Source organism: Massilimicrobiota sp. An105 (genome assembly GCF_002161155.1).
Lineage (GTDB): Bacteria > Bacillota_I > Bacilli_A > Erysipelotrichales > Coprobacillaceae > Allocoprobacillus > Allocoprobacillus merdigallinarum.
The window spans coordinates 1-57,671 of record NZ_NFLY01000010.1; the positions used below are offsets into that span (position 1 = coordinate 1).

Below are 57,671 nucleotides of genomic sequence, written 5' to 3' on the forward strand. Positions count from 1 at the left end.
CATGAACTCCATGTGTGAGCTAAGATATAGTGACTTTACAAATGAATTTTCATTTAAGACCATATAATCAATATATTTTAAATATAGTTACCAACATTTATCTAGGGTTAGATTTTTATAAAAAAATACTGATTTTCAATTATCAATAAAACAAAAACAATGGAAAACAAATATATCGTGTTATAATAGATATAAAATAAATTGTAAACGGATTTAATAATTCCATTTATTATGATTGATTTTGTAAAAATTTTATGAAGAAAAATCCAAAAAATCAATGTATTATTTAGATATAGAATATCTATGTCAATATAAATAAAGATAAATGGGAATTTGCTCATAAATATGCAGGGATGCAGGGGAGTCATATTTAAACATAATAAAAAGTCTTATAAATCAGTAATAAGACTTTTTAAAAGTATATACAACTTCGTATAATATATATTATGTGAATTTTATAAGAATATTGAAACAAAAGAATATGTACTTATAGCCAAAACTATGATAATCAATATAAGAATATATATCATGAGATGAGAAGACATTTTTTTATACTGTTGAAATGCAGCTAAAGAAGAACAAGTATACAATATCATTGCGATGATATAATTTGTTATAATGACAAAATGATTATCTAAAGACAAAGCAAAAATATATAACAAAGCACCAATAAGAGTACCTCCTAAAGTTATCATAATGCCATGTCTAGTGTCCTGTGAATTCATAATAAATTTCTCCTAGATGATTTGATTTAATATAGATGATCCTATACCAGGGTTTTCAACATCAAAATTATCTGCAATGGTTGCTCCAATGACTGCATAGCTTTTTAACAGTCCTAAATGTTTAGGCATTTGTAAAGACTTGCTATAAATGATAAGTGGAACATTTTCGCGTGTATGATCTGTTCCTTTGTATGTTGGATCATTTCCATGATCAGCAGTAATCATTAACAAATCATCACTATTTAAACAATATAATAATTCTTCTAACTGATGATCAAATTCAACAATGGCTTGTCCATATCCTTCAGGATTTCTTCGATGTCCATAAACAGCATCAAAATCTACTAAATTTAAGAAAGCTAATCCACGAAAATCTTCTTTCGCAATTTCTATTGTTTTTTCCATACCATCATGATTAGAAACAGTTTTAACTTTACGTGTAATACCTTGATCAACAAATATATCTGGTATTTTACCAATTCCAATGACTTCAATTTGATTTTCTTTAAGACTATCTAAAACAGTTTTACCAAATGGTTTTAACGCTAAATCATGACGATTAGCTGTTCTTACGAATTCACCTTTCTTTTTACCAACAAATGGTCTGGCAATGATGCGTCCGACTTTCCATCTGTCATCCATTGCAATTTCTCTAGCAATTTCACACGCTTTATATAATTCTTCAAGAGGTATAATTTCTTCATTAGCAGCAATTTGAAATACTGAATCTGCTGATGTATAAACAATCCAATCACCAGTTTTTATCTGATGTTCACCCCAGTCATCAAGTATTTTTGTGCCACTTTCAGCATAATTTCCAACACATTTACGACCTGTTTTTTCTTCAAATAGATCAATGAATTCTTTTGGAAATCCTGTTTCAGTGAATGTTTTAAAAGGTTTGGTAATATGTAATCCCATCATTTCCCAATGTCCAGTCATTGTATCTTTACCATTGGAAACTTCTTCAAGTCTCGCAGTATAAGCTAATTGATTTTTTAAAGCATGAATACCTTGAAATTGACCAATATTTCCTAAGCCCATTCCTTCTAAACAAGGAACATCTAGTCCCCCTACTTTTTCGCAGATATGACCTAAAGTATTTGCGCCAACATCATCAAATTGTGCAGCATCATGTGCATCTCCTATACCTAATGAATCTAACACTATTAAAAATACACGTTTATATTTTTCCATTTTTCTTGTTCCTTTCTTGCATTCTAGGATGTAATTGACGATAATCCTCAATTGCTTTATTTTGTGATACATGTGTATAGATAGTTGTTGTTGAAATATCACTATGCCCTAGCATTTCCTGAATTGAACGTAAATCAGCATCATGTTCTAATAAATGTGTCGCAAAAGTATGACGTAAAGTATGAGGACTTATGTGTTTCATTAAACCACTATTTTTCACTAAATGTTCAAGAATATGATAAAAATCATCTCTCGTCATTACTTTTCCATTTTGAGTTAAAAAAAGATAAGGTGTTGTTCCTTTTTTGCAAAGTTCATCACGGTACTTTTCAATATATTCTTTGAGTAGAAGTCCACAACTTTTATTCATTGGAATAATTCTTTCTTTATTTCCTTTTCCAACACATCTAACAAATCCTTTTTGAATATTCACACTTTGCAAAGTTAATGAACACATTTCACTCACACGCAAACCACATCCATATAAAACTTCTACCATACAACGATTTCGTGATGAATTGGCATCTTTTACAACAATAGAATTTAATAATTGAAACATTTCTTCTTCACTTAAAACCTGTGGCAGATATTTTTTACGCTTTGGCATTTCAAAAGAACTCATTATATTTTGAGAAACAATTTTTTCTTTAATGAGAAATTGATAAAACTGTCTTAAAGATATCATATGACGATCAATAGTTGCATCACTTAATTTTTGACGCATTGTTTTTAAGTATGAATATACATGATCCTTGTTTACATCCTCGATATATTGAATTTCATATATCTTAAAAACATAATCCAAAAAATGTTTAATATCTCTTTGGTATGCATGAACAGTATGCTGACTATAATTTTTTTCAACAATCATATACTCTCGATATTCCAACATAGCATCTTTACATTTCAAAATACATCACCATTGCTATTATAACAATTTTTATCAAAAAAAACTACTAAAGTCACTTCTAAAATAAAGGAACAATATATAATCGAAAAGCTAATGAACATGTGAGTACAATCAATGAGGCAATAATAAAATTAAGTCGATAATTTAAAATACTTTTGATATTAAAATTCTGTTCGATATAAAAATTAACTAATGTCACATAACTAGATATATATAGGCCAATATAAACAATAATTGAAACTATGATGATTTCAAAAAGAATTTCACATAACATTAAAATAACCATAATTACATTCATTTGAACAACAGATAAAACATATTGTAGAGAAAATGATATTTGTAATCCTTTTAAAAAAGTTATAAATAACAAACCTAATTGTCCTACATAACTCGTACTTAAATATGTACAAATAAAAATCAATAATCCACTTTGAATAATATATAATTGGTAATGATTTGTATAACTTTCAATATTTAAATAAAATAAATAATGGAAAAACTTTTGTATAGGTTCCTGTGTATGCGTATACTGATAAAATCCAAATAAAAAGCCCATTAATCCAGTAACCCCAATTGCAATAAGTATATATTTTTTATTTTGAATAAAACGCTGTAAAAAAACACTCATGTTATCACCTCTGTAAAGCATATGAGCGTTCTTTTAAATTATTCATTATTTTTGAGATACTTTTTTTGAATTTCATCATCTTCAATAAGTGAGGATGCTTTCATAACTTTCATATCAGGAAAATGTTCATTAAATTGATGAATAAACTGATCAGTTTGAGAATGATGAGATAGATGATTCCCTTGTTTACCAAATAAAGATAACTGTATATTTAAATCTTGAACATGAACAACATTATTTAAACTGACACCAACAAGACGTAAATTTTCACCATTATAAATACTTTCAAACAATAATAAAGCTGTCGCATAAATGATATCAAAATCATTTGTATATTGATCAATAATAGTTTGTTTTGTTTTTGATTTTTCTCGTGTATATTTAAGTGTAATAGAAATAGAATTAGATACAAGATCTCTTTTTTTGGCACGATTTGAAACTTCCTGTGATAAAGAATGAAAAACAGATTTAATGAATTCTTCATCATGACTATCATTTTCAAAAGTCGTTGAATTTCCAACTGATTTTAACTCATTCTTCTCATAATTGATTTTAGAGAAATCTTTGCCATTAGCTCTTTGATAAACAATAAATGTATTCTTTTGAAAAATAGTTCTTATTTTTTCATAGTTTTCATATTTTGCCAAATCACCAATAGTATAAATTCCCATTTGCTGTAATTTTGGAACAGTCTTTTTCCCAATTCCATGCATATCCCCTACAGGTAAATGCCAGAGTTTTTCTTTAAAATTACGATTTGTAATCATGGTTATCCCCATTGGTTTTTTCATATCACTAGCCATTTTAGCAAGAAATTTATTAGGCGCAACACCAATAGAACATTGTAATTTTAAAGTTTTAAAAACATGATTTTGAATGTCTTTAGCGGCCTGATATGGATGGATATGCTGATGTTGAATATATTCTGTCATATCAACATAGCACTCATCAATACTTGCAACTTCAAGTTTTTTTGAAAAAGATGAGATAAGCTCAAAAAATTGTTGAGATAGAGTTTTATATAGTTGAAAATGAGGTGGAACAGTAATCAATTGAGGACATAGTTCTTTTGCTTGAAATAAAGGCATTGCTGAATGAATTCCATATTTTCTTGCTTCGTAAGAGGCAGTTGTAATAATGCTGCGACGTGACTCACGACAGACAACAATAGGTTTTCCTTCTAAATCAGGATTTTGAGAGATTTCAGCACTTGCAAAAAATGCATTCAAATCAATATGAAAAATAATTTGCAAAGAAATCACCTCAACTTTCATAACTATTTTAACATATAGTTTTTATAATTATAAAGACTTTCTTTTTTTACATGATCAGTTTTATGTGCTAATCTTAATTTATCAGCAATCATTGCAATAAATTCTGAATTTGTTGGTTTCGCTTTAACAGCCGAAACAGTGTAACCAAATATATCATCAATAGCATCTGTATTTCCCCTATTCCATGCGACTTCAATAGCATGTCTAATAGCTCTTTCTACACGAGATGAAGTTGTATTATACATTCTTGCTATATCTGGATATAAAACTTTTGTAACCTGACCAAGAATTTCAATATTATAATATGTTGTTAAAATAGCTGTTCTTAAGTACATATAACCTTTAATATGAGCAGGTATTCCAACTTCATGTAAAATTTCTGTGATTTCATTTTCAATCTTCACTTTTTTATATTTTTCAGATTCATCCTGATCCATTAAATCTGTTTTTTGGAATTCAGAAGCAGTAATATAAAGTGTTGATTGAATAAAGTGTTGAATATCAAAAGGATATTTAAAGCAATAAGTGACACCAAGTTCTTCTAACATATTGCAAATTGTCTGATTTGTAAATTGGGTAATACAGATAACTTTTTGAAAAGATTGTTTATTCATTTCTTTTAGTTTTTTCAAAACGCCAATGCCATCAATTTCAGATAACATCAGATCAATAATTAATAAATCACAAGTTCTTTGATTAAAGAAATTTAAACAATCAATACCATTTTGTGCCGTTCCAACAACAGTCATTTTATTTGTTTTTTCTAAATTATATTTTATATTTTCCAATAACTCTGGTTGTTCGATAGCAATAAATGTTTTCATAATTTCCAATTTTCCCTTTCGATTTCTTCTCATCAGCAAATTTATTATATATGTGTCAAATTCATATTCCTAGTCTTTATACAAAAAATAAATGTGAAAAAATGAATTTATATCTATTCGTCAAAATTTTCACTGCTTTTTTCGACATAAAGTTTGTTAAAAAGTCTAATCGTGTTGAAATAAGAAAAAGAGAATCTAGCAGGATTCTCTTTCTATTTGTCGTTTTTAAGCATCCAATCAATATATAATCCATAACCTTGATGAACATTGTTTATGTCAACATGTGTTACACATCCAATGAGTTTATTGTTTTGAATGATAGGTGAACCACTCATTCCTTGAACAATACCATTTGTTAATGACAGAACTTCTTCATCTGTTATTTCGAAAGTTATACCCTTTACATCAGGTTCGTTTTGTTTCTTTAAATCAGTGATGCGAATTGAACAACGACTGACTTCGTGACCATTGAGAACAGTTAAAAAATAAGCTTCTCCCAATTCAATCTCAGCCATAGAAGCTGTTGAAATTGTTTGAAGTTGATCAGAAAGATTTGTATATTGACCATAAATACCATAATTATTATTTTCATACAATCTTCCTATTTCAATAGAACCGATTTCAGCAATTTTTTCTCCTGGATTTCCATTTTGAGAAGGGTTTATTTTTTTAACATACGAATTATAAACTGTTCCATTTTTAATCGTTGTATCACTTGATAATGAAGTATCATACATCATATGTCCTAATGCTCCAAAGTGATGTGTTTCAGGGTTATAATACGTCATCGTCCCTATGCCAGTTAAACCATCCTGAACATAAAGTCCAGTCGTAAATTGATCATCTTTTTTTTGAAATTTCAATTCTTTTTTTATGGTCTTATTCTGACGTTTTAAGGTTAACATAATTTTTTGATTCTTTTCTACACTGTTTTTAACAGATTCCATTAACTCTGAAATAGATTCTACATTCTGCTGATTCACTTGCGTAATTAAATCACCAGACTGATAGCCATCACTTGCTGGATTATAAGGACGATTGTCAATAGAAATATCATAAGTTCCAGTAATCATAACACCTTCATAATCAAGCTCGATCCCTATTGATTGACCACCTAGAATAACATCTGCTGCAAAGACTTGAAAGGATGGGAATACTAATGAAACGACAGTGATGAGTGATATACTCAACTTTTTAAAAAGCAAAGCATATACACCTCCTTGTAATCAAATTGATTACATTTTATTTTGGCATATATGCTTTATTTTATGCATCTAATAATTTTTTAGCATTTGCTATAGCTTCTTGAGTCATAGTTTCACCAGATAACATTTTTGCAATTTCTATAATTTTTTGGTTAGAATCTAGAAGATGAATAGAAGTGATAGTTTCATCATCAGTTGATTTTTTTTCAATACAATAATGATAATCTGCCAAAGCTGCAACTTGAGGTAAATGAGTAATACAAATAACCTGTTTTTTTAAAGCTGTTTTTTTCATTTTTTCACCAATTTTCGTCGCAACTTTTCCACTGACACCAGTGTCAATTTCATCAAAAATAATAGTATCAATACTGTTATATTCTAAAATTGTTGTTTTAATTGCTAACATTATACGTGAAATTTCTCCCCCACTTGCTGTTTCGTTTAAAAGGCTTAAATCTTGTCCCTGATTGATAGAAACCATAAATTGTACATCAGTACATCCTAGTGGTTGAAGCATTTGAGATTCTTTTATTTGAACTTTAAAAATAGCTTTATCTAAATATAAGTCTTGGAGTTCTTGATGAATATCAGCTTCAAATTTTTTAGCATATTTTTTACGTATATGATGCATTTGCATTGCGATATCTTTTGTTTTCTTTTCTTGTTGCTGAAGCTTATTTTGAAGCTGTAAAATATATTCTTCTCTATTTTCAATAGTTTGAATTTTTTGTATTAATTCATCATGATATTCCTGAATATTTTGCATTGTAAAACCATATTTTCTTTTTAATCTATTGACTTTAAATAAAATATCTTGAAGTTCATTAAAACGATATTCATCAAAATGAAAAGAACGATATGTATCCAGTATATTTTCTGTAATATCTAATAAGTTATAATAAAGATTTTGTATACTTTCTACAGGTTCCTCAAACTCTTGATAAGAAGATAATGATTGGATTTCATAAGTAGCCTCTTTTAATTTTGGTAAAACACCTTGACCATTATTCATAAGTTGTTCAAAATTTCGAATACTTTCATTCATTTTCTCATAATTTTGTAATATTTTTAATTCTTCTTCAAAACGATCTATTTCATCATCTGTATAACTGACTTCTTCAATTTCTTTTAATTGACTTTTTAAAAAATCAAGCTGTTCATCTGACATATCTTCTTGAATAGTTTGATTCAAATGTTGTTGTATATCTTTATATTGTTGAAATTGAGTTTGATAATCTAAGAAAAGATCTTGTAGCTCATCTTTTGCATATTCGTCCAATAAAAGGATATGGTTTTTTTGAGCAAAAAGTTTTTGTGTTTCAAATTGAGAATGAATATCAATCAAATAAGGCATTAATAACTTCAAAGCATTATGAGTAGATGATTGATAATTGATTTTAACTTGACTCTTACCATTACTTTGAATATTTTTTGTAATAATAAATTCGTCATCAGCTTCTATATGTAATTGCTGACATATAACTTCTAGTTGAGGTGTCACAGTCACATCAAAAACACCTTCAATGACAGCTTCTGAACATCCTTTTTTGACAAATGAAGCAGAAGAGCGGTTACCACATAATTGTCCAATAGCATCAATCACAATAGATTTTCCAGCTCCTGTTTCTCCAGTAATAACGCTCATTCCTTCTTGAAAATCAATTTTCATTTTATCAATAATAACAAATGATGAAACATATAAACTTTTTAACATGTATTTCACCTACCCTTTAAAATGGCTGTGTGCTTCTTCGACAACTTTATAAATATCTATATCTTTATCTACATTCTGACAATGAATAAAGCATCCTAAAAACTCAATATTCCCTTCTCCTCCAGTAATTGGCGAGTAAGTCAGTCCCTGTAAAGAAAATCCTTGTTCACGAGCATATGTAATAACTTCTTGAATGACTCTTTGATGAATTTCAGGTTGTGAAACTATTCCATGTTTACCAACATCTTCTCTGCCAGCTTCAAATTGTGGTTTAATTAAAGCCACACAATATGAATCCTTTTTTAAAATCTGAGATAAAGCAGGAAATATATGTTTTAACGAAATAAACGAAACATCAATACTCGCAAAATCCGGTTGACCATATTGAAATAAATCCATTGTAGCATATCGAAAGTTTGTTTGTTCTAAAACGTGAACACGAGAATCATTTCTTAATTTCCAGACTAACTGATTTGTTCCAACATCTAATGCATAAACCTCTCTAGCACCATGTTGTAAAGCACAATCTGTAAATCCTCCTGTAGAAGAACCAATATCAAGCATTAATAGATGATTTAAATCTAAATTAAAAATTTGAATAGCTTTTTCAAGCTTTAGTCCGCCACGTGATACGTAAGGCAATTTTTCTCCTTTGATATGCAAATGTGAATCAACTGGTATTTTAGTACCTGGTTTATCAATATAGTCATAATCATCACGAACGATTCCCGCCATTATAGCTCGCTTTGCCTTTTCGCGAGAATCAAATAATCCCTGTTCTACACAAAGAATATCAACTCTTTCCTTCTTCATCAAGTATCTCCTTTACTTTTTGTTTTAAATCATCTAAATGTATATGTTCTATTTTGAATAATGTGTCTAAATCTCCCTGAGGTGTGTAATGGTCATCAATTCCTATATAATCAATAGTCATAGGCATTTTCTTTCTTGAATAATAATGAGCAATAGATGCACCTAACGACCCAATCATCAAATCAGTTTCATAAACAAGTATATGTTGATGTGTTTGAGACAGTTCATCAAGAATATTTTCATCCATAGGTTTAATAAAACGTGCATTAATTAAATTAACTGGTAATTGTTCTGTCATAAGCCAATAAGCAACACGATCAACTTTTACATCATAAGTCATAATAGTTAAAGCATTCTGTGAATCAAAGATAATCTTTTCCCATGCTCCTATACTTATCTCCTTATCTAAAGAAACATCTTTATCTTCAATATTCCCCTTTGGAAATCTGAGAATATATGGATGTTGAAAGTGACGAAAAACAGTATTTATCATCATTTTCAGTTCAATAGCATCTTTAGGTGTCATAATAACAAGATTTGGAATAGATGAAAGAATACTCATATCAAAAACGCCATGATGTGTTTCACCATCTGCACCAACAAGTCCACTACGATCCACGCCTATGAGACATGGTAATTGCATTCTTGCAATATCATGGTTGATCTGATCATATGCACGCTGTAAAAAAGAAGAATAAATAGTAATAAATGGTTTCTTTTGAGCATTTGAAAGTCCAGCAGCAAAAGTCATAGCATGTTCTTCAGCAATGCCTACATCAAAAGCACGATCAGGAAAAGTATCAAAAATATGACGCAGACAGCTTCCTGATATCATTGCTGGTGTAATTGTTACAATGTCCTGGTCTTCATACATCCATTTTTCAATATGTCTTGCAACAACTTCACTCCAGCTAATCATAGAACTTTCTTTTGAACGAATACCTTCACGATAATCAAATGGAGCAACACCATGATAAACTCCATAATAATCATTTTCAGCAAGAGGGTATCCTTTTCCTTTTACAGTATGGACATGAACAACAACACTATGATCCATTTCAGATGCCAAACTCAAAGCATTAAAAAGATCATGAAAATCATGACCGTTAATAGGTCCTATATAATCTAAACCAAATTCACCAAAAATATTATCATTAATAACATTGTTTTTTATTTGATCCTTTACTTTTTTTGTTATTTTATAAACTTTTTTTCCTAAATTTGATTTACTCAAAAAAGAAATATAATTATTACGAGCGTTTTTATATTGCGTAGACATACGAATATCAGAAAAGAAATTACTTAAGCCACCAACATTTCTAGAAATAGACATATTATTATCATTAAGAATAATAATCACTTTAGAATCAACAGATCCAATATAATTAAGCGCCTCAAATGATTCCCCACTCATAAGTGCAGCATCACCTACAACACATATCATTTCACCTTGTTCGTGATTTAAATCTCTAGCAATAGCCATTCCAATAGCTGCTGATAATGCTGTTGATGAATGACCAGCTTCCCATACATCATGAATACTTTCTTTTTTCTTTTGAAAACCACTCAAACCATTATATTGTCTAAGTGTTGAAAATTGTGCAGCTCGTCCTGTCAATATTTTATGAACATAAGATTGATGTCCAACATCAAAAATGATTTTATCTAATGGTGAATCAAAAATATAGTGTAAAGCAATTGTTAATTCAACAACCCCCAAATTACTAGAAAAATGTCCACCTGTTTCAGATACATGATGAATAATAAACGACCTGATTTGAGCAGCCAGTTCTTCTAGTTCTTCAATATTTAATTGTTTTAAAAACTGAGGATTCTTGATTTGCTCAAGTTTCATTTAACTCACCCTTTTCAAAATTTTTATAAACAATTCTAAAATCAATCCATGATTAATTTGCATTGCATAAATTTTTTCATAACATTTTTGGAATAATTCTTCGATTTTTTTCTGTGAAGCTTCGACTCCTATCAAGCTTACATAAGTAGATTTATGATTTTCCAAATCACTTCCAACCTTTTTTCCTAACTCTTCAGTCGTCCCTGTAACATCTAAAATATCATCCTGAATTTGAAATGCTAAACCCAAGTCAAAACCAAGTTGTTTCCACGCATCAAGATCACTTTTTTTGGCGATACAGGCAGCCATTTGCATGCTAACTGAAATTAACTCTCCTGTTTTATGTTTATGGATATCTTCTAATTGAGATAAATCAGCTTTTCGATTTTCAAAATAAAGATCTTGCTGTTGGCCATAAATCATCCCATTAATTCCACTTGCCTGATACAAAAGATTAGTTAGTTGAACTTTTAAAGAATCATCAAGTGAGGTTGTTTGTAATATGATATTAACTCCTAAATTTAATAAAGCGTCACCAGCCAAAATAGCTGTAGCTTCATCAAATTCTTTATGACACGTTTTTCTTCCTCTTCTTAAATCATCATTATCCATACCAGGTAAATCATCATGAATAAGTGAATAAGTATGAATCATTTCAATTGCACATGCAACATCTAAATATTGATGGTAATCAAATTGATAAGCTCTTAACACTGTTAAAAATAAAATTGGACGCAAACGTTTACCAGGTGCCAATAATGAATATAACATTGCATCCTTGACTCTTCCATCTTTCAATGGTTCACATAATTCTGCTAAACGTTGATTAATTTCTTCTTTCATTGTATCCATTGTATTATTCCCCATTCTTAAATTCTTTGAGCTTTCCATCTTCATATATTTGTGCAACTTTTTCTTGAATATTTTTTAGTTTTTCATCACAATATTTGGAAAGAGTAATACCTTCTTGAAATAAAGCTATGCTATCTTCTAATGCAATTTCATTATTTTCAAGTAAACTTACAATTTCTTCTAAACGCTTTATAGCTTCTTCATATGTCATTGCTTCCATTTTCTCACCTACTTTATTTGTGCTTTTCTCATACCATCATAAAATTGTATATCAATAAGATCATCTGTTTTTACATCATTTTGAGATTTTATAAGTTGATTATCCTTCTTTATTAAAGTATAACCTCTCTGCATAACTTTTAAAGGGCTTAAAGCATCAAGTTGGATAATCAATTGTTGAATTTTATAGTTTTGTTTTTGTATATTTTGATCCATTTTTTGCTTTAACTGTTTTTGATGATGTAAAAGCTGTTGTTCAATTTTCATATTTAATAACTTAAACTGATAAGAGAACTGATCTTGTAAATGGGTTAAACGTAATATCTCTTGTGAATAAAGAGTTTCTGGTGTTGTTAAAAAATAAGAATTTTTTAATCTATTTAATGTTTGTTGACAATTTTGAAGATAGTGGTTCATATCATGCACCAATTGTTGGGTTAATCCATTCAAATGTTTTTTTAATTCTTCCTGATCAGGCGTAGCGCTTACAGCTGCTGCTGTTGGGGTTGGACAACGCAAATCACTGACAAAATCGCATATTGTAAAATCTAATTCATGTCCAACGGCACTAATAATAGGCGTCTGGCATTGAAAAATAACACGGGCTAAAGCTTCTTCGTTAAAATTCCACAAATTCTCAATTGTACCACCACCACGTGTTATCACAATTAAATCAAAACCAATGCGATCTACATTTTGTAAAGTTTCGATAATTTTTAAATATGCATTTTTCCCTTGGACTGGAATTGGGAAAAAAATCAATCTTACAAAAGGGAAACGTGAATGTGCAATTTCAATAAAATCATGAACAGCATCTCCACTTTTAGCTGCTAAAATAGCGATAGATTTAGGAAAACGAGGTATAGGCTTTTTATACTTTTCATCAAATAAGCCTTCTTTTGCTAATTTCTTTTTCAAATCTTCAAATGCTAGATATAACTTTCCTAGGCCATCCTGTTCAATTGATTGTACATATAACTGATATTCACCAGTGACTTCATAAACCGAAACACGGGCTCGTATATACACTTTCATTCCATTTTCCAATTGAAATTGAAGTTTTTTTGCTGCCGAAGAAAACATAACTGCTGAAATTCTTGAATGATCATCTTTTAAAGTGAAATAAAGATGACCACTAGGATGTGGTCTATAATTTGAAATTTCACCAGTAATATAGACATTATGCAAAGAAGCATCCTGATCAAATCTTGCTTTTATATATTTATTTAATGTATGTACACTAATATATTTTTTTGCATCCATTAAGCAATATGTCCTAAAATACCATTAATGAATTTATAAGATTCATCATCACAGAACTTCTTAGCATTAACAACAGCTTCATTAATCACAATTGTTTTAGGAAGATCGGATTCCAACAATTCACAAGCCGCAATTAATAAGATGGCTCTTTCCATAACGCTTAAACGTTCAAAAGTCCAACCTTTCTTTAAATGTTTTTCTAATAATTTTTGATAAGATTCTTTATTCTGTAATGTTGTTTCTACTAACCACAACGCAAATTTTAACGAATCTTCGCTTGTTGATAACTTTTCATTTTCTGATATATAAGTACGCATTTCATCAAGAGAAGTTCCTACTAATAAATTTTGGTAAATACAAATCGTAGCTTGTTCTCTCGCTATTTTTCTATGTGTTTTTTCCATATAATTAAGTTGCCTCCACAATTTTCAAATATATTACATTTTACCACAATTATATATAAAAATAAACAAAAGAAAAGTAAGAAATCATTTTCTTACTTTAATCAAACTCAATATTATCAACTTCAATATTGATGTGTTGTACGTCAACATCAGTCATTTGTTTAACAGCAACTGCTATTTTCTCCTGAATTTCTTTTGTTATTGATGAAATATTAACACCATATTTAATACGAACATGGATACATATATAAACTTCATTATCTTTTATTGAGCAGTTTACTACTTTTTTTGTACCGGGAATCTGCATTCCCTTAGATGTATCTAAAGAAACATTTTTCATTTCATTGACAGTTCTCTTTGTAATTTCATCAAACACTTGAACATTCATCAAAATCTTTCCATTAACACGTCCTTGTGTATAAGTATAGTATTCATTATGTGCCATAACATTACCTCTCTTCTTACTACTATTGTATATAAAAAGTTACAAAAATACAAGTTTTATTCATCAATAAATTTAACTTCCACCTGATATGAATCACCTACTAAATTAAGAACTTCTTTAATGACATTTGAAGCATCACTTTGTGTTGCATCCTTTTTCAAAATTGTTATTTTGACAGTCTGATTATCAATTTCTACATAACTTTCCTGATAACCAAGTTCCCCTAATTGTGTGACAATTGATTTTTCTTTTTCAGTCACATTTTTTGTTTCACTTATAGTTTCTAGTGCTTCATTAATAGATTCAGAAGTGCTTGATTCTTTTGCAATAATTTCATTGTTTTTAGTAATAATATCTTCTCTTTTTTTATCAAGCTGATTCTGTAATTGTTCAATAGTAGAAATATCATTTTGAACAACTTCATTTTGTGAGGTTGGTGGTAACATGATGTAATAAATTGATAACACAAGAATAAGACTAAATAAAGTTAAAAATGTAAAAGCCTGTTTATTCATATTCATTCTCCTTTTTTCTATATACTATATGATAAAACAGACTTAATTATGAAAAAAAGAGCTTACGCTCTTCCTTGATATTTACCATCAACTGTATTAACAATAACAACTTCACCTTCATTAATAAATAAAGGAACTTTAATTTGATATCCAGTTTCGATAGTTGCATTTTTTGTTGCTCCAGTTGCTGTATCACCTTTTACAGCTGGTTCAGTTTCAGTAATTTTAAAAGCAACATTAATTGGTAATTGAATTCCTAAAACTTCACTTTCATAACTTGTTATTTCTACTTCGTCTGAAGGTTTTAAGAAATTCTTTTCCCATTCAAGACGACTAGCAGGAATTTCAATTTGTTCATAAGTTTCATTATCCATGAAAACAAAGCTATCTCCTGAATCATATAAATATTGCATTTTTCTTTTTTCAATCATTGCTAAATCAACTTTTGCAGTAGGATTATAAGAAACTTCAGTAATAGCACTTGTTCTCATATTTTTTCTTTTTACCATATATTTTCCTGATAATCTACCTTGTTTATTTTGATCATTAGAAATACATAAAAAAAGATCATTATTTTCTGTATATGCATTTCCTGGTTTTAATTCTTTAATGTTGACTGCCATAAAAAATATCTCTCCTTTGCTATATGTCTTCTAGATTATAGCAAATTTCAATGATATTGTAAAATAAAAAAGTGCATTGTACTATTGCTTTAGAAAAAAAGAATAAAGATAAAATCTATTGCAAGTAAAATATAGGTCATAACTTTTAGATTGCGTTTCTTTTTTTCATCTATCATTGCCTTATTACAATAACATGTTAATAAAAAACAAATAATCAAAATACCAAAAACAATATAATAAATCATAAAATAGAACCTCCTATACATATTCAAATTTTAAAATGGCTCCTGTATCCACTTCTACCCACACTAAAAAAGAATACTGCATCTGTTTTGTTTGAACAAATGTTGTGACTTCATAATAATTCCCTAAATCATCTACGGTTGATATCACTTCATTACCATTAAAACTGTAATCATCACTTAGTAAAATATCATTTTGAACAGTATCGCTATAATATTTTACCAAGAAAATTTCTAAATTTTTTTGTTTCAATAACAAAGAAATAGAATGGAGCTGGCTGGCAGATTGAAGAATATAAAAACTCGTTATAGATAATGCTAATGTTAAAAGCATAAAAACAATTAATACGATTTGAAGAATAGATCCCCTTCTATTCATTAGTAACGATTTCATCTTGTCCTTCCTCTTTTTCAGAAGTAAACGCATATGTCAATAGAAAAGAGTAACGTTGACGATCTCTTGTTAAATGGATATATATCAAATCATTTTCAATAGAAAAAGAAACATCATCAACATGAAATAATAATATTTCAAATCCTGGCGTTTTTACTAATCTATTGTTATCAAGAATAAGCGAGTTCTCTTCTCCATCAAAATCTAAATAGCGAAATACCTCTCCAACTTCTATGTACGATGTTCCAATGGTATATTGACTGCATTGTTTGGCTGCAATATAAATATCTTCATTATTTGCAGTATGATGAGTATAAGCGTATTGTATAAGATTAAATAAACTGGTTAGAGTGAAAATAATTATCAGTGTTATTGAAAGAGATAATAATACTTCAATTAAAGTAAAACCATCTCGATGATACTGACGTAATCTTGTGAATATGTAAAATCACCTTCTTCTTTTAACAATAATTGATAATCTTGATGTATCTTTATTTCCTTTTTGTATAATATTGAAAATAAACTTATAAAGAGAATGAAAATTGAAATAAAAATTTCAAAAGCAAACAAGCTTTCAATTAAAGTAGTTCCTTTTCTATTGAACATAAAAACTACCACTTCCAATCTGATAAACAAGTGTATAAACTTGACTCCCACAATAATAGGTGAGTGTCTTTGCTCCTTGAATGTTTCCATTTTCATTAAATGTCAGCTGATGTGATTCAAATGAATCATTTGAGTCAAGAGGAAAAGTTTGTGAGGATTCTTCCCATTCGTATTGAATAAAATCTGATGCAAAAGTCACTGTCACTTGCGTTTTTAGATTCATAGCTGTCAATTTTGCCTGATATAAAAAACGTGTTATTTCTTCAATCTTTGTGTGATCATTTTTGACTGGTAAATGTATGCGCCACGACAAACAAAATAACATACACATAATCATGAGAACAAATAATGTTTCAATCATAGTGAATCCTGATTTATCGTACATAGGCTTGCCCATTTTTGATAGATATTTTCTTTCCATTTGGACAGACACCCTGCTTTTCTGTTAAATATGGATCAGAGCCACTTGTTAAATCAGAAATCTTGGTTGGTAATTTACCATTTTCAATTTCATATAACAAAATTTGTGAATTGACAACCTCAATTTGAGCTTCACACCCTTTATTTTTAACAACAGTATTTTTAGATGTTACATTAGGAATAACAAGAAGTAAAATAACTAAAATAACACTAATACAGAAGATCATTTCAATTAAAGTAAACCCTTTTTTATTAAACATATTTACTTTCCTTTCTATTATATATTTGATATGGAATTCATCATAGGAATAATAATGGCTATATAAATTGTAATGACAAATATAGCCACAAAGCCATAAATCATAGGAATCAGATATTTTAAAAAACGTTCTATACAATAATCTAAATATTCATATGTAACCTGAATATAATAAGATAATGAATGTCTTTGTTGTGGATTTTTCATATACATCTGAAAAAAAGATATAAATAAATCATCAAAATATTCAAAGTCTTCCAATATTTCTTCTAAGTTCTCACCTCCATACAATCGATTATTTATCTCATACAAAATAATTTTTAAATCACTATCCGTCATCTGTTCATTTAAAATGCTTATAACACTGGTACTGTCAATATCTTCACTTAATAATTCATGAAAGTATAATGCAAATTTGAGTGAAAAATATTTTTGTAAAATCAGCTTAAATATCGGCCATTTGAGATACATTTCAATAATTCTATATAATTTATGCTTTAACGCATAAATCAGCCTTAAAACAAGATATAACGCTATAAAAACAGCACCAATAATAAAACTTGGTATAAAATAAAAAAAGCCGAATAAAATCTCTATAAGAAATGATTTTTCGATTTGGAAAGAACTAAAAAGTTGATTAACATTCGGTAACAGCATAAACACAACAAATAGTGAAAAAAGAAATAAAAAAGTCACCAATATAGAAGGGTATGTTAACTTTGATTTCAGTTTATTTTGATATTCTTCTTTCATTATGCAAATATCTAGGCTTTTCTTAATTGCTTCTGATAAACAATTTTTATTTTGAAAAAAACGAAAATATTCGCAGAACAAATGTGGTAAAGAAGAATTCAATAAAATGTTTTCTATTGATTCACCGTGATTTAACTGCTCCAACATTTCATCAATAACATGATAATGAATCATTTGCTGACATAAACGTAAAGCTTCTTCAATACTATAACCTGCTTCCAATAAACCATACAGATTTTTTAATAACAAATAATCTTTATTCATAGACAAGTTCCTCTTCAAATAATTCAGATGGGAATCCCATTTCAATGAATTGATGAGCTGCTTTATGAAAAGAAAGATAAGAAAACTCCTGATGATTTAGATATTTGTCTATATCCTCTTTTTTCATGAGTTCAGATATGACAAATGCCTTTTTATTTGCCACATCATATTTCATACGCTGTGAAATAATGCCTACAACAACATCAAGTATATCGGTTTTGTGAATACCCAAATTCATAAAGCGTTTAATAGAAAGTGGTGCATTACTAGCATGGATAGTTGTTAAAACAAGATGTCCAGTTAAAGCACAAGTCAAAGCAATTCTTGCTGTTTCTTCATCTCTAATTTCACCAATCATAATAACATCTGGATCATGTCTAAGGATTTGTCTAAGCGTATCATAATATGTAATACCAATCTTTTCATTCAACTCAATCTGTAAACAACCATCCAAATGAATTTCAATAGGATCTTCTATTGTAATGATGTTTTTTTGAGAGTCATTAAGAATTTGTTTTAAAACAGTATATAAAGTTGTTGATTTTCCTGAACCTGTAGCTCCACTTATAAAAAAGAGTCCATGACTTTGTTTCGATAACCAACAAAGATAATCTTGTATTTCTTTTTGATATGTAAGTTCTTGAATCGAACGTAATTCATGATTGTTTAAAATTCTTATGACAATACTTTCAAATTCTAATGACGGTAAATAAGAAACTCTTAAGAAATATTTTTTCTGATTCATCTTTAAAGAAATATTTCCAGTTTGTGGCATCAAACGATAATTCGTATGAATCAATGATTTATATTTAATAAAATTCATTAATTTATACCCTTTTTCATTTTCTAAAACATCATACAGTTTTAACTCACCAAAAATACGAAATTGAATTCTTAAATCTTTTTTTAATAACATATGAATATCCGTAGCTTTTTGATTCAATGCACGATAAATCATTTTTTCAAATAGTTCATCCATAATAACCCTCCTATTATATATATACGCATTATTTTTTCATTTTTCTTTTTTTCAACAAAAAAAGATCATAAATTTTTATGATCTTAAAAATGGATTATGCTTTTGTTCATAATTTAATGAGCTTTCTTCTCCATGCCCAGGGAGTAAACGTGCATCAAACTGTAAAGATTTAATTTTTTTTAAACTTTCTTTAGTAGTAAGATGAGATGATGTGGGGAAATCATAACGACCAATCGAACCAGCAAACAGAACATCACCACTAAATAAAGCATTTTCTTGAGGAACATAAATCATGCTGCTTCCATAACAATGTCCTTCTAACAATAGCCACTGAACTGTCATCCCTATAAAATTCATTGTAGAAGTTGCTTCCAAAAGAGGAGCTTTTAAAGTAAACGATTCTCCCATCATTGCAGATAGATTATATTGAGGATTTCTTATGATTTCAAATGATTCTTTTTGTGCATATACTGGACATTGAAATCTTTCATATAAATAATCAACAGCGCCAATATGATCAAAATGTCCATGTGTCAATAATATAGCTTTTAATTCTAACTCTTTTTCTTCTAAAAATTTAGCAACTTTTTGTCCTTGAGCACCTGGATCAATAATAAAACATTCATGATTATCATTATATATAACATAACAATTTGTTTGCATTGTTCCTAATATTAATTTTTTTATCATTATCTTCGTTCCTTTCAAAATAAAGAAAAAAAGCCAAAAAGGCTTATTTTTTTTCTTTATGAGTTGTTTTTTTATTACATCTAGGACAGTATTTTTTGACTTCCATTCTTTCTGGATGATTTCTTTTATTTTTTGTATTAATGTAGTTTTCTTCACCACATTCAGTACATTTTAAAATGATGTTTTCTCTCATTTTTACACCTCCATCACGACTTTGCCATACTATAATAGCATAAACAATTCAAAATTACCATAAATTTTTCACTTTTTATCCATATTTTTCAAAATACTTTTCAAATGCATATTTTGATAGAGTCGTACATGTCCCTCCACCAGCATCAGGTAATGCTTCAGCAATACAAGCAACAGCTATTTCTGGATTATCATAAGGAGCATATCCAATAAAGGCTCGATTGGCCCATACGTCACTTGTTCCTTCATAAACTTTCTGTGCAGTCCCAGTTTTTCCTGCTGCTTCATAATCTCCATTGACACTACTCGCTAGTCCTGACACACAACCCATTCTAAATCCAGTATGAATTGTATCAAAAGCTAATTTATAACTTGAGACATCATCAAGTACTTTTACCTGATGTTGTAAAAGTGATATCTTTGTACCATCGTCATCTTCTGTAAAAGATTCCATAAAAAGATGTGGTTGAACTCTTTTACCACCATTGGCAATTGAGGAAACATATTGTGCCATTTGAATTGGTGTATAAGTATCATATTGTCCAATTGCAAAGTCAAGAAAGTTACCAGCTTGTCGTTGTGTAACACGACCACGATATCCTAAGGCTTCACTAGGTAAATCTATACCTGTCTTTACACCTAATCCTAATTCTCCTACATCAAGTCTCATCTGATCAAATGCTGAATCCCTAATAGACAAAGGCTCTCCATATTCATAAGTTCCTCCACCTAATAAGGTTGCAACATAAAACATATAAATATTCGAAGATTGCGACAATGCTTCTGCAGCATTTAAACGTCCTAATCCACCTGTATCCCATGAAAACTTGGTCGGTGTACCAGCTATTTTAAAACCACTACTTGTATCATCAAATTCCGTGTATTGATTAATCACACCATGTTTAATACCTGCATATATTGTTCCACCTTTAAATGCCGAACCTATTTCAAATGCGTTTTGAACAGCGCCACCAGCCAATTCATAAATATCTCCCTTTTCATCTCTTTGATAACCACACATTGCATAAATGGCTCCTGTATTAGGGTCAATCATAACAAGATAAATGTTATTAGCATATCTATATATTGAACTCGTATGTGCCTTCATTTGTTTTTCGATTTCATCAGTAATCGCCGATTGTAAATCCCAATCAATAGTCAAACGAATATTATCACCTTTTGTCCCGCTTGATACAGTTTCTACAACAGGATTTCCATCACTATCATAAGCCAAGGAATAAGTCGCTGGAGTTCCAGCCAAAATATTTTCATACTGCATTTCTAAACCACTTATTCCTACACGTGAATCATTGTTATAATCCTGAGCTAATAATATATCTTTTGTACTTGCAGGCAATCCTTCTTTTTTCGATGTTACTCTTCCTAAAACAGATTTAAATTCTGTACCGTATGTATTTTCTCTTGACCAGTCATTTGTCACTTTAACACCACGTAAAATATCAGAATTTTCACCAATAAGACTTGCTTCTTTAACTGTTAAACCTTCTAATAAAACAACTGATCCACTTGTACAGTTTTGAATTTTTGAATAAATCATATAATACTTCATATCATCATCAGATAAATTGTCTTTTAACATCTGACTTGTAATACGACTTAATTGTAATTGATAAATTTCATCACTTGAATATGTCGATCTTTCTTCGCTAGTGATTAAATCATTAATTAAATCATCTTTAGTATCCTTGCATTTTAAAATCAAATAATCTTTTTTATCTCTTTCAGTTACACTTTTAATATCAACATTTACATTTTTGACTAAAAAATTTGCAATGATTTTGATATCATCTTGCGTAATATTTTGTACGGCATAATAAGTCGCACAATTAATATTTTTATTGTAAGAAAGTCTTTTATAATTTCGATCATAAATATTACCACGGAATGTATCAGCAGTAAAAAGACTCGTATTATATTGTTTAAGTTTTGTTGAATAATATTCCTGTTGAGAAATTTGAGTAATAAACAAACGTATCAACAAGACAACACCAACAGCACCAATAACTCCCATTAAAATTTTAAATCTTCTTGAGATGACATTATCGGTTTGATTTTTAATTTGGGTTTCAATTTCTTTTTGCCCTTCAAATCGAATGGGATTTTTTTTGAATAAATTCAATTTTAATGCACCTCCTCGACTTATTATATTATATACAATCTAGAAAGTAAATCAACCCATAAGAAAAAGAGAATTTCACAAATTCTCTTAATCATCATCAACAGAAAGAATAGCCATAAAAGCTTCTTGAGGAATTTCTACACTTCCTACTGCTTTCATTCGTTTTTTACCTTCTTTTTGTTTTTCTAAAAGTTTTTTCTTACGTGAAATATCCCCACCATAACATTTTGCTAAAACATTTTTACGCATAGCTTTGATATTTGTTCTCGCAATAACTTTACCCTGTATTGCAGCTTGAATAGGAACTTCAAACATCTGTTTTGGGATAATCTCTTTTAATTTCTCACAAATAATACGACCACGATTATAAGCAAAATCTTTATGAACAATTGTTGATAAAGCATCTACAACATCACCATTCAATAAAATATCCATACGTGTTAATCGACTTTCTTTATAACCATCTAATTCATAATCAAAAGAAGCGTATCCTTTTGTACATGATTTTAATTTATCAAAAAAGTCATAGACAATCTCACTTAATGGAATCAGGTAAACAACATTTCTTCTCAAGTCATCAATATATTCAATATCCTGATATTCACCACGTTTAGATTGGCATAGTTCCATAATTGGACCTACATATTCATTAGGTGTCATAATTGAAGCCTTAATAAATGGTTCTTCAATATGATCGATTCTTTGTGGTCCAGGCAATGCAGCAGGATTGTCAATTTCAATCATAGAACCATCTGTTAAATAACAATGATAAATAACGGATGGCGCCGTAGCTATTAATTCAAGATCAAATTCTCTTTCAAGACGTTCTTCAATAACATCCATATGTAAAAGGCCTAAAAATCCACAACGGAATCCAAATCCTAAAGCCTGTGATGTTTCCGGTTCAAAAACAAGTGATGAATCACTTAATTTCATTTTTTCTAATGCTTCTCTTAAATCTTTATACTTTGCATTATCAACAGGATACAAACCACAGTAAACCATAGGATTTAATTGACGATACCCTGGTAACTGAACATTTGAAGGTTGTTCTAAAGTTGTAATTGTATCACCGACATGAACGTCACTAATGGATTTAATCGAAGCAGCAATCCATCCAACTTCCCCTGTTACAAGTTCTTCTTTTTTAACCTCTTTTGGTGTTCTGACCCCTACTTCCAACACTTCATAAACAGCTCCAGTAGCCATAAAACGAATATGATCTCCAACTTTTATTTTTCCTTCTTTGATACAAACAAAAACAATAACACCTCGATAACTGTCATAATAAGAATCAAAAATCAAAGCCTGTGTAGGATGAGAAATATCACCACGTGGTGCAGGAACATTCAAAACAATATCTTCCAAAACATCTTCGATATTTAATCCAGTTTTGGCTGAAATCAAAGGTGCTTCATCAGCTGGTAAACCTATAATATCTTCAATTTCATGAATAACACGCTGTGGGTCTGCACTTGGTAAATCAATTTTATTAATAACAGGTAAAATTTCTAAATCATTATCTAATGCTAAAAAGACATTGGCTAATGTCTGCGCTTCAACACCTTGAGCAGCATCAACAACCAATACAGCTCCCTCGCATGCAGCTAAAGAGCGTGAAACTTCATATGTAAAGTCTACATGACCGGGTGTATCTATTAAATGCAAAAGATATGTTTCGCCATTTTTGGCTTTATAAGTCAATTGAACAGCATTTAATTTAATAGTAATACCTCTTTCTCTTTCCAAGTCCATACTATCAAGTAACTGTTCCTTCATATCACGATCACTCACTGCCCCAGTAAGTTGTAAAATTCTATCAGCAAGAGTCGATTTTCCATGATCAATATGGGCGATAATAGAAAAATTTCTAATATGTGACTGATCAATACTCATCTTTATCTCCCCTTTCTATTCTTATCTATTTTACACAATTCTATCTTAAAAGAAAACAAAAAAATAGTCAAATGACTATTTTTTCATAAAATACTTATCCAAAAATTCAACATGTTCAACTTTGACTTCCATGATCGTTGTAGATAAATGATCAGGAGATTCAAATGTTTTAGACTGAAGCCTTCCTTTAATTCCTAAAAAACTTCCTGCTTCGCAACAATCCATAACTTCTTGAGCTATGCCTTTCCAAAGAACACAACTAATATAATCATGATCTCTAATCCCTAAATTATTACGATAAGGTCTTTCTACATCTAAGATTAAAGTTGCTAATTTAACACCAGTCGGTGTTTCTTTGAATTTTGGATTTTCAGCAAGTCTCCCTATTAAAATAATTTCATTAAACATTTTTATATTTTACCTCCTCATCTATGAGTATATAGGAAAATATAAAAAGTACCAAAAATGGTTATTTTTATTCTTTTTATAACTTTTCTTTATATTTTGGAAGCTCAAAAAGCATAAAAATGATAAAAAAAGGAGAAATCATACAAAAATATGAACCAATTTATTAAAATGAGTCATGTCTATAAAAGAAAAAAAGTAAAGAAAATCTTTACTTTTCAAGCAAAACAAATGCAATTGCATATTTATTTTCATGTGAAATAGAAATATGAGCATGAGAATCATGTAAATAAGGCGCACCACTTTCATCATTTAAAATTTCAATATCATGAAAAGCCATTGCTCCAATACCAACATGACAAGCTTTCATATAAGCTTCTTTACCAGCAAAACGTCCTCCTAAAAATTCTAATTGTCTTTTAGGAGAATTCATTTTTGTAAATATCTGATACTCTTTTGGCGATAAAATATGTTTAACAAAATTGAGATTATGAATATCTAAACGTTCAAGATCAATAATATCAACACCTATTCCCTTCATTAATCTTTAAACTTTTTTTCATAAAGACTCATCAATTCATCTAAACTCATAGAATCATCAATTTCATCAATGAAAGAATCCTCATCTTTGTTTTGGAAATCTAGCTTAAATTCACCAGTTCTCTCTTCAATAATTTTTAATTGATCTTGTTCTTCTTCAACAATATTTGCTATATTTCTTAAATTCTGTTCAACACTTGGTTCTTCCTCTTCAACCTTTTTTGGTTTTTTTGTCTTTTCTTCTTCCACATTTTCAAAAGGACCATAAAACGGACTAATAATGGGAATTAATTCATCTGATTCCTTTTTGACTTTCTTAACCTTAGGTTTTGCCACCTTTTTAACTTCTGGTTTTTTTGTCTCTTTTAAACCTGTCATTGGAGATATAATCTCACTCATACGATAAGTAGATTCTGCAGGCGCACTTTTTTTAACCTCTTTTTTCTTTTGCTCTTCTTTTTTGATATTTTTCTTTGTTTCAACCTCATCATTATAAATAAGAGGAGTACTAAATTTTTCTTTACGTCTTTGTTCTAAAACAGGATCAACTTTTTCAAATAATTCTTCTTCCTCTTCTTTTTTAAAAAACTTTTTAAACATTTTGCTTTCCTCCTTACAACATTATTTCTATTTCTCGTTTTCTAATCAATCTGATCAATAAACTCCTGAATCTGCTGTTGTGTTTTTCTTAATTTATTGACATATCTTCCAACTTCTTTACCATCACGATAAGCGACGAAAGATGGAATACCCATAATCTCTAAATCAATACACAAATCAACCATTTCATCACGATTTATATAATAGAAAGTCCACTCTGGATTTTGTGCTACTAAATCATCAATAAATGTTTTTAAAAAATGACAATCTGGACACCATGTTGTTGAAAATACTAACATAGCATTTCCTTTAATTGCATTTTCAAATGCTTGTAAATCACTAATCTTTATTAAATTATCCATTTTTATTAACTCCTTTAAATGTTGTTTTGACTTGATATATTGGACCAAATGGAGAAAACTTTCTCTCATATTCTGTTTGAATATTATCCTCATATCCTTCACTATGATGCAAGTCTAAGCATACATCTTCAAAATGTAATCCATAGTTTTGAAATGACACCAAAGAATATTCAAACAATGAACGGTTATCTGTTTTTAAAATCAATTCACCATTATCAATAAGAATATTTTGATATACATCTAAAAATGCAGGTGATGTTAAACGTCTTTTTGTATGTCTTTTCTTAGGCCAAGGATCACTAAAATTTAAATGTATACGATTCACTTCATGTTTACCAAAAACTTCTGTTAAAAGAATAGCATCTTCTTTTAATAATTTTAAATTTGATGGTATTGCTTCTAATTGATCTATTTTTTTAATAGCACCTACCATAACACTTGGAAATTTTTCAATTCCAATATAGTTGATATTTGGATAACGTAAAGCATTTTCAATAATAAAATCACCCTTACCCATTCCAATTTCAATATATATAGGATTTGAATTTCCAAATAACTCATTCCATTTTCCACGATATTGTTTACCATCTAAAATCACAATATCATCATGTGCAGCTAAAATATCATTAGCTTTAGGATTATTTCTTAAACGCATATAAGCCTCCTATATTTTTTTATTGTAACACAGTTTCACTCTTTAATCTATCTAATTCTTCATCAGTTAAAGGACGATAAGCTCCTAATTCAAGATTTTCATCTAAGTTTAAATTTTTCATACGTATTCTCTTTAAATAAATAACTTCTTTACCAACAGCATGAAACATTTTCTTAACCTGATGGAATTTTCCTTCATAGATTTCTACTTCAATCTCACTATGATTTTGTGTTGTTGATAAAATTTTTAAATGTGCACTTTGACATTGATATTCATTATCAATAACAACACCAGATAAAAAGGTTTGAACATCATCATCTGTTACAACACCTTGAATTTTTGCATAATACACTTTAGGGCAATGTTTTTTAGGTGATAACAGCTGATGAGCAAGAACACCATCATTTGTAATCAATAATAAGCCTTCAGTATCAACATCTAATCTCCCAACAGGAAATAAATCTTGGCGATAATTTTCTTCAATTAAATCAATAACAGTTGGATAAACATTATCTTCAGTGGCACTCACATAGCCAGCAGGTTTATTTAACATATAATAAACATATTCCTGATAATGAATACGTTCATCATCAACATAGACCTTATCTCCTACAGGATCAACATGATGTTTATCTTTTTTAATAACTTCACCATTGACTTTCACATAACCATTTTTGATTAATTGTTTTACTTCTTTACGTGTCCCAAAACCACAATGGGCTAATAATTTATCTAATCTCATGATTGTACCTCAATATATTTTTCTACTTTTTGTGTTTTTTCTTTATCCAAATAATAACAAACATATATTTTTACATCTTGTATCTTTTCAGTTTCTCCAGAAAGCTGAACTCCTTTATAAAAATGTTGACTTTTATCAATATAATCAACTTTCATGTGGCTGATAGAGTCATCAACAATTCCTAAAACCGGACACATCTTTTGATCACCTTCATGAGCATATGCCATAGCCTCGATATAATACATATCAACCTGTGGCTGGTCGATAATAACATCATAACGATAACTATCTTCTAAATCATAAAAAACAACTTGAACATGAAATGGATAATCTGTATCAAATTCCTGATGTGATATTAACTGTTCTTTAATTTGATAATATTCCTGAAATTGTTCATCAGAAGATGATGATTGACATGCCACACAGAACAAAGAAATCAATAAACATATTAATATTTTTTTCATATCATCACCGCTTCTATTATAACAAATTTATAATCAGATAGCTATATGAAATCATCATGCTCATAATGAAAAAAGGTATCATTATGACTAGCATAACAATACCTTATTTTCAATACAACATTGAAAAATTTATTTTCCACGACATTCAAATGTATCACAAGCAGTTTCTGCATTTTTCTTTGCTTCAACGCAGTGACAATTACCGACATGAATACAGTTTGCTTCACAACATCCATCACAATAATATTTACAACTATCTACGCTACATTTAACATCCTTAGCCATAGTTTCACCTCCATATATTATTATGGCTTGATGGACTATGAATATACAATCAAACAACTAAAACTGTATTCAAGATTTCCATGACATGATGTTAAAGCAACCTGATATTGCATATCCTGAATTTGCGGATTTTCTTTTTGAATAAATTCATTAAGTGCATCTTCTAAATCCAATTCATGTGTTTTTTCTATGATTTTAATTTTCATATGTCTATTATAACATCATGACTATATTCAATTTGTCAACTATTGACGTATTTCAATAGCAAATTGGCAACTGAATTCTTGTTGTAGTTCTAATGAAATGATACCTTCTTTATCTTTAAATTCGCCATCAAAGTCGATATAATCTCCATGTCCGTTCCATGGTTCTAAAGCTAATAATCCACCGACATGTTTACTTGCCCAGATACCAAGATGTGGATAATTTTTCATATGGAAATAAATAGCTTTTTGATGATTAATTGATTTTAATGCAACATAACTTGATTGAAAATCTTTAAACACAATAGCATCATTATCCAATAATGCCTGTCTTACAAAGAAACGTTTTTCATGATCAAAAAATGGTTTTGTTGTACGTGACATGGCACGATGAGCAACATCAATGACTTTCTGATCAAGAGTTTCTTCTTTTTCAAATTCAACATAGTAATCATTGCTTGATTCATTTTCCATAAACGGACATGCAAATGCTGGATGTCCACCAATCTGGAAATAAATTGTTTTTTGATCAGTATTTTTGACAACACATTGACATTCCAATGTATTCCCTTTTAAAGTATAAATGACTTTCAAATTAAATAAATATGGATATTGTTTTAAAATATCTTCATTTGGAGTTAATTCAAACTCAACGCAAGTATCAGATAATTGATGTGTCATATATTCATTATGTCTAGAAAAACCATGTTGTGTCATATGATATGTTTGTCCATCTATACGACATTCATCATTATGCAAAGCACCTACAATTGGGAAAAGTATTGGTGCACTACTTGCCCATAATGATGGATCTCTACGCCACATATAGTTTATTTGATCATGTTGTCCGATAATTTTAATAATTTCAGCACCTTTTGCATTTAATTCAACTTCTAATTCACTATTTTTTAAAATCACCATATTCTATACCTACCTATTTCAATTGTCCCTTAATCATTGTTTGTTGAATTTGAATGTTGTCATCAAAGAAAATAATATCTGCATAATTTCCCACTTTAATTTCTCCTAATAATGGTTCATTTAAACTCTGAGCAGGATTATAACTTGCTAAATTGACAGCTTCATTTAATGTTAATCCAAGATGTTCATAAGCATTTTTAACAGCCACATTCATTGAAACAATACTTCCTGCTAATGTTCCATCAATCAATCTTGCTTCTCCGTCTTTTACATAAACATCTTGATTTCCTAAAAGATATTTTCCGTTTTCCAAACCTGCTGCTTCAAGAGAATCTGTAATTAAAATCAATTTATCTTTACCTTTAGTACGTAATAATGCTTTAGCAGCTGCATAATTGACATGTACGCCATCTAAAATCAATTCTGCATAAACACTATCATTGATCATAACAGCTCCAACAACACCTGGTGCTCTATGTGTTAATGGTGTCATAGCATTATAAGTATGTGTTCCTGAAGTTGCCCCCGCATCAATAGCCGCTTGAGCTTGTTCATAAGTTGCATTTGTATGTCCTAAAGAAACAACTGTATTCTTATCTTTTAAATAAGATATGAGTTCTAATGAGTGTTCTAATTCAGGAGCAATAGAAATTTTTCTGATGATATCCTGATGATCTTGAACAAAAGATAAATAATTATCAACTGTTGGCAAAATCATACATTCTTCTGGTTGTGCTCCTTTATATTTTTTATTAAAGAAAGGTCCTTCTAAGTGTGTACCTAAAACTTGAGCCCCTTCAACTTTATCTTTATTGACAGCAATATTTTCAATAGCTTTAGCAATATCATCAACAGGCATAGTCATTGTTGTTGGTAAAAATGATGTTACTCCTGTTTTTAAAGTTGCTTTAGAGATTGTGTTTAAATCATCAAATGTAGCATACATCGTATCACTACCACCACGACCATGCGTATGTACATCAATGAAACCTGGGCTTACATAAGCACCTTTTGCATCAATAATATCTTCATCTTCTGGTTGACGATCACTAATTTCTGTAATCTTATCATCTTCAATAAATACATTTTTGTTTACAATTTCATCATGTAAAATGATTTTCCCGTTTATAATACATTTTTTCATTTTTTATGTCCTCCTTCTATTATTATATGCTTATTAACCTTAATCTTCAAACAATATATAAAAAAAGATTTCTAATCATTAGAAATCTTTTTTTGTTGATTTAATTCTTCAATAATACTTTCAATTTTATTACCATATTCAATTGATGTATCTATAACAAACTGTAGCTCAGGACATTTACGAACTGTTAAACGTTTTGCTAAAAGAGTACGAATAAATCCTTTAGAGTGTTGTAAAGCTTCCATTCTTTTTTGAGGATTTTTATTTAAAAAAGAAACATAAACCTTAGCAATTGATAAATCATTTGTTACTTCTACACCAGTAATCGTACAAAAACCTATGGCTGGATCTTTAACTTCCATTTGAATAATATCAGATAATTCTCTTTGAATAATATTATTTAATTTTTCTTTTTTTAATACCATAAAAGATCAGCTCCTATTTTCTTTCGACTTCTTCCATGATGAATCCTTCAATGATATCTCCTTCTTTAATATCATTATAGTTTTCAATTGTCATACCACATTCATACCCAGCCGATACTTCTTTTGCATCGTCTTTAAATCGTTTTAAAGATGCTAATTTTCCTTCATAAATAACAACACCATCACGGATTAAACGAATACCACAATCTCTACGTATATATCCATCTGTTACATATGAACCAGCAATATTTCCAATTTTAGAAACCTTGATAACTTGTCTAATTTCAGCTTGACCAGTTACAACTTCTTCTAATTCAGGAGCAAGCATACCACGCATAGCCGCTTCAATTTCTTCAACCATTTTATAAATAATATTATGAAGTCTGATTTCTACTCCTTCTTCCTCTGCTTTACGTCTTACGTTAGCATCAGGACGAACATTAAATCCATAAATAATAGCTTTAGAAGCACTAGCCAATAAAACATCAGATTCACTGATTGCACCAACAGTCGAACGAATAACATTGACACGTACACCATCAATATCAATCTTTTCTAATGAACCCTTAACGGCCTCAGCTGTACCATTGACATCAGCTTTGACAATAATATTTAGATGAGCAACCTGTCCTTCTTTAATTTGGTTGAACAAATCATCTAAGCTCATTGCTGAGCTAACACCACGATCTTGTTCCTGTTTAGCCTTTTGTCTTTCTTCTCCAACATGACGAGCCATCTTTTCGGTTTCAAATGCCATAAACTTATCACCAGCTACAGGCACATCATTCAATCCTGTAATTTCTACTGGAGTTGAAGGACCAGCTTCTTTTAATTCTTTTCCATGATCACCAAGCATCTGACGAACACGTCCAAAGGCAGTTCCAACAACAATTGGATCTCCAGCTCTTAATGTTCCATTTTGTACAAGTAAAGTTGCAACAGGTCCTCTTCCTTTATCCAAACGACCTTCAACAACACTACCATAAGCATAACGTTTTGGATTTGCTTTTAAATCAGCAAGTTCTGCAACAACTGTCAATGTTTCTAATAATTCCTGAATTCCAATTCCTTTTTTTGCAGAAATATTACAGTAAACTGTATCTCCACCCCATTCTTCAGGCATTAAACCTAATTCACTCATTTCACCTTTGATACGTTCAGGATCAGCACCTTCTTTATCAATTTTATTAATAGCGACAACAATAGGTACACCAGCAGCTAAGGCATGGTCAACTGCTTCTTTTGTTTGTGGCATAACGCCATCATCAGCAGCAACAACAATAATAACAATGTCTGTTAATTGCGCTCCACGGGCACGCATTGCAGTAAATGCTTCATGTCCAGGCGTATCCAAGAACGTGATTTTCTTTCCATTCACTTCAACCTGATAAGCACCAATATGTTGAGTAATACCACCAAATTCGCCTTCTGCCACTCTTGATTTTCTAATATAATCAAGTAAAGTTGTCTTACCATGATCAACATGTCCCATAATTGTAACAACTGGTGGACGACCAACTAAATCAGCTTCATCATCAATGATTTCAATATCTTCAAAGTTAATTTCACTGACAATAACCTTTTTCTTTACTTCATAACCATACTCAAGACAAATTAACTCAACTTGTTCATCATTTAATGATGAATTGATTGTTACCATTGTTCCAAGCATGAATAAAACTTTAATAACATTAGCTGGTGTCTGTCCAATCATCTCAGCTAATTCACCAACTGTAATACCATCTTCATATTCAATAATTCCATCTCCCAATTTCTTTTCTTCCTTTTTTTGTGGAATATTAGAAATGAGTTTCTTTTTATGATGGTTTCCCTTTTTCTTTGTTGATGTATTCTTTTTTGCCATAATATCAACCTCCTCATTTTGATTTGATTTTATTTGCAAAACCTTTATCCAATATACCTAACGCAACACGATTGTTTTTCCCAATGGCTTGAGAAAGTTCTTCACTTTGTCCCATAACACAATAATCAATATGATAATAGGTACATTTATCAATATATTTCTTTTTGGTATTATCACTTGCATCTTCTGCAATGATAACAAAATCAACCTTTTTTTGTCGAATTGACTTTAATAACACATCTCCTGTAGCAATTTTTCTAGCACGCATTGCTAATCCCAACAATGAAATCGTACTTTTATCCAACATATTTTTTTAATTCTTCAAAAATCTCATCAGGTATATCTACTTCAAGAGATTTTTTTAAAACTCCTTTTTTTTGAGCTATTTCAATTGCTTCAAGGCTTCTCTTTAAATAAGCACCTCTTCCATTCATCTTTCCTGTTGGATCAACAAATACTTCACCTTCTTTATTTCTCACCACACGAATCAATTCTTTTTTAGGCAATTGTTCTTGTGTTGCTACACACTTTCTTAAAGGTATCTTTCGCACTCAAAATCACCCCTATTTTTCATCATAATATTTGTCAAATTCATCATAATCAATGTCTTCATCATATTTTGGATCATAATCATAATCATCATACTCATCATAGTCATCATAATCATCGAATTCTTCTGATTCTTCTGATTCCTCTGATTCATCATGATCTTCTTGATACATATCACTATCTTCTTCTATTATATCATTTTCTTCGAAATTTTCTTGTAATTCTTCATCTGTTTCAGATAATTTATCTTCAAATGATTCTTCAATAACAGGTTCGTCTTCTTTTATCATTTCTGCTTCAAATGATTTTTCAAATTCAGCATCCTCACCATATATAATACCTTCATTTGCAGCTTCACTAACTGACTTGATATCTATTTTCCATCCAGTTAATCGTACTGCTAAACGTGCATTTTGACCTCTTTTTCCAATAGCAAGTGATAACTGATTATCAGGAACTATAACTAAAGCACTGTGTTTTTCTTCATCAATATCGACATGTACAACATCTGATGGTGATAAGGCGTGTGAAATATACACAACTGGATCTTCACTCCATTCAACAATATCAATCATTTCTCCATTTAATTCATTCACAACATTGCGTACACGGCTTCCTTTTGGACCAACACATGCTCCAATAGGATCAATATTTTCATGACTTGTATAAACTGCAATCTTGCTACGATCTCCAGCTTCACGAGATACAGATTTGATTTCAACAGTTCCATCATAAATTTCAGGAACTTCCATTTCAAATAATCTTTTTACTAATCCAGGTTCTGTTCTTGAAACACCAATATGTGTTCCTTTTGTATTACGTTCAACATCACTCACATAAACTTTAATACGTTGCCCTTCATATATCTTTTCACCTGGAATTTGTTGATTTAATGGTAATAAAGCACCTGTTCTACCAATATTAATAATCGCAAAACGTTCTTCTACGCGATCAACAGTTCCATTAATAATATCGTCTTTTTTATCAATATATTCGTTATATAATGTTTCTTTTTCAGCTTCACGAATTTTTTGTTTCAACAACTGTTTTGTCTGAATAGCTGCCAAACGTCCAAAAACTTCTGGATCAACTTCAGTGACAACATCATCACCTATTTGATACTTAGGATTAATCATTTGAGCTTCTTCTAAAGACAGTTCATAATCTTCATCATTGACATCATCAACAACATGTTTAATCTCATATAAACGAATCTTTCCATTGATTTCATTAATTTCAACACGAATAATTGACTCAGGACCACCATAGTTCTTTTTATATGATTTTTCTAATGCTTCTTTTAAAGCATCAAGCACAATTTCTTTTTTGATACCTTTTTCACTTTCTAATAAATCAAGTGCCTGAATAAATTTTTTACTAGCCATTTTACATTATCCTCCTTAAAATTTAACAGCTAACCTTATAAAAGCAATATCATTATAATCAATATTGCATTTTTTCTTAATGTTTTTTACCATATACTGTAACTCAATTTGAGTACCTTCAACATTCAGTATTGTCCCATAAACCTCATTCATGCCTTGAGTTGGATTCTTAAACTGGATATATACATACTCTCCAATAGATTGTTGAACTTTTTCAAGTGTTTTTAATGGTTTTTCAGCACCAGGTGAAGATACTTCTAAATAATACTCATCTTCAATCAAATCTTCCTGATCTAACATATCGCTAATAGCTTCACTCACTGCAACACATGTATCCATATCAAGATGACCATTATTTTTCTCAATAAAAATTCTTAAATACCATTCATTTTTTTCTTTGACATATTCAATGTCATCTAAATAAACATCATGATCATTTAATATAGGTTGAATAAGTTGTTTGATTTTTTCTAGCATATAATCCTCCGTTTACAAATATAAACGAGAGGGTTTCCCCTCTCGTAAATCACTGATTACTTTTATAATATAACATAATCAATCACAAAAAACAATGCTTTCATCACCATTTTTATGAGAAATCAAATAATGATAATTGATTCTCTTCAGACATATTTTCAAATGCCCCCAGTTTTGTTAGAAAATCAATTTGATTATTTGTTAATTTTGTACGTTTCATGACATCTTCTTTTGATAAGAATTTATTTTTCTGTCGTGCTTCAACAACACTATCACCAACGGATGTTCCTAAACCATCAATAGAAACAAATGGTGGTAATAATGCCGAGTCATCATCTGGATCTATAATAAAGTTCTGCGAATCAGATTTTTCCAAAGAAATATTACTAAAATGCATTCCTCTTTCAAACATTTCTAAGGCGATTTCAAAAACAGAAATCAAAGCTTCTTCTTTATTTGAAATTTTGACTCCGTTTTGCTTATCATTTAAAATGCTCTGATATTTCGCATAGACAGCTTCCTTTCCTTGAATCATCGTTTCAATATCATAGGCATCACAACGTGTCGTGAAATAGACAGCATAATATTCTCTAGGATAATATAATTTCCACCAAGCAACACGTACGGCACTTAAAACATACGCAGCAGCATGAGCTTTAGGGAACATGTATTTGATTTTTTTACATGACTCAATATACCATGTTGGTACATCATGCTGACGCATTAGCTCTTCATATTTTTTCTCTGGAAAAACAACCGGTGATTTTCCTTTACGAACGCATTCCATAATATCAAAAGCATCTTTATTAGGTAGACCTTTTTCAATCAAATAAACCATAATATCATCACGACACCCAATAACTTCTTTTAGTGTACATGTTCCTGAACTAATCAGTGTTTCAGCGTTTCCAAGGTAAACATCTGTTCCATGAGATAGCCCTGATAAAATAACCAAATCACTAAATGAAGTCGGATGCGTCTGTTCAAGCATCCCACGTACAAACTTAGTACCAAACTCAGGCAATCCAAGTGCTCCCGTTTTACAGTTTAAATAACTCAAATCAATGCCTAATGCTTCTGTCGAATTAAATAAACTCATGACTTTTGGATCATTGGTTGGAATATCCTTAGGATTAACGCCAGTTAAATCTTGCAGCATTCTAATAACGGTTGGATCAACATGTCCTAAAATATCAAATTTTAATACATTATCATGAATAGCATGGAAGTCAAAATGCGTTGTTTTCCATTCCGCAGATAAATCATCAGCAGGATATTGATATGGTGTAAAATCAAAGACATCCATATTTTCAGGAATAACAATGATTCCTCCTGGATGCTGACCAGTTGTACGTTTTACACCCGTACATCCTTTAGCAATTCTTTCCAGTTCAGCCTGACGCATAGTATTTTCTTTTCCCATTAACTCTGCATAACCTTTTGCATAACCATAAGCTGTTTTTTCAGCTACAGTTGAGATTGTACCGGCACGATAGACATGACTTTCACCAAAAATTTCTTTTGTATAAGCATGAGCCGTTGGCTGATAATCACCTGAGAAGTTCAAATCAATATCCGGTACTTTATCAGCATTAAATCCCAAGAATGTTTCAAATGGAATGTTATGTCCATCACCTTTTAAAGGATGTCCACATTTCGGACATTTTTTATCAGGAAGATCATAACCATTAGCAATATACCCTTCGGGTAAAAACTCATTATATTGACAATGTGGGCAATAATAATGCGGAGGTAAAGGATTAACTTCTGAAATATTAGCCATTGTCGCAACAAATGACGACCCTACTGATCCTCGACTTCCTACAAGATAGCCTGCCTCGTTAGATTTTTTAACAAGCTTATGTGCAATATAATAGATAACTCCAAACCCATGTTTAATGATATTATCTAATTCCTTTGTTAAACGCTTTTCAACAATATCAGGTAGGACTTCTCCATATTGTTTATGCGCATTATCAAAACATAATTGACGTAAATTTTCATCAGCATTATCAATATGAGGTGTAAATAATTTATCATGAACAACATGGAAGGAACCATCAATCATATCTGCAATTTTATTTGTATTTTCAATAACATATTCATACTTTTCATCTTCACTTAAATAAGAAAGACTATCCATCATTTCCTGAGTTGTACGCAAATACTCATCAGGTATCCAGGCTGTAGGATTATTACGGTCTGTCAATGGATGCAAAGCTCCACCTAATCCAATCTTAGGATTGCATGTAAAAACATCTCGGAAAATTTTATCTTTTTGATCTAAATAATGAACATCACCAGTCGCAACAATCAATTTTCCCATTTCTTTTGCAGTATCTACAATACGACGCAAAATACGAGTGAGATCTTCCATCGTATCAACACGGCCTCTTTCAACAAAATATTGGCATATATCTAATGGAAGAATTTCAATATAATCATAAAAAGACATCGCTTTTTTTAATTCATCAAGACTTCTTGTCATTGCAAGATCAAAAATTTCTGAGTTATAGCACCCACTACCAAATAATAAACCTTCACGATAAAACTCTAAACGTTCTCGTGGAATACGTGATGTTTTTTCAAAATAAGTTGTATTCGCTTCAGAAACAAGTTTAAACATATTTTTTAAACCTGTTTTATCTTTAGCAAGAACACACATGTGTTTAGGACGAACAATCTTATATGCCTGTGGACATTCCATTTTATTCATATCCAATACATTATAATAACCTTGTTGCATCAAATCATGTAACATCATATTAAAAACACCAGCTAAAACTTCAGCATCATAATCAGCACGATGGGCATCATCACCATCATAAGGAATACGATAATGTCTGGCAACATTACCTAAACGATATCCTTTCAAATCTGGTAAAAGCTTCCACGCTAAAGTTAATGAGTCAATAGCTGGATTCTTTAATTTCTGATATCCATATCGTGTTAAGATTTCATTTAAAAATCCAACATCAAAAGTTGCATTATGAGCCACAATAACATCATCACCAAAGAAGTCTAAAATTTTCGGTATAAATTCTTCAATTGAAGGTGCATTTTTAACATCTTCATTTGTAATATGTGTTAAATTGGTAATCTTCTGTGAGATACGTTTATGAGGTTTAATAAGGCTTTGAATACGATCAATTTCCTGTCCATTTTTTATTTTAACCGCACCAAATTCAGTAATATCATCATCCATAACAGATAATCCAGTTGTTTCAAGGTCAAAAGATACAAATGTTAAATCTTTTAATGTTTTGTCTGTTTCATTATAAACAACTGTAAATTCTGGATCAATCATATACATTTCGACCCCATAAATCATTTTGATCTTATGTTTCTGACTTGCTGTTTGTGCCTCTGGAAATGATTGAACATTTCCATGATCAGTAACGGCTATAGCCTGATGTCCCCAATAAGCAGCTCTTTCGATATACTCAGAAATACTGCCAATTCCATCCATTGCTGACATCTTTGAATGCACATGTAATTCAACACGTTTTTTTTCAGACTGATCTTGACGTATTTTAGGTGAAGGAATGACTTCTACTTCTCGAGCCACAATAACAGTATCTTTCATATATGTATCATATTCAACATTTCCTTTTACACGTACCCAAACATTACCTTTTTTGACTTTATTCATCTCTTCAACACTGTTGCCACCTTTATTTTCAAAACGTTTAACAACAATACTGTTGGTATAATCAGTCACATATAATGATTGAATTGTTTTTCCTGATTTGACTTTCTTAGATTCTTCTTTAAAAACATAGCCTTGAATCATCACTTCTTTGACCGTGTCATCAATTTCATCAATTGTTAATGAAAAATAATCTTTTTTATATCCTTGATACTTTGGTTTATTTTCTTTTTTGGGAGCCTCACTAACCTGATCAAATGTTTTCATATCAACTTGAACTTCATTTAAAGCATCCATTTCCTCTTGGATGGATTGATATGTTTGATTATTTTGATCAATAAAAGCATGAAAACCAATTTGCATTCCAAATTTATTAAAATACTTATCAAAAATTTTATATAATTTCTCTAGCTGATTGAGTTGAATATCATTAATAACCTCAATTTCAAGAGTATTATTTTCAAAAGATAATAAATCTTCTTTAATAAAATCAATTTGTGGAAAACGATGTTTTAATCCATCAAAAATAAATAGAGCATATTCTTTAACGTCTTGAGGAGTATACGAAGATGCCCAATCAAAAAGAAATTCACATGGATAAGGAAATTCTTTTTTAGCTGCGAATAATAATCTGATTTCTGTTAATGGCACAATATGTGATGCACCAATATAAAATGTATAAGAGTTATCTTTATGTACAATTACACGCTCAATATAAGCATGTTTCAAAGCAGAAACTTCGTTTTCAAGATGAAGCTGCTGTAATAATATAAGCATTTTATCCATCCAATAAACCTCCTATAGCAAAAAGGGATAAAAATCCCTTTTATTGAAATATTCTTAAAACATCTTGATATGTGACAAAAATCATTAATAACATAACCAATCCTAATCCACAAAGCTGCAAAGCAATCTTGATTTTTTCAGGCAATTCTCTTCCAATAACCTTTTCAATTAATGCAAAAATAACCTGACATCCATCCAAACCAGGAATTGGCAATAAGTTAAAGATACCTACATTGACTGAAAGCAAAGCCAATAAATTTAAAATGTAAGTAATCTGCCCAGTTTGTGTGACCTGCGAAGTGACCTGATAAATCCCAACAGGCCCAGAAAGCTGTGTAACTGTTTCACTAAAACGAGTAATCAATTGACCAAGAGCCACAAAAATCGCAACACTCATTTCACCAATAGAAATAAACGTATATTGAATCGCTTCAGCTATATTCATAGAACGTGTTGCCTGATAAATTCCTAATTTATAAGCTTGTGATGACTGATCATATTTTAAAGTTGCCTGTAAATTTTTTGTCTGCCCATCACGATCCACTTTAATTTGAACATGGATTGTAGATGCGGTTGTCTGAAGATCTTTTTGAGTCAGTTGAATATCCCCAAAATTTGATACTAAAATAACTTGTCCTGTTTCATTAATCGTTAATTCTTGAATAATATCTCCCGTTTCTAATCCTGCCTGTTGAGCAGGAGAATTTTCTATAATTTGACCAACTTGAGCTGTTTGAACAGGTAACTGACCACTCAGTGCATTAACACCAAATGTGACAACAACTGCCAATACAAAATTCATAAAGACTCCAGCTAAAAAGATAATCACTTTCTGATATGTTTTAATTCCTTTTAAAGTTCTTTCAAGAGGAATATCTTTGAGTTCTTCTTCATCACTCTGTTCTTCACCAGCCATAGAAACAAAGCCCCCAAAAGGCAAAGCACGAATTTCATATTCCGTTTCCTTACCTTTTTTAGACCATAATTTAGGACCAAATCCTATTGAAAAGTGTGAACAATAGACACCAAAAATTTTAGCAGCAATGAAATGTCCAAATTCATGAATAATAATGATTGAACCTAATATCAATAAAAATACTATGATAGTAATGATTGTCTGCATCTATATTTCTCCTACTCTTTCTTTTACAAAATTTCTTGCCCATTGATCAATTTCAATGAGTTGTTCTAAAGTTGGATGATCAATCCAATGATGCGCACGCATAGCTTCTTCAACATATTTTTCAATATCTAAAAATTCAATTTTTTTCTTTAAAAATAAAGTATTTGTCTGTTCATTTGCACCATTTAAAACACATGGCATTGAACCTCCTCTACGCCCTGCTTCATATGCCAAAGCTAATGCATGAAAACGATGAAAATCAGGTTTTTCAAAATGCAAAGTTCCCACTTCACTTAATGATAAACGTTTGCCACCCATTAATGGGAAACGATGCGGATAAGTTAAAGCATATTGAATAGGTAAACGCATGTCCGGTGTTCCAAGCTGTGCAATAACAGCAGTATCCTTATATTCAACCATGGAATGTATAATACTTTCTGGATGAATAAGAACTTCTATATCGTCATAATCAACATCAAAAAGCCATTTGGCTTCCATGACTTCAAGACCTTTATTAAATAAAGTCGCACTATCAATGGTAATCTTTGCACCCATAGACCAGTTTGGATGCTTAAGTGCATCTTCAACACTGACATGTGAAAGTTCAGATCTTGTTTTATCACGAAAACTTCCACCACTTGCTGTTAAAATAATTTTATTAATTTCTCCATGATATTCACCATTGATACATTGAAAAATAGCAGAGTGTTCACTATCTACAGGTAATAACTGTACCCCATATTCTTTTATCAGAGGAATAATCAAATGTCCAGCAACAACAAGTGTTTCTTTATTAGCCAAAGCAATATCTTTATGAGCTTTAATAGCATTCATCGTAGGAAGCAAGCCAGCAAAACCAACAATTGCATTTAAAACAATATCAATTTCACTTAAAGTCGCAATACTTACCAAACCTTCCTGACCACAATAAAAATGAACATCTTTGTATTTTCTTTGAAGATAAAGCATATCTTCTTCATTTTGAACACAAATATGCTTAGCATGAATAACTGTCATTATCTGTTCTAATAAATCAATATTTCGACCTGCACTCATGGCTACAATTTCAAACTCATCACGATGATGTTTCACAACATCAACAGTTTGTTGACCAATTGAACCGGTTACTCCTAAAACACAAATTTTCTTCATATTAAGCCACCACCATTGTTATAAAATGAATCAAAATACCAAAAACCATTGCATTAAAAAGAATTGAATCAAAACGATCTAAAATCCCACCATGACCAGGTAAAATCTGAGAGAAATCTTTGACTTCAAAGGTTCTTTTCATACTACTAAAAGTTAAATCACCAATTTGACTTGTCATTGTTAATATGAAACACATAATAATCAACCAGATTATGGGCATATCTATTTGAATATATGCACCGTATCCAGCAGAAAGAACAGTTCCTAAAAAGATTCCACCAATCGAACCTTCAATCGTTTTTTTAGGTGAAAGACGAGGATTTAATTTATGCTTTCCAAAACACATCCCTGTAAAATAAGCTCCTGTATCTGTACCAAAAGTAGCCAAAGCAAGAATCAAAATATATTCTAATCCATATGTTAAACGTAGTTGATAAAGCATATGTAATCCCATAGCAATTAAAACACCTGATGTAAAATAATAACACAATCTTAAAAAGTTCATACCTTCATCAAACATACTACATGCCATTAAAATAATCATATATAAAATAATAATTTCACTTGAAATCAGTAATGATTTTTCAAAATATAAAGAATAAAATACAAAGATAGCTACGATTGGATATAAATAAATATGAGCTTTGGGACGATTGCAGATAGAAAGCATTTCAAAAACAGCAATTCCTGCAACAATACCTATTAATGCCTTAAATGGTAAACCACCCCATATCACACATGGCAAAATAACAATAAGAAGAACGATAGCTGTGATAATACGTGTTTTCATTTTAAAACACCTCCAAATCTTCTTTCTCTACCTTGATATATCGCAATAGCATGATGCAATCTCTCTTCATCAAAATCAGGCCATAATGTCTCATCAAAAACAAATTCAGCATAAGCTAATTGCCAAAGTAAAAAATTTGATAAACGACATTCGCCACTACTTCTCACCATTAAATCAACAGGTGGAAGATCTTTTGTCATAAGATGTCTTTCAAAATAATCTTCTGTAATATCTTCTAAAGTAATATGACCATTTTTATATTGTTCGCAAATATCTTTTGTTGCTTCAATAATTTCATCACGGCCACCATAAATAAAGGCAAATGTCAAAATCAACCCATGATTTTGTGCTGTTTGTGCAATTGCATCTTTAATGATTTTCTGTGTTTCTATTGGAGCCATTTCTAAATGACCAATATAACGAATTTGAACATCATTATCCATTAATTCCTTCAAATAAAGATTAAAAAATTCTTTAGGTAATTTAAAAATATATTCGACTTCACTGGCATCTCTTTTAAAATTTTCAGTAGAAAAAGCATAAACAGTCATAGCCTTTACACCAAGACGGTTTGCTTCTAAGGCTAAAGTACGAATTGTTTTTGTACCTTCATGATGTCCATATGTACGTGGCATTTTTCTTTTTTTTGCCCAGCGACCATTACCATCCATAATAAAAGCAATATGTTTAGGAATATTGGTCATATCTAAATCATAATCTATTTTTCTTTTTTTCTTAAAAAACATATCGTCACCTCATAATCTTTTTGTATTATAACATAAAAGGATTCAACATGCGAACTCTTATCTTAAAATATTCTACAAAAAAACTCCTACTTTTAAGCAGGAGTCTAAAAAACTAAACTGTCATTAAATCATTTTCTTTGTCTTTTGTTAATTGATCAATGATTTTAACATATTGATCAGTTAATTTTTGAACTTTCTCTTTACCTAATTTAACTTCATCTTCAGATAAATCAGCTTTTTCAACATCATCATTAGCATTTCTACGAATGTTACGTAAAGCCACTTTTGCATCTTCAGCATATTTTTTCGCTTGTTTTACGTATTCTCTTCTTGTTTCTTCAGTTAATGCTGGGACATTGATACGAATAATTTCACCATCATTTTGTGGTGTTAATCCTAAATTAGCTTCATAAATAGCATGTTCAATATCTTTTAAAATATTTTTATCATATGGTTTAACAACAAGTTGACGTCCTTCTACAACTGAAATACCAGCAGTTTGATTTAAAGGTGTCATTTCACCCCAGTAATTAACTTTTACTCTATCAAGCATAGTTGGATTGGCACGACCAGTTCTTACTGATGAAAGTTCGTGTTTAAAAGCTTCAATAGATTTCTCCATTTTTTCTTTAGTTTCTTCTAAAATTAAATCTAGCATGTTTCTTTCCCTCCTTTTGAAATAATTGTACCAATTGATTCACCATTACATGCACGTGCAATATTACCATCTTCTTGCATATTAAATACACAAAGATCGATACCATTGTCTTTACATAATGTAATTGCTGTTTGGTCCATGATATGTAAATCTTCATTTAATACATCTAAATATGTTATATGATCATATTTTTTAGCTTGTGGGTCGATTTTAGGATCAGCTGAATAAACACCATCAACACCATTTTTAGCCATTAAAATAACATCAGCATTCATTTCAGCCGCACGCAAAGCAGCAGTTGTATCAGTTGTAAAGAATGGACTACCAGTTCCTGCTCCAAAAATAACAATACGATTTTTTTCTAAATGACGTACCGCTCTTCTTCTAATATAAGGTTCTGCCACTTCTTTCATATCAATAGCTGATAATAAACGTGTATCCAAACCAATAGCTTCTAATGCATTTTGTAAAGCCATACCATTCATCACAGTCGCTAACATTCCCATATAGTCAGCAGCGGCTCTTTCCATACCCATATCACTACCAGTTTTACCACGCCAAATGTTTCCACCACCACAAACAATAGCAATTTCTACACCTAAATCTTTAGCATCTTTAATTTGTCTTGCAACATCTGCAACAACAACTGGATTAATTCCAAATCCCTGTTCACCAGCTAACGCTTCACCACTTAGCTTTAATAAAACTCTTTTGTACTTCATATGATCTCTCCTCCATTTTACAAGAAAAGGGCACAAAAAGTGTGTCCTTTCTATTTATATAATTATCCTCTCATTTGAGCAGCAACTTCTTCAGCAAAGTTTTCTTCACGTTTTTCCATTCCTTCACCAACTTCAAAACGTACCATTTCTAAAACTTTACCATTACCTAAGTATTGAGCTACTGTTTGATCAGAATCTTTAATGAATGCTTGATCAACTAAGCACATTTCTTTTAAGTTTTTGTTTAAACGCCCTTCAATCATTTTTTCAATAATATTTTCTGGTTTTGGTTTTGCACTCTTAGCATTTTCTTCCATAGCTTGAGCTTTTAAAACAGTTCTTTCATGTTCTAAAATTTCAGCTGGAATAGCTGTTCTATCAATATATTGTGGAGCAATTGCAGCAACTTGCATCGCAACATCTTTAGCTTTCACTTCATCAATACCAGAAGCTTTAACTAAAGCACACATTTTTCCACCCATATGAGAATATGCACCGAAGATTTCATCATCATTTTTAGTCATTACAGTAAATCTTCTTAAACTTAATTTCTCACCAATTTTACCACTTTTTTCAGCAATAACAGTTCCTAAATCTTTACCTTCAACATCTAATTGTAAAGCAGCTTCTACATCTTGAGGTTTTGCATTTACAATTGTTTTTGCTGTTAAAGCTACTAATTCCTGGAATTCAGCATTTTTAGCAACGAAGTCTGTTTCAGAGTTAACTTCAACGATTGCTGCAGCATTTCCATCAACAACAAAAGCAGTTAAACCTTCAGCAGCAATACGATCTGCTTTTTTTGCAGCTTTAGCAATTCCTTTTTCTCTTAACCAGTCAAAAGAAGCTTCTAAATCACCATTACAAGCTTCAAGTGCTTTTTTACAATCCATCATTCCAGCACCAGTTTTTTCACGTAATTCTTTTACTAATTTTGCACTAATAGCCATTTTTTTCTCCTCCATCTTTTTTATAAAAAAAGGAAAGCATAAGCTTCCCCTCTTATTAACTATGCTTCAGTTTTTTCTTCTTTAACTTCAGCTGGTTTGCTTACTTCAGCAGGTTTGTTATTTTTAGGACGTCCAGCATTTTTGTATCTAGGTCCTTTTTGTTTGTTTTCTTCTACAGAAGCAACAGCATCATTCATTGATACTTCTTTATCATCTTCATCTTTTACATAGGCAACTGTTACTGGTTCACCTTTTGCTTCACATACTGCATCTGCCATAGCAGCTACAATTAATTTAACAGCTCTAATAGCATCATCATTAGCAGGGATTACATAATCCACTTCATCAGGATCACAGTTTGTATCAACGATACCAAATACAGGGATACCTAAGATTCTTGCTTCTGCAACTGCGTTATGTTCAACTTTAGGATCTACTACAAATAAAGCATTTGGTAATCTTCTCATTTCTTTGATACCACCTAAGTTCTTTTCTAACTTAGCTTTTTCTTTCATAAGAAGAACTGCTTCTTTTTTAGTGAATAATTCTAAAGTTCCATCTTCTTCCATTTTTTCTAATTCTTTTAATCTTCTAATTCTCTTTTGGATAGTTTTGAAGTTAGTTAATGTTCCACCTAACCAACGAGAATTTACATAGAAACTTCCAGATCTTTCAGCTTCAGTTTGAACAGCTTCTTGAGCTTGTTTTTTAGTTCCTACAAATAAAACTTTTCCACCTTTAGCAACGATATCCATTAAAGCTGCATAAGCTTCATCAATTTTATCAGATGATTTCTTTAAATCAATGATATAAATACCGTTTCTAGCTGTGAAAATGTATGGAGCCATTTTTGGATTCCATCTTTTTGTTTGATGTCCAAAATGAACACCCACTTCTAATAATTTTTTCATTGAAATTACTGCCATTGTAACTTCCTCCCTTTCGTTTTTTTCCTCCATTGTTTCTAACATAAACCACCATGAACAGGCACTCGATTTATGAATTCACAATGTGTGTATTTTCAATACCCGTTGTATAATACCATAACACGTCCAAAAAAACAAGATAATTTCCTATATTTTTCATTTTTTTATACTTTTTAAAAGCTCTGGTACCATTTCTTTTTCATCTCTCATTTTTTGATCAATAACATAATAATTATGATAACCTCTTCGATATATTATACGATCATGAACAAGAGGTGGTCGTTGATTAGAAAAAGACGGTATCCTTCCATAATATGTCCTTAAATAAATAAAAATAAACCTATAAAAACAACATAGCTGATAAAAAAGATAGCATAAAATGACAACAGTATTCATTTGCAAATAAAACAAGAAAAGCAAACAATATACAAAAATAGATATTTTTAAAGTCAAAAATAAAGACTTTTTTAGATCCATAATACTTTGTAAAAGTAAGCTTAGAAATCTACCACCATCCAAAGGATAGATAGGTAAAAGATTAAAACACAAAACAAACATATTCATTGTTAATAAAAAGTCCTGATAAACACCATGACTTAACATTTGAATTCCTGCATAAATAAACAAATGACTACATGGTCCAGCTAAAACAACACACATTTCTTTCCAGATAGATTGAAAATAAAAATCTTTTAAATACAAATAAGCTCCAAATGGAAGCAATTCTATCTTTTTAATTTGAAAATGAAAATAATATGCCATCAAGAGATGGCATATTTCATGTAAACAAACAATCAATAAAGTTGAAAGATACCATTTCAAATATCCTCCCAGCCATGAAAAAAGAAAATAAACAAGTGTAATTGGGTGGATAGAAAGTTTATGATATAAGCTCTTCAAATGTTGAATAATCAATTTCCTGTTCACCTTGAGTAAAAACAATCATAACCTGATCTTCATATGTTCCCAATATAGTTGATTCTTCAACCTGGTCATACATACTTACAAAAACATCCTGCATATTTCCAAATGTCACTTCTATGTTATTTTCTAAAAGAATCGTTACATATTTTCCTAATAAATTCTGTTCTCCCACATAGATGACACGTCCCTTGCCAAAATTCAATACTTCGTTAGACTGATTCGTATAATAATTATCTTTGATATGTGTATAATTCATCTTTGATGAAACAGTTGCAGTTTCCTCTTGTCCTTGAAAAGACAATAAATGCTGGTTAATCCATGATGTGACTTTTGAAAACTGCAAATCATTTAATACGTAATCTTTAATATAATCTCCATTAGGACTAACCTTAACATATGCACAAATAGCAATTCCCACAAGTAAAGCAACCATTGCTTTAATCATACCATTATAAATTTTAGAAAAATGACGATCAGTTAAGACAGGATGACGATGCGCCCTTCTCTTCTCCATTCTCCTTCTAATTTCATCAATATCATTCACAAGTTTTCACCTCATTTTAACTTATGAAAGAAAACAAAAAAATATTATCTAAAAAGACGTTCCAGTAGAGGTTTTCTTTTATTTTTTTGAAAAGGAATCTCCTGCCCCTCTAATCGTTTGACAATACGATCAAAACATCGATAAATATTTTCTTTTTTATTCATATAAATAGGCATTCCTTTATTGTTAGCCTCAATCATATCATGTTCTTCATAAACAATTCCAATCAATGGAATTGACAAAATATCGTAGGCTTCTTTAAGTGAAGGACAACGCCCTTTCAAAACATCTGATTCATTATATTTATTGACAAGCATATGTAATTGATCAACACCCTGTTTCAACAATAAGCCTACAACACGATCAGCATCACGTAAAGAAACAGTATCTAGATTGACAACGATAATAGCTTCTTTTGACAAACTACTGGCATATTGAAACCCTTTTTCAATACCAGCAGGACTATCAATCAATATATAATCAAATTCCTGTTTTAACTGTTCTACCATATTGATCATATAATCTAAATTTAAATTTTCAAAAGAAAGTGATTTGCACGCAGGCAATAAATATAAAGATTGCATACGTTTATCTTTAACTAAAATCTGTTGTAAAGAACATTTATTTGAAATAACATCTTTCAAATCAAAAATCACTCTATTTTCTAATCCTAACATGACATCTAAGTTTTTCAAACCAAAATCCGCATCTATTAAACATACTTTTTTATTCATATTGGCTAATGCATAACCCAAATTAATGGTCATACTACTTTTTCCAACACCACCTTTACCCGACGTAATGACTATAGTTCGACACATAATTTTCCTCCTTCGTCAAAATAATCTGGTTATCTTTATAATAAACGCTTGTGAGTGCAGAAGTTGTCAAATCATGTAATGTCTGTTGATTAATTATAATTTGAGCATTTTGAAAATCATGTCCAAATATACGTACATCTTCATTCATTGCGACAATAGTTCCTTTGACTGTATTAAGAAAATAAACATTCTGATAACAATAAACATAACTTCCTGGATTGACGATTCCTAAAAACAATGTTTCATGATCAATGATAATTTCTTCACCATTGTGAAGTTGTTCTTTTCTGATATGGACCTGATGAGGTTGTTGATGATATGTCATACCATCAAATAAAACCTTTTCTTTTTGCATCAGTAAATCCATCAAAGAATGAACTTCATCAATTGCTAAAACTCGACAGCCAAAATCAAAAAAAGCTCTTGGATAGTACCCCTCCTGTTGAAATAGGGGTTGCTCCAAAAGCTGATTCAAATCATCTAAAAACTGCTGAAATGTACAATTCTCATTGACTTTCATAACCAGTATTCCATTAATTCCTTTGACTTCAATATTCATTATTTCACCTCAATTTTCACTTTATTGTAGATCCAATAAATGATAACTGATAAAACAGCATTCAAAAGTAGTGTTGGTAATAATTGCATAACTACAAATGAAACCATTGGATATCTTGTCATATTGGTAATCCACATCAACCAATATACAATACATTCCTGGGCGAATATTGTCAAAACACAAAAAATTGTAGATTCAACAATATTTAATGTGTCTAATTTAAACAAATATGAACGAACAAAGGCGATTAAACAATAAATAAGAATATATATGGCTAAAGAATTTGCATAGACAACAGAATAATAAAGACCACATATGGTTGCAAAGAAATAACGTTCTGCACCGTCTATTGTCCTCACTAATAAAGCAAACATCATTAAACCTAAGTATGGTGTGATGGTTATTCCGGTTTTAGTGAAATTATAGGGCAAGAAATAATGAATTGTACTATCGACTACAAAACATAAAAAAACGACTAAAAAACATTTGACTAGATAGCTATCTTGGACACGTTTTCTCATTCTTCATTCACCCTTTGAACAACAGCAACATCATTAAGAGCGTCAAAATCCACACTAGGTGTGACATCACAAACAGACTCAGTTGCATCATCACCAGTCGCATAATTTTCTACTGTTCCAACTAAAATACCTTTTGGACTCTTTCCTTTTCCACCTAGACCACTTGTTACAACCTTAGCATCTTTTTCAATTGTTTCAACATCACTTAGCAAAGTAATAGAATATTTATGTGTATTAATATTATAACGATTTAATAATCCATAGTATTCCTCATCACCACTTAAAATCATAACTGGCAATTGTGACTTGGATGTTTCACTTGATAATAAAGTGACTGTTGAAGAAATTTCACTGACACTTGTAATTGTCCCAATCATTCCCTGAGCATTGACTACTGCCATACCTTCCTGTACACCAGAAATTTTCCCTAAATTAATAGTGACCTGATTATTCCAGTTTTGAGCATCTCTAGCAATCACATTTGTATATTTTACCTGATATTCAGTAGGTAGATGATCAATATCCATAATTTCTTTTAAATCATTTAATTCATTTGTTAAAACTTCATTCATTGCACTCTCACGAGCCAAATTATCTAATTGTTCCTTCAGTTTTGCATTTTCTTCATAAACATCTTTTAAATCATTATATTCTTCAAATAATCCTGTTACATATTGAATAGGCGCTTTAATAATATAATATTCTAAATTTGCAATTGTATCTTTAAAAATAATTTCTATACTTGAAGCAGAACGACTGGTTACAAGTGTTAATACTGAAAATGAAACCAGTACAACTGTTATAATAACGATTCTTCTTTTTTGTTTTGTCCATTTATTACCTTTTCTATACAAAGATACCACCTCTTATCATTCATACATTATAATATCTCAATATAAAAAAAGCAATTCGTAAAAAACAATTTATCAAATTCCTATATTTTCACATCTTTATTCATAAAAAAACAATTGTTTTGCCATAATACTATAAAATTGATTCCACCCAACCACAATATGATCTATGACTTCAATTGACATCATTTGTCCTAATTTTTGAAACTGTTCTGTCATAAGCAAGTCTTCTTCACTAGGCAATGCATCTCCACTTGGATGGTTGTGTACTAAAACAATTTTTGCACTGCTTATAGCGATAGCTTCTTTAAAGACTTCTCTAGGCGTGACAACACTCATATTTAATGAGCCAATAAAAATGGTTTTTTCTTTGATGACTTTATTTTTATTATCCAAACAGAGCAACAGGAAATGTTCTTGCTTTAAAAACATCAACTGGTTATGTACTCTTTCAAAAATATCATAAGGATTGAGTAATGGCTTCTCTATTGATGAAACATCTTTTAATCTTTTAGCAATTTCTATAATACTCAATATTTCAATTGCTTTTGCTTGCTTAATTCCCTTCAAAGCAATCAAATCTGCATAAGTAACTGTCGATAGATTTGCAAAACCTCCAATTTCCGTTAATAGACGTTGTGACAATTGAATCACCGATTCATTTTTATGCCCAGTTCTTAATATCAGTGCCAATAATTCTACATTATTCAATGTTTCAATACCATATGTTAATGCTTTTTCACGTGGATTTTCTTCTAATGGTAATGTCTTAATCATAGATCGTCACCTTTCGATAAAGAATCCAATAACATTTCATTTGTGGTAGATGTTGGCACAATATAAGTTTTCATGATTCCTTTTACCTGTGTAGCATGTTTTTCTATATCTTCTTTTTTTTCACTAATCATTGATAATACATAATATTGATCATTTTTTGTATAGGTATATCCTTCGATTCCCATTTCTTTCAATTCAGCTAATTTTTCATCTTTATTACTTGCTTCCTTATAAATACCAACCTGATATGCATAAAGTGTCTTTTGTCCTAGAGAGCATCCATATGTAAAAATAAACATAAATGCCAAAGAACAAACAACTGCAAAAATAACAACTTTCCATTCAAACTTCATTTTAATCACCCTTTCTAATCTATGCTATAACATATAAAAATATGAAAGGCAAATTGCCTTTCATATTACTAATCTCTCCATTCAATACTGATGAGTCTTGGAATTGAAATTCTTCCCTTCTTAGATTTAATAATTTTATACGCTGCAGCACCTAATATCAAATAGAGTAATGCAGTCGCAATTAAACCTCCACCTTGAATTTCACATTGCTGTTGTACGGTTAATTCTTTCATGCTGACCCTTCCTTTCATCAGTAGCCCCTAATTATTATATATACATTTTTTTCAATTTTTTCTTCTTAAAAATGAAAAAAAGTGAAATTTTTCAATTTCACTTTACATCATATTCAATTTATCTTTCATCGCATTATACTTTGATTGATAATCAGCTAATTTCTTTCTTTCCTGTTCAACTTTTTGAGCAGGTGCTTTTTGAACAAAGTTTGGATTAGAAAGCATAGATTCACAACGTTTAATTTCGTTTTCTAGCTTTTTGATTTCATCTTCCATCTTTTTCTTTTCTGCTTCCAAATCAATATAATCACCTAATTCAATAATCAAAGCATTACCACCTTTGATCATTTCTGTTGCTACATTTGAAGATGTTTCAACATTATAACCAAAGCAACGAGCATGACAAAGTTTATAAATATATGGTGAAAGATTTTCAAGTAAGCTTTCAAGCTGAGTATCCTGTGTTTGAATAGAATATGCAATTTCAATAGCATTTTTAATGACATATTGAGCTCTTAAATTTCTAATACCTTTAATGATATCAATTAAGTAAACAAATTGATCCTGAATTTGTTCATTATTGAATCTATCATTAATAGTAGGCCATTTCGCAATACAAATAGATTCTTCTATATGTGGAATAGATTGATAAATTTCTTCTGTCACAAAAGGCATAAATGGATGTAATAATCTTACAATTGCATTCAATACATAAACCAATGTATTTTGTGTTGCTTTCTTTTCAATGTCATTATCACTATTTAAATGAACCTTAGACAATTCAATATACCATGAACAGAAATCATCCCAAATAAAATTATAAAGTTCACTACCTACATTAACAAATTCAAATTTATCCATATTTTCATCAACAGAAACAATCACTTCATTTAAACGATTGAGAATCCATTGATCAGCTAAATTTAAATGATCAAATGATAAATCCTGATAAGACATATTTTCATCAATATTCATTAAAACAAATCTAGCAGAATTCCATATTTTATTAATAAAATTCCATGCAGCATCTAATTTTTCAGGAATATATCTTAAATCCATACCAGGTGCAGAATTTGTTGTTAAAAAGAATCTTAATGTATCAGCACCATATTGGTCAATAACATCCATAGGATCAACACCATTACCTAAAGATTTAGACATCTTTCTTCCTTGCTCATCACGAATCAAACCATGAATCAGAACATTTTTAAATGGTCTTTGGCCAGTAAATTCTAATGATTGGAAAATCATACGAGATACCCAGAAAAAGATAATGTCATAACCTGTGACTAATGTGTCAGTTGGGAAATAACGTTGATAGAGTTCACTCTCTTTATTTGGCCAACCCATTGTTGAAAATGGCCATAAAGCACTTGAAAACCATGTATCAAGAACATCTTCATCCTGTTTCCAGTTTTCAATATCTGCAGGTGGATTTTTACCCACATAGATTTCTCCTGTTTCTTTATGATACCATGCAGGAATCTGATGTCCCCACCATAATTGACGTGAAATACACCAATCTTCAATATTTTCCATCCATTGTTTAAATGTTTTTTCAAAACGAGGTGGCACAAAAGAAACCTTAGAATCTTTTAATTGATTCTCTAATGCCGCATTAGCAAGTGGTTTCATCTTGACAAACCATTGTTTTGATAAGTATGGCTCAACAATAGCATGACTACGTTCAGAATGTCCAACCTGATGCATATGTTTTTCAATATGATCAACAACACCTCTTGCTTCAAAATCTTTGACTAAAGCTTCACGGCATTCAAAACGGTCCATCCCTTGATATTGACCACATAATTCATTCATTGTACCATCATCATTCATACATTTTGGCATCGCTAAATGGTATTTTTTTGCTAAAGCAAAGTCATTAGGGTCATGAGCTGGTGTACATTTCATAACAGCTGTTCCAAAACTCATGTCAATGTAGCTGTCTGCCATAATTGGTAAAGATTCACCATTCGCAGGATTAATTGCATGTTTGCCAAGCAAATGCTGATATCTTTCATCATCTGGATGAACAAAAATCGCTTGATCGGCAAACATTGTTTCAGGACGTGTTGTCGCAATAATCAATTTTTCACCTGTTTCAACAACTTCATAATTGAAATAATACATATGTCCTTCAATTTCTTTATGGATAACTTCAATATTTGATAAAGCTGTACGTTGAACTGGATCCCAGTTAATAATACGTTCTCCCTGATAAATATAACCTTTTTCATATAGCGTTACAAAAACAGTTTTAACCGCTTCGCTTAATCCTTCATCCAAAGTAAAACGTTCTTTTGTATAATCTAATGATAATCCTAATTTTTCCCATTGGCTACGAATAATAGAAGCATATTCTTCTTTCCATGACCAAGCTTTTTCTAAGAATTTTTCTCTGCCCAAATCATAACGAGAAACACCTTCTTCTCTTAAACGTGCTTCTACTTTTGCTTGTGTTGCAATACCCGCATGATCCATACCAGGCAACCATAATGCATCATAACCTTGCATTCTTTTATAACGAATAATCATATCTTGTAAAGTTGTATCCCAAGCATGACCTAAATGAAGTTTCCCCGTTACATTAGGTGGTGGAATAACAATACTATAAGGTTTCTTAGAAGTATCTCCCGCTTCAAAATAGTGATGATCTAACCACGTTTTGTATTTTCCTTCTTCTACACTTTTATGATTATATTTCGTCGCTAATTCTTTTTTCATCGATTTCATCTCCCTCTTTATCTTCGTCAGGAATATCTGTATCATAAAAATCTTCTTTATGATCTAAAACATATTGTGTTAACTTTTCTCCTAGATTTGTGGTACTGACAAGTGTCACAAATTCATTTGTAAAATCTGAAAAATTATATCTTGAATAATCTCCCATTTCTGGATCATCTTCATCATCTTCTTCATCATTCTCAATAATTTCTGCAAAACGTCTTGCTGCTTTCATTAAATCAGCAATTTCATGTGCACCAACTCTTTCAAAAATATCAACTACCATTGGTACATATGGTTGACTCGCTGGACTTAAAAAGAAACTATGTAAAGATGCATTACGACCTTCTAAAGAAGATGTAATCATATAAATACCATAAACAGTTCTCTCACTTTCATTCATTTTTTCAAAATAATGATCAAAATCATCATTTTCTTTTCTCATACAATGAAACAATGCTGCCGCAGTCACATCTTCTCTTGGACATGTTTCTAAGACTCCAGGTCTTAAATATGAATATCTCTCTTTTTTAGCTTCATATTCCATCGCAGCTTTTTGACGATGTGCCCTATTTTCATTAACTCTTTTTTTAAAGAAAAAACCTAAAAAGCAAAGTGCAAAAATAAATAATCCCCAGACAATATAATTAGCCATTTCTTCTCCTCCTTTAATAAAAAAGAACATTCGCATAAGGACGAATGTTCGTGGTACCACCTTAATTCATATACAATCTGTATACCTCATAAACCTTAACGCAGTTATACGTGTTTACCTACTTCAATATTCAGAAAACAAACTCCAAGGCTACCTTCCATTTCTTCTTCTATCTCTTCACACCAACCAGAGATTCTCTTTAAGAATACAAAATGTACTCCTCCTCTTCAACGTCTATTATATTCTAACAAACCTGACTATCAAAGTCAATTATAACTGTGTAATAAAATCATGAATTGAATCTAAATAATATAATAAGCGTGAAAGCTTAATAATGTTATCAATTTCGTCATGTTCTAATTGAATAATAGGCACAATATTCATTAAACAGCAAAGTAATAATTTTTCTTCTTCTCTTAATTCAAACTTTTTCAAATAGGATTGACTCAAACAATCCAAATCAAAAAGAATATCTGGTATTTTTTGATACATATCAAATATATCATAAATGGGTAAATCCATTTCCAGATAATCAAGTGATATTAAACATTTAGATTTCAGTGAAATATGTTGATAATCAAAATTTTTATATGTGATACAAATACGAATGGATCGACAATTTTGAACACAAATCATATACTGTGATAAATATTGACGTGCTAAACATAATGCATCATAGATACGATAATAATTCATAACAAGCAGCCATTGACTAGGTGAACGGTAAAGCTCATTTTCATAATTAGTAATCATCTGTTCATAATAAGCCATACGTTCCTGAATCACTTTTAAAACATCATTTTCAAGTGTATGAAAATATTGCTGATTGACTTTCATATCATAAAAACTATGACCATGGAGATAAGCCAGTGTTTCAAAATAAAATTGAATTTTCATCTCCTTGAGATGTTGTGAACCACTTTCAATAAACGGCATAAGATAAAGATATTGTTGCCGATAGGAAGTCAGATATTCATGATGATCATTCGGTATGATATGAACAAAACAGGATAAATTCAATGTTTCAATAGAATCATACATATTCTGTAATGATTTCTGTGATGTGATTTTTGCAACATAGTATCCTTCTTCACATTTTAATTTAAAAACATGTGAACTTAACTTAATTTCACCAATAACATGAAGTCCATAGTTTTTTAAAATAATTTCCTTCATATCATATATGGAATAATAACGATTGTTCCCTGGGTTAAAGAACGCTCATGATTGTACTGCTTAAGAGCATATTCATCTACTTTATAATGTCTAGCAATAGTTTCATAGCTATCACCGTCTTGAACAACATAAAAATAATATGTGCCTAAATCTTCATCATTATTGACATCTTCACTTTCTTGAACAGGCATATCAACTTGTTTATCTTCCAATGGCCTTGTCTGTTGAATTGTCACTTCCTTTGTTTCAGGAATAACATCCACAATTTTTTCTTCTTCACGTAAAAGCTTCTCAATCTCTTCTGCAGGATTCATTTCTTCATTTCTCGTCACTGTATCAACAACACGATCTTCATCATCCAATACCCCATATACATAAGCCTGTATAACCAATGACAAATTACCATCAACAAGATGATAATCAAAATCTTCTACTTTCACATGAAAATCTCTTTTATCTGTAATCTTTTCAAATAATGCGAAAATATCTAAATCTATTGTTTCATGAAATTGATGTTTTTCCTGTGTATCTTTATATTCACCATTAATCATAATACTACCAACCGCACGCATTCCATTTGTTTCCATCTTATAACGAATAGATTCATCAACAGATATTGAAATTAATTCATGAAGCTGATGATTCAAATCAACCATTTTTTTAAAATATATCTTTTGCATACAATCCCTCCTATCAAACTGTATGCATA

66 protein-coding genes and 1 other annotated feature are annotated in these 57,671 nt (G+C 30.4%); all 66 genes read right to left on the reverse strand.

The features are described from left to right. Positions 1–455 precede the first annotated feature (455 nt). The gene (locus tag B5E48_RS04105; RefSeq protein WP_087304179.1) at positions 456–725 is read right to left on the reverse strand and encodes a hypothetical protein; all 270 of its coding nucleotides are present in this window, start codon (positions 723–725) and stop codon (positions 456–458) included. Between the two features lie 12 nt (positions 726–737). Then, positions 738–1,922 carry a phosphopentomutase gene (locus tag B5E48_RS04110; RefSeq protein ID WP_087244022.1) on the reverse strand — a complete coding sequence of 395 codons (1,185 nt, stop codon included), beginning with the start codon at positions 1,920–1,922 and terminating at the stop codon, positions 738–740. After that, on the reverse strand, positions 1,909–2,832 hold the full coding sequence (locus B5E48_RS04115; protein ID WP_087304180.1) for a tyrosine recombinase: 924 nt from the start codon (positions 2,830–2,832) through the stop codon (positions 1,909–1,911). Before B5E48_RS04115 ends, B5E48_RS04110 begins: the two co-directional genes overlap by 14 nt. A gap of 58 nt (positions 2,833–2,890) precedes the next feature. After that, complete coding sequence (locus B5E48_RS04120) at positions 2,891–3,460, reverse strand: hypothetical protein (protein ID WP_087304181.1); 570 nt, start codon at positions 3,458–3,460, stop codon at positions 2,891–2,893. 38 nt (positions 3,461–3,498) lie between these two features. Continuing rightward, positions 3,499–4,722, reverse strand: coding sequence for a DNA polymerase IV (gene dinB / locus B5E48_RS04125; RefSeq protein WP_224762522.1), 1,224 nt, complete (start codon positions 4,720–4,722; stop codon positions 3,499–3,501). A 14-nt stretch (positions 4,723–4,736) separates the two neighbouring features. After that, positions 4,737–5,558 (reverse strand): sporulation transcription factor Spo0A, encoded by an 822-nt coding sequence (spo0A, locus tag B5E48_RS04130; protein ID WP_087244092.1) that lies wholly within the window; start codon positions 5,556–5,558, stop codon positions 4,737–4,739. A gap of 212 nt (positions 5,559–5,770) precedes the next feature. Beyond that, positions 5,771–6,763, reverse strand: coding sequence for a SpoIVB peptidase S55 domain-containing protein (locus B5E48_RS04135; RefSeq protein ID WP_087304182.1), 993 nt, complete (start codon positions 6,761–6,763; stop codon positions 5,771–5,773). A 61-nt stretch (positions 6,764–6,824) separates the two neighbouring features. Beyond that, positions 6,825–8,477, reverse strand: a complete 1,653-nt coding sequence (gene recN, locus B5E48_RS04140) for a DNA repair protein RecN (RefSeq protein WP_087304183.1) — start codon at positions 8,475–8,477, stop codon at positions 6,825–6,827. A 9-nt stretch (positions 8,478–8,486) separates the two neighbouring features. Further along, on the reverse strand, positions 8,487–9,290 hold the full coding sequence (locus tag B5E48_RS04145; RefSeq protein ID WP_087304184.1) for a TlyA family RNA methyltransferase: 804 nt from the start codon (positions 9,288–9,290) through the stop codon (positions 8,487–8,489). Next, positions 9,271–11,145 carry a 1-deoxy-D-xylulose-5-phosphate synthase gene (dxs, locus tag B5E48_RS04150; protein ID WP_087304185.1) on the reverse strand — a complete coding sequence of 625 codons (1,875 nt, stop codon included), beginning with the start codon at positions 11,143–11,145 and terminating at the stop codon, positions 9,271–9,273. The genes B5E48_RS04145 and dxs overlap by 20 nt, the downstream gene beginning before the upstream one ends. Continuing rightward, entirely contained in the window at positions 11,146–11,997 is an 852-nt protein-coding gene (locus B5E48_RS04155) for a polyprenyl synthetase family protein (RefSeq protein ID WP_087304186.1), read from the reverse strand. Between the two features lie 4 nt (positions 11,998–12,001). Next, a complete protein-coding gene (xseB, locus tag B5E48_RS04160) occupies positions 12,002–12,217 on the reverse strand; it encodes an exodeoxyribonuclease VII small subunit (RefSeq protein WP_087244031.1) in 216 nt (71 codons plus the stop codon). An 8-nt stretch (positions 12,218–12,225) separates the two neighbouring features. Beyond that, a complete protein-coding gene (gene xseA, locus B5E48_RS04165) occupies positions 12,226–13,479 on the reverse strand; it encodes an exodeoxyribonuclease VII large subunit (RefSeq protein ID WP_087304187.1) in 1,254 nt (417 codons plus the stop codon). Then, positions 13,479–13,883: a transcription antitermination factor NusB gene (gene nusB, locus B5E48_RS04170; protein ID WP_087304188.1), complete on the reverse strand. Its 405-nt coding sequence runs from the start codon at positions 13,881–13,883 to the stop codon at positions 13,479–13,481. The genes xseA and nusB overlap by 1 nt, the downstream gene beginning before the upstream one ends. Positions 13,884–13,980: 97 nt before the next feature. Next, positions 13,981–14,328: an Asp23/Gls24 family envelope stress response protein gene (locus tag B5E48_RS04175; RefSeq protein ID WP_087244034.1), complete on the reverse strand. Its 348-nt coding sequence runs from the start codon at positions 14,326–14,328 to the stop codon at positions 13,981–13,983. 56 nt (positions 14,329–14,384) lie between these two features. Beyond that, positions 14,385–14,843, reverse strand: a complete 459-nt coding sequence (locus B5E48_RS04180) for a SpoIIIAH-like family protein (protein WP_087244035.1) — start codon at positions 14,841–14,843, stop codon at positions 14,385–14,387. A 62-nt stretch (positions 14,844–14,905) separates the two neighbouring features. After that, entirely contained in the window at positions 14,906–15,466 is a 561-nt protein-coding gene (gene efp, locus B5E48_RS04185) for an elongation factor P (protein ID WP_087244036.1), read from the reverse strand. A 258-nt stretch (positions 15,467–15,724) separates the two neighbouring features. Then, on the reverse strand, positions 15,725–16,102 hold the full coding sequence (locus B5E48_RS04190; protein WP_087244037.1) for a hypothetical protein: 378 nt from the start codon (positions 16,100–16,102) through the stop codon (positions 15,725–15,727). Next, the gene (locus B5E48_RS14080; RefSeq protein ID WP_087304190.1) at positions 16,080–16,544 is read right to left on the reverse strand and encodes a competence type IV pilus minor pilin ComGF; all 465 of its coding nucleotides are present in this window, start codon (positions 16,542–16,544) and stop codon (positions 16,080–16,082) included. Before B5E48_RS14080 ends, B5E48_RS04190 begins: the two co-directional genes overlap by 23 nt. Before the next feature lie 153 nt (positions 16,545–16,697). Beyond that, complete coding sequence (comGD, locus tag B5E48_RS04205) at positions 16,698–17,129, reverse strand: competence type IV pilus minor pilin ComGD (RefSeq protein WP_087304192.1); 432 nt, start codon at positions 17,127–17,129, stop codon at positions 16,698–16,700. Next, positions 17,083–17,388, reverse strand: a complete 306-nt coding sequence (gene comGC, locus B5E48_RS04210; RefSeq protein WP_087244041.1) for a competence type IV pilus major pilin ComGC — start codon at positions 17,386–17,388, stop codon at positions 17,083–17,085. The genes comGD and comGC overlap by 47 nt, the downstream gene beginning before the upstream one ends. A 17-nt stretch (positions 17,389–17,405) precedes the next feature. Then, positions 17,406–18,404, reverse strand: coding sequence for a type II secretion system F family protein (locus tag B5E48_RS04215; protein WP_087304193.1), 999 nt, complete (start codon positions 18,402–18,404; stop codon positions 17,406–17,408). Continuing rightward, positions 18,397–19,383 (reverse strand): ATPase, T2SS/T4P/T4SS family, encoded by a 987-nt coding sequence (locus tag B5E48_RS04220; RefSeq protein WP_087244043.1) that lies wholly within the window; start codon positions 19,381–19,383, stop codon positions 18,397–18,399. Before B5E48_RS04220 ends, B5E48_RS04215 begins: the two co-directional genes overlap by 8 nt. A gap of 75 nt (positions 19,384–19,458) precedes the next feature. Continuing rightward, on the reverse strand, positions 19,459–20,073 hold the full coding sequence (locus tag B5E48_RS04225) for an MBL fold metallo-hydrolase (RefSeq protein ID WP_087304194.1): 615 nt from the start codon (positions 20,071–20,073) through the stop codon (positions 19,459–19,461). Between the two features lie 43 nt (positions 20,074–20,116). Continuing rightward, the gene (gene rpmG / locus B5E48_RS04230) at positions 20,117–20,266 is read right to left on the reverse strand and encodes a 50S ribosomal protein L33 (RefSeq protein ID WP_066443283.1); all 150 of its coding nucleotides are present in this window, start codon (positions 20,264–20,266) and stop codon (positions 20,117–20,119) included. Positions 20,267–20,341: 75 nt separating this feature from the next. Beyond that, entirely contained in the window at positions 20,342–22,405 is a 2,064-nt protein-coding gene (locus B5E48_RS04235; protein WP_087304195.1) for a peptidoglycan D,D-transpeptidase FtsI family protein, read from the reverse strand. A gap of 87 nt (positions 22,406–22,492) precedes the next feature. After that, complete coding sequence (lepA, locus tag B5E48_RS04240; protein ID WP_087304196.1) at positions 22,493–24,301, reverse strand: translation elongation factor 4; 1,809 nt, start codon at positions 24,299–24,301, stop codon at positions 22,493–22,495. Positions 24,302–24,376: 75 nt separating this feature from the next. Continuing rightward, a complete protein-coding gene (locus B5E48_RS04245) occupies positions 24,377–24,709 on the reverse strand; it encodes a single-stranded DNA-binding protein (RefSeq protein WP_087244047.1) in 333 nt (110 codons plus the stop codon). 208 nt (positions 24,710–24,917) lie between these two features. Next, positions 24,918–25,247, reverse strand: coding sequence for a holo-ACP synthase (gene acpS, locus B5E48_RS04250; protein WP_087296593.1), 330 nt, complete (start codon positions 25,245–25,247; stop codon positions 24,918–24,920). Next, positions 25,247–25,846 (reverse strand): hypothetical protein, encoded by a 600-nt coding sequence (locus B5E48_RS04255; RefSeq protein ID WP_087304197.1) that lies wholly within the window; start codon positions 25,844–25,846, stop codon positions 25,247–25,249. The genes acpS and B5E48_RS04255 overlap by 1 nt, the downstream gene beginning before the upstream one ends. Positions 25,847–25,887: 41 nt before the next feature. After that, positions 25,888–26,208, reverse strand: coding sequence for a thioredoxin family protein (locus B5E48_RS04260; RefSeq protein WP_241146918.1), 321 nt, complete (start codon positions 26,206–26,208; stop codon positions 25,888–25,890). Next, complete coding sequence (trmB, locus tag B5E48_RS04265) at positions 26,201–26,863, reverse strand: tRNA (guanosine(46)-N7)-methyltransferase TrmB (protein WP_087304199.1); 663 nt, start codon at positions 26,861–26,863, stop codon at positions 26,201–26,203. The genes B5E48_RS04260 and trmB overlap by 8 nt, the downstream gene beginning before the upstream one ends. Positions 26,864–26,882: 19 nt before the next feature. Beyond that, the gene (locus B5E48_RS04270; RefSeq protein WP_087304200.1) at positions 26,883–27,605 is read right to left on the reverse strand and encodes a pseudouridine synthase; all 723 of its coding nucleotides are present in this window, start codon (positions 27,603–27,605) and stop codon (positions 26,883–26,885) included. Continuing rightward, positions 27,602–28,069 (reverse strand): hypothetical protein, encoded by a 468-nt coding sequence (locus B5E48_RS04275; protein WP_087304201.1) that lies wholly within the window; start codon positions 28,067–28,069, stop codon positions 27,602–27,604. The genes B5E48_RS04270 and B5E48_RS04275 overlap by 4 nt, the downstream gene beginning before the upstream one ends. Positions 28,070–28,198: 129 nt before the next feature. Next, entirely contained in the window at positions 28,199–28,354 is a 156-nt protein-coding gene (locus B5E48_RS04280) for a DUF1540 domain-containing protein (protein WP_087244054.1), read from the reverse strand. Between the two features lie 35 nt (positions 28,355–28,389). Continuing rightward, positions 28,390–28,560 (reverse strand): sporulation protein Cse60, encoded by a 171-nt coding sequence (locus B5E48_RS04285; RefSeq protein WP_087244055.1) that lies wholly within the window; start codon positions 28,558–28,560, stop codon positions 28,390–28,392. A 39-nt stretch (positions 28,561–28,599) separates the two neighbouring features. After that, positions 28,600–29,478, reverse strand: a complete 879-nt coding sequence (locus tag B5E48_RS04290; RefSeq protein ID WP_087304202.1) for an aldose 1-epimerase family protein — start codon at positions 29,476–29,478, stop codon at positions 28,600–28,602. Positions 29,479–29,491: 13 nt separating this feature from the next. Beyond that, positions 29,492–30,622, reverse strand: coding sequence for an N-acetylglucosamine-6-phosphate deacetylase (gene nagA, locus B5E48_RS04295; RefSeq protein WP_087304203.1), 1,131 nt, complete (start codon positions 30,620–30,622; stop codon positions 29,492–29,494). Between the two features lie 71 nt (positions 30,623–30,693). Beyond that, the gene (gene rbfA / locus B5E48_RS04300; protein WP_087244058.1) at positions 30,694–31,047 is read right to left on the reverse strand and encodes a 30S ribosome-binding factor RbfA; all 354 of its coding nucleotides are present in this window, start codon (positions 31,045–31,047) and stop codon (positions 30,694–30,696) included. Positions 31,048–31,060: 13 nt separating this feature from the next. Then, a complete protein-coding gene (infB, locus tag B5E48_RS04305) occupies positions 31,061–32,911 on the reverse strand; it encodes a translation initiation factor IF-2 (protein ID WP_087244059.1) in 1,851 nt (616 codons plus the stop codon). A gap of 13 nt (positions 32,912–32,924) precedes the next feature. Then, positions 32,925–33,218: a L7Ae/L30e/S12e/Gadd45 family ribosomal protein gene (locus B5E48_RS04310; protein WP_087244060.1), complete on the reverse strand. Its 294-nt coding sequence runs from the start codon at positions 33,216–33,218 to the stop codon at positions 32,925–32,927. Continuing rightward, positions 33,208–33,462 carry an RNase P modulator RnpM gene (gene rnpM, locus B5E48_RS04315; RefSeq protein WP_087244061.1) on the reverse strand — a complete coding sequence of 85 codons (255 nt, stop codon included), beginning with the start codon at positions 33,460–33,462 and terminating at the stop codon, positions 33,208–33,210. Before rnpM ends, B5E48_RS04310 begins: the two co-directional genes overlap by 11 nt. Before the next feature lie 12 nt (positions 33,463–33,474). Continuing rightward, positions 33,475–34,845, reverse strand: a complete 1,371-nt coding sequence (gene nusA, locus B5E48_RS04320) for a transcription termination factor NusA (RefSeq protein ID WP_087304204.1) — start codon at positions 34,843–34,845, stop codon at positions 33,475–33,477. 15 nt (positions 34,846–34,860) lie between these two features. Next, a complete protein-coding gene (locus B5E48_RS04325; protein WP_087244063.1) occupies positions 34,861–35,322 on the reverse strand; it encodes a ribosome maturation factor RimP in 462 nt (153 codons plus the stop codon). 112 nt (positions 35,323–35,434) lie between these two features. Continuing rightward, the gene (locus B5E48_RS04330) at positions 35,435–39,757 is read right to left on the reverse strand and encodes a PolC-type DNA polymerase III (RefSeq protein WP_087304205.1); all 4,323 of its coding nucleotides are present in this window, start codon (positions 39,755–39,757) and stop codon (positions 35,435–35,437) included. Between the two features lie 40 nt (positions 39,758–39,797). After that, positions 39,798–40,880, reverse strand: a complete 1,083-nt coding sequence (locus tag B5E48_RS04335) for a M50 family metallopeptidase (RefSeq protein WP_087304206.1) — start codon at positions 40,878–40,880, stop codon at positions 39,798–39,800. After that, positions 40,881–42,032, reverse strand: a complete 1,152-nt coding sequence (locus B5E48_RS04340; RefSeq protein WP_087304207.1) for a 1-deoxy-D-xylulose-5-phosphate reductoisomerase — start codon at positions 42,030–42,032, stop codon at positions 40,881–40,883. A 1-nt stretch (position 42,033) separates the two neighbouring features. After that, positions 42,034–42,822: a phosphatidate cytidylyltransferase gene (locus tag B5E48_RS04345; protein WP_087296604.1), complete on the reverse strand. Its 789-nt coding sequence runs from the start codon at positions 42,820–42,822 to the stop codon at positions 42,034–42,036. Further along, on the reverse strand, positions 42,819–43,568 hold the full coding sequence (locus B5E48_RS04350) for an isoprenyl transferase (RefSeq protein ID WP_087296605.1): 750 nt from the start codon (positions 43,566–43,568) through the stop codon (positions 42,819–42,821). Before B5E48_RS04350 ends, B5E48_RS04345 begins: the two co-directional genes overlap by 4 nt. Before the next feature lie 112 nt (positions 43,569–43,680). Beyond that, on the reverse strand, positions 43,681–44,226 hold the full coding sequence (frr, locus tag B5E48_RS04355; protein WP_087244069.1) for a ribosome recycling factor: 546 nt from the start codon (positions 44,224–44,226) through the stop codon (positions 43,681–43,683). Next, positions 44,220–44,948: a UMP kinase gene (gene pyrH, locus B5E48_RS04360; protein ID WP_087244070.1), complete on the reverse strand. Its 729-nt coding sequence runs from the start codon at positions 44,946–44,948 to the stop codon at positions 44,220–44,222. Before pyrH ends, frr begins: the two co-directional genes overlap by 7 nt. A gap of 62 nt (positions 44,949–45,010) precedes the next feature. Further along, positions 45,011–45,898, reverse strand: coding sequence for a translation elongation factor Ts (gene tsf, locus B5E48_RS04365; RefSeq protein ID WP_087244071.1), 888 nt, complete (start codon positions 45,896–45,898; stop codon positions 45,011–45,013). Positions 45,899–45,957: 59 nt separating this feature from the next. Next, the gene (rpsB, locus tag B5E48_RS04370) at positions 45,958–46,824 is read right to left on the reverse strand and encodes a 30S ribosomal protein S2 (protein ID WP_087244093.1); all 867 of its coding nucleotides are present in this window, start codon (positions 46,822–46,824) and stop codon (positions 45,958–45,960) included. Between the two features lie 156 nt (positions 46,825–46,980). After that, positions 46,981–47,646 (reverse strand): site-2 protease family protein, encoded by a 666-nt coding sequence (locus B5E48_RS04375; RefSeq protein WP_241146919.1) that lies wholly within the window; start codon positions 47,644–47,646, stop codon positions 46,981–46,983. 58 nt (positions 47,647–47,704) lie between these two features. Beyond that, entirely contained in the window at positions 47,705–48,262 is a 558-nt protein-coding gene (locus B5E48_RS04380; protein ID WP_241146920.1) for a M23 family metallopeptidase, read from the reverse strand. A 74-nt stretch (positions 48,263–48,336) separates the two neighbouring features. Continuing rightward, a complete protein-coding gene (gene minD, locus B5E48_RS04385; protein ID WP_087244074.1) occupies positions 48,337–49,113 on the reverse strand; it encodes a septum site-determining protein MinD in 777 nt (258 codons plus the stop codon). Continuing rightward, positions 49,082–49,672: a hypothetical protein gene (locus B5E48_RS04390; protein WP_087304209.1), complete on the reverse strand. Its 591-nt coding sequence runs from the start codon at positions 49,670–49,672 to the stop codon at positions 49,082–49,084. Before B5E48_RS04390 ends, minD begins: the two co-directional genes overlap by 32 nt. Continuing rightward, a complete protein-coding gene (locus tag B5E48_RS04395; RefSeq protein ID WP_087244076.1) occupies positions 49,672–50,193 on the reverse strand; it encodes a rod shape-determining protein MreD in 522 nt (173 codons plus the stop codon). The genes B5E48_RS04390 and B5E48_RS04395 overlap by 1 nt, the downstream gene beginning before the upstream one ends. Continuing rightward, positions 50,190–51,047 (reverse strand): rod shape-determining protein MreC, encoded by an 858-nt coding sequence (mreC, locus tag B5E48_RS04400; protein ID WP_087244077.1) that lies wholly within the window; start codon positions 51,045–51,047, stop codon positions 50,190–50,192. The genes B5E48_RS04395 and mreC overlap by 4 nt, the downstream gene beginning before the upstream one ends. 96 nt (positions 51,048–51,143) lie before the next feature. After that, on the reverse strand, positions 51,144–51,821 hold the full coding sequence (radC, locus tag B5E48_RS04405) for a RadC family protein (protein WP_087304210.1): 678 nt from the start codon (positions 51,819–51,821) through the stop codon (positions 51,144–51,146). Beyond that, positions 51,818–52,174: a hypothetical protein gene (locus B5E48_RS04410; protein ID WP_087244079.1), complete on the reverse strand. Its 357-nt coding sequence runs from the start codon at positions 52,172–52,174 to the stop codon at positions 51,818–51,820. Before B5E48_RS04410 ends, radC begins: the two co-directional genes overlap by 4 nt. 68 nt (positions 52,175–52,242) lie before the next feature. Further along, positions 52,243–52,425 (reverse strand): hypothetical protein, encoded by a 183-nt coding sequence (locus tag B5E48_RS13490; protein WP_129737806.1) that lies wholly within the window; start codon positions 52,423–52,425, stop codon positions 52,243–52,245. A gap of 84 nt (positions 52,426–52,509) precedes the next feature. After that, on the reverse strand, positions 52,510–55,131 hold the full coding sequence (locus B5E48_RS04415; RefSeq protein WP_087304211.1) for a valine--tRNA ligase: 2,622 nt from the start codon (positions 55,129–55,131) through the stop codon (positions 52,510–52,512). Next, the gene (locus tag B5E48_RS04420) at positions 55,103–55,786 is read right to left on the reverse strand and encodes a DMP19 family protein (protein WP_087244081.1); all 684 of its coding nucleotides are present in this window, start codon (positions 55,784–55,786) and stop codon (positions 55,103–55,105) included. Before B5E48_RS04420 ends, B5E48_RS04415 begins: the two co-directional genes overlap by 29 nt. 33 nt (positions 55,787–55,819) lie before the next feature. After that, positions 55,820–56,026 (reverse strand) — a binding site (T-box leader). A gap of 30 nt (positions 56,027–56,056) precedes the next feature. Then, complete coding sequence (locus B5E48_RS04425; protein ID WP_087304212.1) at positions 56,057–56,962, reverse strand: hypothetical protein; 906 nt, start codon at positions 56,960–56,962, stop codon at positions 56,057–56,059. Further along, entirely contained in the window at positions 56,959–57,642 is a 684-nt protein-coding gene (locus B5E48_RS04430; RefSeq protein WP_087244083.1) for a LysM peptidoglycan-binding domain-containing protein, read from the reverse strand. The genes B5E48_RS04425 and B5E48_RS04430 overlap by 4 nt, the downstream gene beginning before the upstream one ends. Positions 57,643–57,671: the final 29 nt, after the last annotated feature.

Excerpts from the sequence above, each read along its gene's own strand:
- B5E48_RS04325 (WP_087244063.1), bottom strand. The coding sequence starts at position 35,322 with ATGCTAGAAAAAATCAAACAACTTATTCAACCTATATTAAATGATCAT.
- recN (WP_087304183.1), bottom strand. The coding sequence starts at position 8,477 with ATGTTAAAAAGTTTATATGTTTCATCATTTGTTATTATTGATAAAATG.
- rpmG (WP_066443283.1), bottom strand. The coding sequence starts at position 20,266 with ATGAGAGAAAACATCATTTTAAAATGTACTGAATGTGGTGAAGAAAAC.
- B5E48_RS13490 (WP_129737806.1), bottom strand. The coding sequence starts at position 52,425 with ATGAAAGGAAGGGTCAGCATGAAAGAATTAACCGTACAACAGCAATGT.
- tsf (WP_087244071.1), bottom strand. The coding sequence starts at position 45,898 with ATGGCTATTAGTGCAAAATTAGTAAAAGAATTACGTGAAAAAACTGGT.
- rbfA (WP_087244058.1), bottom strand. The coding sequence starts at position 31,047 with ATGGTATTAAAAAAAGAAAAATTAAATAATATTATTCAAAGAGAATTA.
- B5E48_RS04330 (WP_087304205.1), bottom strand. The coding sequence starts at position 39,757 with ATGGATAAAATGCTTATATTATTACAGCAGCTTCATCTTGAAAACGAA.
- B5E48_RS04175 (WP_087244034.1), bottom strand. The coding sequence starts at position 14,328 with ATGGCACATAATGAATACTATACTTATACACAAGGACGTGTTAATGGA.
- spo0A (WP_087244092.1), bottom strand. The coding sequence starts at position 5,558 with ATGAAAACATTTATTGCTATCGAACAACCAGAGTTATTGGAAAATATA.
- B5E48_RS04245 (WP_087244047.1), bottom strand. The coding sequence starts at position 24,709 with ATGTTTAATGAAATTATTTTAATAGGGAGACTTGCTGAAAATCCAAAA.
- B5E48_RS04310 (WP_087244060.1), bottom strand. The coding sequence starts at position 33,218 with ATGTTGGATAAAAGTACGATTTCATTGTTGGGATTAGCAATGCGTGCT.
- comGC (WP_087244041.1), bottom strand. The coding sequence starts at position 17,388 with ATGTTTAATAAAAAAGGGTTTACTTTAATTGAAATGATCTTCTGTATT.
- acpS (WP_087296593.1), bottom strand. The coding sequence starts at position 25,247 with ATGAAGGGAATAGGTGTTGATATTATTGATCTTGAACGTTTAGATATT.
- B5E48_RS04110 (WP_087244022.1), bottom strand. The coding sequence starts at position 1,922 with ATGGAAAAATATAAACGTGTATTTTTAATAGTGTTAGATTCATTAGGT.
- B5E48_RS04225 (WP_087304194.1), bottom strand. The coding sequence starts at position 20,073 with ATGATAAAAAAATTAATATTAGGAACAATGCAAACAAATTGTTATGTT.
- B5E48_RS04215 (WP_087304193.1), bottom strand. The coding sequence starts at position 18,404 with ATGAATAAAGATTATTTGTTATTAAAAAATCTGTATGGTTTATTGGAA.
- B5E48_RS04270 (WP_087304200.1), bottom strand. The coding sequence starts at position 27,605 with ATGAGATTAGATAAATTATTAGCCCATTGTGGTTTTGGGACACGTAAA.
- nusB (WP_087304188.1), bottom strand. The coding sequence starts at position 13,883 with ATGGAAAAAACACATAGAAAAATAGCGAGAGAACAAGCTACGATTTGT.
- B5E48_RS04190 (WP_087244037.1), bottom strand. The coding sequence starts at position 16,102 with ATGAAATCGTTACTAATGAATAGAAGGGGATCTATTCTTCAAATCGTA.
- B5E48_RS04180 (WP_087244035.1), bottom strand. The coding sequence starts at position 14,843 with ATGAATAAACAGGCTTTTACATTTTTAACTTTATTTAGTCTTATTCTT.
- B5E48_RS04260 (WP_241146918.1), bottom strand. The coding sequence starts at position 26,208 with ATGGATAATTTAATAAAGATTAGTGATTTACAAGCATTTGAAAATGCA.
- comGD (WP_087304192.1), bottom strand. The coding sequence starts at position 17,129 with ATGGAAAGAAAATATCTATCAAAAATGGGCAAGCCTATGTACGATAAA.
- nagA (WP_087304203.1), bottom strand. The coding sequence starts at position 30,622 with ATGAAAAAATGTATTATAAACGGGAAAATCATTTTACATGATGAAATT.
- B5E48_RS04220 (WP_087244043.1), bottom strand. The coding sequence starts at position 19,383 with ATGGATGAACTATTTGAAAAAATGATTTATCGTGCATTGAATCAAAAA.
- xseB (WP_087244031.1), bottom strand. The coding sequence starts at position 12,217 with ATGGAAGCAATGACATATGAAGAAGCTATAAAGCGTTTAGAAGAAATT.
- B5E48_RS04425 (WP_087304212.1), bottom strand. The coding sequence starts at position 56,962 with ATGAAGGAAATTATTTTAAAAAACTATGGACTTCATGTTATTGGTGAA.
- frr (WP_087244069.1), bottom strand. The coding sequence starts at position 44,226 with ATGCTAGATTTAATTTTAGAAGAAACTAAAGAAAAAATGGAGAAATCT.
- B5E48_RS04280 (WP_087244054.1), bottom strand. The coding sequence starts at position 28,354 with ATGGCTAAGGATGTTAAATGTAGCGTAGATAGTTGTAAATATTATTGT.
- B5E48_RS04390 (WP_087304209.1), bottom strand. The coding sequence starts at position 49,672 with ATGAATATTGAAGTCAAAGGAATTAATGGAATACTGGTTATGAAAGTC.
- B5E48_RS04350 (WP_087296605.1), bottom strand. The coding sequence starts at position 43,568 with ATGTTTTTTAAGAAAAAAAGAAAAATAGATTATGATTTAGATATGACC.
- B5E48_RS04275 (WP_087304201.1), bottom strand. The coding sequence starts at position 28,069 with ATGAAAAAAATATTAATATGTTTATTGATTTCTTTGTTCTGTGTGGCA.
- B5E48_RS04155 (WP_087304186.1), bottom strand. The coding sequence starts at position 11,997 with ATGGATACAATGAAAGAAGAAATTAATCAACGTTTAGCAGAATTATGT.
- B5E48_RS04105 (WP_087304179.1), bottom strand. The coding sequence starts at position 725 with ATGAATTCACAGGACACTAGACATGGCATTATGATAACTTTAGGAGGT.
- minD (WP_087244074.1), bottom strand. The coding sequence starts at position 49,113 with ATGTGTCGAACTATAGTCATTACGTCGGGTAAAGGTGGTGTTGGAAAA.
- trmB (WP_087304199.1), bottom strand. The coding sequence starts at position 26,863 with ATGCGTTTAAGAAATAATCCTAAAGCTAATGATATTTTAGCTGCACAT.
- B5E48_RS04345 (WP_087296604.1), bottom strand. The coding sequence starts at position 42,822 with ATGAAAACACGTATTATCACAGCTATCGTTCTTCTTATTGTTATTTTG.
- efp (WP_087244036.1), bottom strand. The coding sequence starts at position 15,466 with ATGGCAGTCAACATTAAAGAATTAAAACCAGGAAATGCATATACAGAA.
- B5E48_RS04335 (WP_087304206.1), bottom strand. The coding sequence starts at position 40,880 with ATGCAGACAATCATTACTATCATAGTATTTTTATTGATATTAGGTTCA.
- B5E48_RS04430 (WP_087244083.1), bottom strand. The coding sequence starts at position 57,642 with ATGCAAAAGATATATTTTAAAAAAATGGTTGATTTGAATCATCAGCTT.
- B5E48_RS04420 (WP_087244081.1), bottom strand. The coding sequence starts at position 55,786 with ATGGCTAATTATATTGTCTGGGGATTATTTATTTTTGCACTTTGCTTT.
- xseA (WP_087304187.1), bottom strand. The coding sequence starts at position 13,479 with ATGGATGCAAAAAAATATATTAGTGTACATACATTAAATAAATATATA.
- B5E48_RS04380 (WP_241146920.1), bottom strand. The coding sequence starts at position 48,262 with ATGGAGAAGAGAAGGGCGCATCGTCATCCTGTCTTAACTGATCGTCAT.
- rpsB (WP_087244093.1), bottom strand. The coding sequence starts at position 46,824 with ATGGCAGTAATTTCAATGAAAAAATTATTAGAAGTGGGTGTTCATTTT.
- B5E48_RS04120 (WP_087304181.1), bottom strand. The coding sequence starts at position 3,460 with ATGAGTGTTTTTTTACAGCGTTTTATTCAAAATAAAAAATATATACTT.
- infB (WP_087244059.1), bottom strand. The coding sequence starts at position 32,911 with ATGGCAAAAAAGAATACATCAACAAAGAAAAAGGGAAACCATCATAAA.
- B5E48_RS04290 (WP_087304202.1), bottom strand. The coding sequence starts at position 29,478 with ATGGTGATTTTAAAAAATAGTGAATTAGAAGTTGAATTAAATGCAAAA.
- pyrH (WP_087244070.1), bottom strand. The coding sequence starts at position 44,948 with ATGAAGTACAAAAGAGTTTTATTAAAGCTAAGTGGTGAAGCGTTAGCT.
- B5E48_RS04340 (WP_087304207.1), bottom strand. The coding sequence starts at position 42,032 with ATGAAGAAAATTTGTGTTTTAGGAGTAACCGGTTCAATTGGTCAACAA.
- B5E48_RS04415 (WP_087304211.1), bottom strand. The coding sequence starts at position 55,131 with ATGAAAAAAGAATTAGCGACGAAATATAATCATAAAAGTGTAGAAGAA.
- B5E48_RS04255 (WP_087304197.1), bottom strand. The coding sequence starts at position 25,846 with ATGTTTAAAAAGTTTTTTAAAAAAGAAGAGGAAGAAGAATTATTTGAA.
- dxs (WP_087304185.1), bottom strand. The coding sequence starts at position 11,145 with ATGAAACTTGAGCAAATCAAGAATCCTCAGTTTTTAAAACAATTAAAT.
- B5E48_RS04285 (WP_087244055.1), bottom strand. The coding sequence starts at position 28,560 with ATGAAAATTAAAATCATAGAAAAAACACATGAATTGGATTTAGAAGAT.
- nusA (WP_087304204.1), bottom strand. The coding sequence starts at position 34,845 with ATGGCTAGTAAAAAATTTATTCAGGCACTTGATTTATTAGAAAGTGAA.
- B5E48_RS04395 (WP_087244076.1), bottom strand. The coding sequence starts at position 50,193 with ATGAGAAAACGTGTCCAAGATAGCTATCTAGTCAAATGTTTTTTAGTC.
- lepA (WP_087304196.1), bottom strand. The coding sequence starts at position 24,301 with ATGAGTATTGATCAGTCACATATTAGAAATTTTTCTATTATCGCCCAT.
- B5E48_RS04410 (WP_087244079.1), bottom strand. The coding sequence starts at position 52,174 with ATGAAGTTTGAATGGAAAGTTGTTATTTTTGCAGTTGTTTGTTCTTTG.
- radC (WP_087304210.1), bottom strand. The coding sequence starts at position 51,821 with ATGATTAAGACATTACCATTAGAAGAAAATCCACGTGAAAAAGCATTA.
- B5E48_RS04145 (WP_087304184.1), bottom strand. The coding sequence starts at position 9,290 with ATGAAGAAGGAAAGAGTTGATATTCTTTGTGTAGAACAGGGATTATTT.